General features: G+C 63.5%; 52 protein-coding genes and 1 tRNA gene (2 of these 53 only partly in view). 19 read left to right on the top strand and 34 right to left on the bottom strand.

Annotation, left to right across the window (positions count from 1 at the left end; all coding sequences use genetic code 11):
• Positions 1-1,287, bottom strand: partial view of an ABCB family ABC transporter ATP-binding protein/permease gene (locus tag AC6H34_RS19650; protein WP_497539825.1) — the 5' portion only. The gene continues 621 nt to the left of window position 1, outside the view; 1,287 of the gene's 1,908 nt are visible here — the first part of the coding sequence; its start codon is at positions 1,285-1,287; the stop codon falls past the left edge of the window.
• A gap of 288 nt (positions 1,288-1,575) precedes the next feature.
• Between AC6H34_RS19650 and AC6H34_RS19645 the strand changes: the two genes are divergently transcribed.
• A protein-coding gene (locus AC6H34_RS19645) for an IS5 family transposase (RefSeq protein WP_497538130.1) occupies positions 1,576-2,336 on the top strand; the annotation gives its coding sequence in 2 pieces (ribosomal slippage) (positions 1,576-1,903 and positions 1,903-2,336; 762 coding nt in all).
• 181 nt (positions 2,337-2,517) lie between these two features.
• On the opposite strand, the gene AC6H34_RS19640 is transcribed toward AC6H34_RS19645, so the two are convergent.
• Positions 2,518-4,260 (bottom strand): LysM peptidoglycan-binding domain-containing protein, encoded by a 1,743-nt coding sequence (locus AC6H34_RS19640; RefSeq protein ID WP_497539824.1) that lies wholly within the window; start codon positions 4,258-4,260, stop codon positions 2,518-2,520.
• A gap of 166 nt (positions 4,261-4,426) precedes the next feature.
• Here AC6H34_RS19640 and AC6H34_RS19635 point away from each other — a divergent pair, with 166 nt between their 5' ends.
• A complete protein-coding gene (locus AC6H34_RS19635) occupies positions 4,427-4,999 on the top strand; it encodes a hypothetical protein (RefSeq protein WP_497539823.1) in 573 nt (190 codons plus the stop codon).
• 32 nt (positions 5,000-5,031) lie between these two features.
• Positions 5,032-5,634: an LOG family protein gene (locus AC6H34_RS19630; protein WP_448148242.1), complete on the top strand. Its 603-nt coding sequence runs from the start codon at positions 5,032-5,034 to the stop codon at positions 5,632-5,634.
• A gap of 20 nt (positions 5,635-5,654) precedes the next feature.
• Here the strand turns inward: AC6H34_RS19630 and AC6H34_RS19625 are convergent, their stop codons facing one another.
• A complete protein-coding gene (locus tag AC6H34_RS19625) occupies positions 5,655-6,059 on the bottom strand; it encodes a hypothetical protein (RefSeq protein WP_497539822.1) in 405 nt (134 codons plus the stop codon).
• A 209-nt stretch (positions 6,060-6,268) separates the two neighbouring features.
• Here AC6H34_RS19625 and AC6H34_RS19620 point away from each other — a divergent pair, with 209 nt between their 5' ends.
• Positions 6,269-6,856 carry a YceI family protein gene (locus AC6H34_RS19620; RefSeq protein ID WP_497539821.1) on the top strand — a complete coding sequence of 196 codons (588 nt, stop codon included), beginning with the start codon at positions 6,269-6,271 and terminating at the stop codon, positions 6,854-6,856.
• On the opposite strand, the gene dhaL is transcribed toward AC6H34_RS19620, so the two are convergent.
• Both dhaL and AC6H34_RS19610 read right to left on the bottom strand, forming a co-directional pair.
• Positions 6,846-7,487, bottom strand: coding sequence for a dihydroxyacetone kinase subunit DhaL (gene dhaL / locus AC6H34_RS19615; RefSeq protein ID WP_497539820.1), 642 nt, complete (start codon positions 7,485-7,487; stop codon positions 6,846-6,848). The two genes, AC6H34_RS19620 and dhaL, sit on opposite strands and share 11 nt — an antisense overlap.
• A 47-nt stretch (positions 7,488-7,534) precedes the next feature.
• Positions 7,535-8,542 (bottom strand): dihydroxyacetone kinase subunit DhaK, encoded by a 1,008-nt coding sequence (locus tag AC6H34_RS19610; protein WP_448151310.1) that lies wholly within the window; start codon positions 8,540-8,542, stop codon positions 7,535-7,537.
• A 514-nt stretch (positions 8,543-9,056) separates the two neighbouring features.
• On the opposite strand from AC6H34_RS19610, the gene AC6H34_RS19605 reads away from it, so the two are divergent.
• From AC6H34_RS19605 to AC6H34_RS19575, 7 genes are all read left to right on the top strand, one after another.
• Positions 9,057-10,541 carry an ABC transporter substrate-binding protein gene (locus AC6H34_RS19605; RefSeq protein ID WP_448148246.1) on the top strand — a complete coding sequence of 495 codons (1,485 nt, stop codon included), beginning with the start codon at positions 9,057-9,059 and terminating at the stop codon, positions 10,539-10,541.
• Between the two features lie 110 nt (positions 10,542-10,651).
• On the top strand, positions 10,652-11,578 hold the full coding sequence (locus AC6H34_RS19600; RefSeq protein ID WP_448148247.1) for a carbohydrate ABC transporter permease: 927 nt from the start codon (positions 10,652-10,654) through the stop codon (positions 11,576-11,578).
• A complete protein-coding gene (locus AC6H34_RS19595; protein ID WP_497539819.1) occupies positions 11,575-12,408 on the top strand; it encodes a carbohydrate ABC transporter permease in 834 nt (277 codons plus the stop codon). The genes AC6H34_RS19600 and AC6H34_RS19595 overlap by 4 nt, the downstream gene beginning before the upstream one ends.
• Position 12,409: 1 nt before the next feature.
• On the top strand, positions 12,410-12,694 hold the full coding sequence (locus tag AC6H34_RS19590) for a hypothetical protein (protein WP_497539818.1): 285 nt from the start codon (positions 12,410-12,412) through the stop codon (positions 12,692-12,694).
• Positions 12,694-13,767 (top strand): ABC transporter ATP-binding protein, encoded by a 1,074-nt coding sequence (locus AC6H34_RS19585; RefSeq protein WP_497539817.1) that lies wholly within the window; start codon positions 12,694-12,696, stop codon positions 13,765-13,767. Before AC6H34_RS19590 ends, AC6H34_RS19585 begins: the two co-directional genes overlap by 1 nt.
• A gap of 7 nt (positions 13,768-13,774) precedes the next feature.
• Positions 13,775-14,842 carry an ABC transporter ATP-binding protein gene (locus AC6H34_RS19580; protein ID WP_497539816.1) on the top strand — a complete coding sequence of 356 codons (1,068 nt, stop codon included), beginning with the start codon at positions 13,775-13,777 and terminating at the stop codon, positions 14,840-14,842.
• Between the two features lie 21 nt (positions 14,843-14,863).
• Positions 14,864-15,808 carry a carbohydrate kinase family protein gene (locus AC6H34_RS19575; RefSeq protein WP_497539815.1) on the top strand — a complete coding sequence of 315 codons (945 nt, stop codon included), beginning with the start codon at positions 14,864-14,866 and terminating at the stop codon, positions 15,806-15,808.
• Between the two features lie 63 nt (positions 15,809-15,871).
• Here the strand turns inward: AC6H34_RS19575 and cimA are convergent, their stop codons facing one another.
• From cimA to cysS, 3 genes are read right to left on the bottom strand one after another with little or no spacing between them, the layout of a single operon-like run.
• Positions 15,872-17,470, bottom strand: a complete 1,599-nt coding sequence (gene cimA / locus AC6H34_RS19570) for a citramalate synthase (RefSeq protein WP_497539814.1) — start codon at positions 17,468-17,470, stop codon at positions 15,872-15,874.
• Positions 17,467-17,976: a GNAT family N-acetyltransferase gene (locus tag AC6H34_RS19565; RefSeq protein WP_448148254.1), complete on the bottom strand. Its 510-nt coding sequence runs from the start codon at positions 17,974-17,976 to the stop codon at positions 17,467-17,469. Before AC6H34_RS19565 ends, cimA begins: the two co-directional genes overlap by 4 nt.
• On the bottom strand, positions 17,976-19,418 hold the full coding sequence (cysS, locus tag AC6H34_RS19560) for a cysteine--tRNA ligase (RefSeq protein ID WP_497539813.1): 1,443 nt from the start codon (positions 19,416-19,418) through the stop codon (positions 17,976-17,978). Before cysS ends, AC6H34_RS19565 begins: the two co-directional genes overlap by 1 nt.
• A 327-nt stretch (positions 19,419-19,745) precedes the next feature.
• On the opposite strand from cysS, the gene AC6H34_RS19555 reads away from it, so the two are divergent.
• Positions 19,746-20,045 (top strand): hypothetical protein, encoded by a 300-nt coding sequence (locus AC6H34_RS19555; protein ID WP_497539812.1) that lies wholly within the window; start codon positions 19,746-19,748, stop codon positions 20,043-20,045.
• 78 nt (positions 20,046-20,123) lie between these two features.
• Here the strand turns inward: AC6H34_RS19555 and AC6H34_RS19550 are convergent, their stop codons facing one another.
• Together AC6H34_RS19550 and gltX are read right to left on the bottom strand one after the other, a co-directional pair.
• Positions 20,124-20,639 carry a CreA family protein gene (locus AC6H34_RS19550; protein ID WP_448148257.1) on the bottom strand — a complete coding sequence of 172 codons (516 nt, stop codon included), beginning with the start codon at positions 20,637-20,639 and terminating at the stop codon, positions 20,124-20,126.
• Positions 20,640-20,749: 110 nt separating this feature from the next.
• A complete protein-coding gene (gltX, locus tag AC6H34_RS19545) occupies positions 20,750-22,078 on the bottom strand; it encodes a glutamate--tRNA ligase (RefSeq protein ID WP_497539811.1) in 1,329 nt (442 codons plus the stop codon).
• Positions 22,079-22,442: 364 nt separating this feature from the next.
• Between gltX and AC6H34_RS19540 the strand changes: the two genes are divergently transcribed.
• Positions 22,443-23,291: a MipA/OmpV family protein gene (locus AC6H34_RS19540; RefSeq protein WP_497539810.1), complete on the top strand. Its 849-nt coding sequence runs from the start codon at positions 22,443-22,445 to the stop codon at positions 23,289-23,291.
• Between the two features lie 97 nt (positions 23,292-23,388).
• The gene (locus tag AC6H34_RS19535; RefSeq protein ID WP_497539809.1) at positions 23,389-25,344 is read left to right on the top strand and encodes an oxidoreductase; all 1,956 of its coding nucleotides are present in this window, start codon (positions 23,389-23,391) and stop codon (positions 25,342-25,344) included.
• 27 nt (positions 25,345-25,371) lie between these two features.
• On the opposite strand, the gene AC6H34_RS19530 is transcribed toward AC6H34_RS19535, so the two are convergent.
• From AC6H34_RS19530 to AC6H34_RS19440, 19 genes are all read right to left on the bottom strand, one after another.
• Positions 25,372-26,076: an SDR family oxidoreductase gene (locus AC6H34_RS19530; RefSeq protein ID WP_497539808.1), complete on the bottom strand. Its 705-nt coding sequence runs from the start codon at positions 26,074-26,076 to the stop codon at positions 25,372-25,374.
• A gap of 166 nt (positions 26,077-26,242) precedes the next feature.
• On the bottom strand, positions 26,243-28,246 hold the full coding sequence (locus AC6H34_RS19525; protein ID WP_497539807.1) for an SPFH domain-containing protein: 2,004 nt from the start codon (positions 28,244-28,246) through the stop codon (positions 26,243-26,245).
• 608 nt (positions 28,247-28,854) lie between these two features.
• A complete protein-coding gene (locus AC6H34_RS19520) occupies positions 28,855-30,588 on the bottom strand; it encodes an NAD+ synthase (RefSeq protein ID WP_497539806.1) in 1,734 nt (577 codons plus the stop codon).
• 40 nt (positions 30,589-30,628) lie between these two features.
• Positions 30,629-30,976 (bottom strand): diacylglycerol kinase, encoded by a 348-nt coding sequence (locus AC6H34_RS19515; protein WP_448148264.1) that lies wholly within the window; start codon positions 30,974-30,976, stop codon positions 30,629-30,631.
• Positions 30,977-31,160: 184 nt separating this feature from the next.
• Positions 31,161-32,363, bottom strand: a complete 1,203-nt coding sequence (gene mmsB / locus AC6H34_RS19510) for a multiple monosaccharide ABC transporter permease (RefSeq protein ID WP_497539805.1) — start codon at positions 32,361-32,363, stop codon at positions 31,161-31,163.
• Between the two features lie 2 nt (positions 32,364-32,365).
• Positions 32,366-33,895, bottom strand: a complete 1,530-nt coding sequence (gene mmsA / locus AC6H34_RS19505; RefSeq protein WP_448148266.1) for a multiple monosaccharide ABC transporter ATP-binding protein — start codon at positions 33,893-33,895, stop codon at positions 32,366-32,368.
• 78 nt (positions 33,896-33,973) lie between these two features.
• A complete protein-coding gene (gene chvE, locus AC6H34_RS19500) occupies positions 33,974-35,038 on the bottom strand; it encodes a multiple monosaccharide ABC transporter substrate-binding protein (RefSeq protein ID WP_448148267.1) in 1,065 nt (354 codons plus the stop codon).
• Positions 35,039-35,288: 250 nt separating this feature from the next.
• Entirely contained in the window at positions 35,289-36,317 is a 1,029-nt protein-coding gene (gene tdh, locus AC6H34_RS19495) for an L-threonine 3-dehydrogenase (protein WP_497539804.1), read from the bottom strand.
• The gene (locus AC6H34_RS19490; RefSeq protein WP_497539803.1) at positions 36,314-37,513 is read right to left on the bottom strand and encodes a glycine C-acetyltransferase; all 1,200 of its coding nucleotides are present in this window, start codon (positions 37,511-37,513) and stop codon (positions 36,314-36,316) included. Before AC6H34_RS19490 ends, tdh begins: the two co-directional genes overlap by 4 nt.
• A gap of 170 nt (positions 37,514-37,683) precedes the next feature.
• Positions 37,684-38,604, bottom strand: a complete 921-nt coding sequence (ppk2, locus tag AC6H34_RS19485) for a polyphosphate kinase 2 (protein WP_497539802.1) — start codon at positions 38,602-38,604, stop codon at positions 37,684-37,686.
• A 103-nt stretch (positions 38,605-38,707) separates the two neighbouring features.
• On the bottom strand, positions 38,708-40,306 hold the full coding sequence (locus AC6H34_RS19480) for a GMC family oxidoreductase (RefSeq protein ID WP_497539801.1): 1,599 nt from the start codon (positions 40,304-40,306) through the stop codon (positions 38,708-38,710).
• Between the two features lie 68 nt (positions 40,307-40,374).
• Positions 40,375-41,256: a metallophosphoesterase gene (locus AC6H34_RS19475; RefSeq protein WP_497539800.1), complete on the bottom strand. Its 882-nt coding sequence runs from the start codon at positions 41,254-41,256 to the stop codon at positions 40,375-40,377.
• A 195-nt stretch (positions 41,257-41,451) separates the two neighbouring features.
• A complete protein-coding gene (locus AC6H34_RS19470; protein WP_497539799.1) occupies positions 41,452-42,345 on the bottom strand; it encodes a metallophosphoesterase in 894 nt (297 codons plus the stop codon).
• A gap of 180 nt (positions 42,346-42,525) precedes the next feature.
• Entirely contained in the window at positions 42,526-43,911 is a 1,386-nt protein-coding gene (locus AC6H34_RS19465) for a class II 3-deoxy-7-phosphoheptulonate synthase (RefSeq protein WP_448148274.1), read from the bottom strand.
• Positions 43,912-44,132: 221 nt separating this feature from the next.
• Positions 44,133-45,332 carry a tetratricopeptide repeat protein gene (locus AC6H34_RS19460; RefSeq protein ID WP_497539798.1) on the bottom strand — a complete coding sequence of 400 codons (1,200 nt, stop codon included), beginning with the start codon at positions 45,330-45,332 and terminating at the stop codon, positions 44,133-44,135.
• A gap of 34 nt (positions 45,333-45,366) precedes the next feature.
• Positions 45,367-46,728, bottom strand: a complete 1,362-nt coding sequence (gene gor / locus AC6H34_RS19455) for a glutathione-disulfide reductase (RefSeq protein ID WP_448148276.1) — start codon at positions 46,726-46,728, stop codon at positions 45,367-45,369.
• A 127-nt stretch (positions 46,729-46,855) separates the two neighbouring features.
• A complete protein-coding gene (locus tag AC6H34_RS19450) occupies positions 46,856-47,509 on the bottom strand; it encodes a DUF2059 domain-containing protein (protein ID WP_448148277.1) in 654 nt (217 codons plus the stop codon).
• A gap of 20 nt (positions 47,510-47,529) precedes the next feature.
• A complete protein-coding gene (rpiA, locus tag AC6H34_RS19445; RefSeq protein WP_448148278.1) occupies positions 47,530-48,228 on the bottom strand; it encodes a ribose-5-phosphate isomerase RpiA in 699 nt (232 codons plus the stop codon).
• 181 nt (positions 48,229-48,409) lie between these two features.
• Complete coding sequence (locus AC6H34_RS19440) at positions 48,410-48,766, bottom strand: hypothetical protein (protein WP_448148279.1); 357 nt, start codon at positions 48,764-48,766, stop codon at positions 48,410-48,412.
• 180 nt (positions 48,767-48,946) lie between these two features.
• On the opposite strand from AC6H34_RS19440, the gene AC6H34_RS19435 reads away from it, so the two are divergent.
• Positions 48,947-49,642, top strand: coding sequence for an HAD family hydrolase (locus AC6H34_RS19435; protein WP_497539797.1), 696 nt, complete (start codon positions 48,947-48,949; stop codon positions 49,640-49,642).
• Positions 49,643-49,779: 137 nt separating this feature from the next.
• A tRNA-Val gene (locus tag AC6H34_RS19430) sits at positions 49,780-49,854 on the top strand.
• A 44-nt stretch (positions 49,855-49,898) separates the two neighbouring features.
• On the opposite strand, the gene AC6H34_RS19425 is transcribed toward AC6H34_RS19430, so the two are convergent.
• Together AC6H34_RS19425 and AC6H34_RS19420 are read right to left on the bottom strand one after the other, a co-directional pair.
• Positions 49,899-50,291 carry a response regulator gene (locus AC6H34_RS19425; protein ID WP_497539796.1) on the bottom strand — a complete coding sequence of 131 codons (393 nt, stop codon included), beginning with the start codon at positions 50,289-50,291 and terminating at the stop codon, positions 49,899-49,901.
• Complete coding sequence (locus AC6H34_RS19420; protein WP_448148282.1) at positions 50,288-50,689, bottom strand: response regulator; 402 nt, start codon at positions 50,687-50,689, stop codon at positions 50,288-50,290. Before AC6H34_RS19420 ends, AC6H34_RS19425 begins: the two co-directional genes overlap by 4 nt.
• Positions 50,690-50,962: 273 nt before the next feature.
• Here AC6H34_RS19420 and AC6H34_RS19415 point away from each other — a divergent pair, with 273 nt between their 5' ends.
• The 3 genes from AC6H34_RS19415 to AC6H34_RS19405 all read left to right on the top strand — a co-directional run bounded on the left by AC6H34_RS19415 (position 50,963) and on the right by AC6H34_RS19405 (position 55,095).
• Positions 50,963-51,238: a hypothetical protein gene (locus tag AC6H34_RS19415; RefSeq protein WP_448148283.1), complete on the top strand. Its 276-nt coding sequence runs from the start codon at positions 50,963-50,965 to the stop codon at positions 51,236-51,238.
• Positions 51,239-51,473: 235 nt separating this feature from the next.
• Complete coding sequence (locus AC6H34_RS19410) at positions 51,474-52,763, top strand: glycerate kinase type-2 family protein (RefSeq protein ID WP_497539795.1); 1,290 nt, start codon at positions 51,474-51,476, stop codon at positions 52,761-52,763.
• Between the two features lie 469 nt (positions 52,764-53,232).
• Positions 53,233-55,095 (top strand): ABC transporter ATP-binding protein, encoded by a 1,863-nt coding sequence (locus tag AC6H34_RS19405; protein WP_497539794.1) that lies wholly within the window; start codon positions 53,233-53,235, stop codon positions 55,093-55,095.
• A 30-nt stretch (positions 55,096-55,125) separates the two neighbouring features.
• Here the strand turns inward: AC6H34_RS19405 and AC6H34_RS19400 are convergent, their stop codons facing one another.
• From AC6H34_RS19400 to AC6H34_RS19390, 3 genes are all read right to left on the bottom strand, one after another.
• Positions 55,126-56,028, bottom strand: a complete 903-nt coding sequence (locus AC6H34_RS19400; protein ID WP_448148285.1) for an ABC transporter permease — start codon at positions 56,026-56,028, stop codon at positions 55,126-55,128.
• Between the two features lies 1 nt (position 56,029).
• A complete protein-coding gene (locus AC6H34_RS19395; RefSeq protein WP_448148286.1) occupies positions 56,030-56,971 on the bottom strand; it encodes an ABC transporter permease in 942 nt (313 codons plus the stop codon).
• Positions 56,972-57,052: 81 nt separating this feature from the next.
• Positions 57,053-57,136: the end of an ABC transporter substrate-binding protein gene (locus AC6H34_RS19390; RefSeq protein ID WP_448148287.1), read on the bottom strand. The gene runs 1,197 nt beyond the window's last position; the window shows 84 of its 1,281 coding nt (coding positions 1,198-1,281); its start codon lies beyond the right edge, outside the window; it ends in the stop codon at positions 57,053-57,055.

The raw sequence follows: 57,136 nt of genomic DNA, 5'->3' as shown, positions 1-57,136 counted from the left end.
CCGCCCCCCATTGACGTCGTAGAAGCGGAAGAGGAGGCGCGAAATGGTCGATTTGCCGGCGCCCGACGGACCGACGATCGCCACCGTCGCGCCCGGCGCGACATCGAAGGACAGGCCTTGAAGGATCGGCCGGTCCGGGTCGTAGTTGAACACCACATTGTCGAAGGTCACACGCCCCTCGCTGACCCGCAGCGCCTTGGCGTCCGGCTTGTCCTGTACCTCGGCGTCCCTGTCGAGGAGTTCGAACATGGTTTCGATATCGGTGATGCCCTGCTTGATCTCGCGATAGGCGAACCCAAGGAAATTGAGCGGCGTGGCGAGCTGCAGCCACATCACGTTGAGGAGTGCGATGTCGCCGACCGTGTTGGTTCCATTTGCGACCCCCAGGCCCGCGAGGAGCAGGGAAGCGAGCATGCCGAGCGTGAAGATCACGCCCTGGCCGATGTTCAGCCAGGTCAGGGTCATGTAGGTGCGGATCGCCGACTTCTCGTAGGAGGCCATGGCGCGGTCGTAGCGCGCGATCTCGCGATCCTCGTTCGAGAAATACTTCACCGTTTCGTAGTTCAGCAGGCTGTCGATCGCCTTCTGGTTCGCATCGGTGTCGGAATCGTTCATCTCCCGGCGAATGCTGATACGCCAGTCCGTCGCCTTGACGGTGAACCAGACATAGATGGCCGTCGTGAGCAGCACGATGGTGGAATGCCGCCAGTCGAACTGCACCAGCAGCATGCCGAGATAGAACAGCAGGCCGAAGATGGTCGGCAGGATGTTGATGGTGGCGAACCGTACGATGTTCTCGATGCCGGTGCGCCCGCGGTCGATCACGCGCGAAAGGCCGCCGGTCTTGCGCTCGAGATGGTAGCGCAGGCTGAGATTGTGGATGTGTTCGAAGGTCTCGAGGGCCAGCTGCCGCACGGCGTGCATGAAGACGGGCGCAAAAAGTCCGTCCTTCCACTGCGAGATCGCGGTGCTCACCACGCGCGAGAGGCCGTAGGCCAGGAGCATCGTCAGCGGGAGGCCCGCGAGGACCACCGCCAGCGTGTGGCCGGACAGCGTCTTGCCGCCGCCGAGCGCCGCCAGTCCGTCCGTTGCCCATTTCAGCGTATAGGGGATGATGAGGTTGATGAAATTGGTCAGCAGCAGGAGGACGAAGGCCCAGACCACGCGCATGCGCAGATCGGGCCGATCCTTGGGCCACATATAGGGCCACATCTGCTTCATCGTGTGGATAAAGGCGCCCTGGTCAGCGCTTATGCGCTTTGGAGCGGCTGAAGTTTCGGAAGGCATGAACGGGCTTTCGGCAAGGGAGCGTGCACCGGCTCCCGGCTGCGAGGATTTCCTGGAAATGTCGCTGCGTAGTTAGGTCTCTATCGAAGCGACTGCAAGCGTCTCGCATTGAAATCGGTTTTGGACAGCCTCATCGGGAAAGGCCTTGAGTCGCGTCTGAGGAGCCGCCTTGAAAATCGTGCGGCGCCCAACGTCCTGCGCAGCACTAGGCTGTAGTGACAATTTAAGGGCTTTGGGATTCCCAGGAGAGCGCAAATCAGATTCAAAGCTATCTTTTGGAGGAGAGCTTTGGAAGGCGAGGTTTTGCGAGACGATCAATGGGAGCGGATCCGGCCCTTTGTTCCCGGCGGACGCAGGGGCAAGCGTGGCCCGCGCAGCGATGGTCGCCGTTTCTTCGATGCTCTTTTGTGGCTAGCGCGGTCAGGTGGGCGTTGGCGTGATCTGCCGGAGCGGTTCGGTCCGTATCAGAGGGCTAAGCGGCGCTATTATCGTTGGATCGAGGCAGGTGTCTTCGATCGCTTGTTTGAAGCCGCGGCCGAATATCCTGACCTGGAGTGGGTGGCTATCGATGCCACCGTTATCCGGGCGCAGGCCCAGGCCGCTGGTGCGCGGCGTAAAAGGGGGGATCTGAAGCCCAGGCTCTCGGCCGCTCGCGAGGGGGGGTTGGCACCAAACTCCATGTTGTCGTAGATGCACTGGGACTGCCCGTGCGCTTCGAGATCGGCCCTGGCCAGCAGAATGACATGGCGCCAGCCTGCGACTTGATCCAGGGCCTGCCGGCAAGTCAGGTGATCGCCGACCGGGCCTATGATGCCGATCGGCTGCACGACATTATTCTCGACCAGGGCGGCGAGCCTGTCATTCCGCCCCGCCGCCACCGCAAGTACCAGCACCGCTACGACAAGATTGCCTATAAGAACCGCTGGGGCATTGAAGGCTTCTTCGCCAAACTCAAACAATGGCGGCGCATTGCAACCCGATACGACAAACGGGCCGAAAACTTCCTCGGCTTCGTCAAAATCGCCAGCATCATGCTATGGCTCAAATGATTAATTTGTCACCACAGCCTAGCCCTCTTCCGCTGCAAATCGAAAAAGAAGCCGGCCATCGACAGGTTTGAGAGTCGACGCCCGCAACGGCACCATCCGTGTATCTTCCAGCCCCGGCTCATGACCTTAGGTCAGGCTTCGAGGACCGCATAGGCCTCCCGCCCGGCAGCGGACGCTCGCCTTACGGCACCTTCTTATCCGGCATCACAAAGATCTGGCCGGGATAGATCAGATTGGGATTGCGGATCTGGCCGGTATTGGCGTCGTAGATCCAGGTGTAGCGGATGCCCTGCCCGTAGATCTTGCGCGAAATGCGCCAGAGATTGTCCCCCTGCACGATCGTCGTGGTGCGGATCTCAGGGACGACGGCCACGGAAGGCGGCGGCGTCGCCCCGGTCGGCTTGGCATCGCCGACCTGCACGGACTGGTTGCCTGGCGCGGCCTGCGTGGCAGCGGCCGGCGTCGTCGCGGTCGAAAGGGCCGAGTTGGCCTGATCGGATGGCGCGGGCGTCATGCCTTGAGCCGGCACGCCCGTCGCGGCAGATCTCACCGCACCAGTGGCTCCACCGTCCGCGCCGGAGGCAACCGGAGCGCCCATCGTGGTGGCGGCGCCCGGTGCTTCCACGCTGGCGGGCTGGGCCTGCTGGGGCGTGGCCGACCCCGGAACACCGCCCGTTGCCACCGGCGTCGACCCGGCGGCTGGCGCCGTGACACCGGGAGTGGCGGACTTGCCGGGCGACGTGGCGGCAGCGACCACGGCCGGCGTGGATGCCGAGGCCGTCTTTTCCGCCATGGCGAACGGCACCTCCGCGCGGGTCAGCACCTGGCCCGAACCGCTGGCGATGTCATCCACGCGTACCTTGTAGTCTCCTGGCGACATGCCCTTCTCGATGGTCATGCCGAAGCTGCCGTCCTTGGCCGCAGTCACCGTGGCCACCAGCGTGTCGTTGAGATAGATGCGCAACGAAGCACCCGGTTCGGCCATCCCGGTAACGAAGAAGCGGCCTCTCTCGTCGGCCTCGACGGTCCGGATCGATGCGTTCGCCCGCGTGGGCGTGTTGGCCGCATCGGCCTTGGGCGTGCTCGGGGTGGGCTCGGAGGGATTGGCCACGGTGGCGCCGTTGCCGGATGGCAACGCCTCCGTCGGCGGTGCCGCGGCTACTTGCGAATTGGCAACGGGCTTGCCGCCAGGGGGCGCGGCATCGGTCAACACCTTGGAAGGCTGGTCCGGCGTGTTGAGGACGATCACCACCTCCTCGCCGGGCTGCTCAGGCACACGCACCGAAACCGTCTGCTCGGACTGCGCCACGCGTCCGTCCGGCGAGGTCGTACGCAAGGTCAGTTCGCAAGGCCCCTTGGGCAGGGTGGGAGGCACGATGGCCCACTGGCCGCCGACATCGGCGACCGCCCGGGCATAGGTATTGCCGTTGCGCAGCAGTTCCACAGTCGCGCCCGGCGCCGCCCGTCCGGCAATAACGGCATCGCCGCCGGGCTCGATGCGCGCGACATCGAAGGTCGGCACAACCTGGTTCTTGGCAGCCTTGCTCCCCGCAGGGGTGGCAGCAGTATCGGATGCAGGCTTGCCAGCGTTCACCTGCGCAGCCGGCTTCGAACCGTCCTGCGCCGTGGAATCGGGCTTGGATGCATCGGACTTGGGAGCGGACGGCTGGCCGGCCACCTGTTTTTCCGTCACGGATTGTGTCGCTTGTGACGCGGGAACTGCCGGCGCAGCGCCATCCGGAGGCGTCGACGGCTTGCTCGAGGCAAGAGGGGTCGCTGGCTGGTTGCCGGGCGCAGCATTCGTCTGGGGGGCTGGCTGCGTGGTGGCGGCCGGTTCCCGCACCAGCACGCTGTAAAGCGTGCCGACGCTCACAACGCTCGCCGCGCCCACAATTCCCGCAAGACTCTTCCAGCCCACTGCCATCACGCACTCCCGATGCAAGCACGCGCATCGAAACGATTGGTGTCACGCCCGGTGCCGCACCGCAAGTGCATCGACGACATACGCCCGCGGACTGCCCGCACCAGTTCTCTGCAAATTCGCAACTCGCAGCTTCGCATAAAAATATCGCGAGCGGCGAGGCTTACCTATGACCTACTTTATCGTTGGTAATCAACGTGTTGTTTTGAAAGTGACAGTTTTTTATTTCCCTGTCCCTGCTCTTTGCTGCTCGCAGGCACCGAATTCCGTTTCCTCATGGGAACTGCGGGCTTCAGATATCGGTTCCCGCATAGCAGCAAAGCTCCACCTCGCCATTTCGATCTCGGCATTTCGACAAGTTGCCGGCCGATTTCGGACTGTTTCTACCCTTGATGGTCACAGATCGGAAAAGTCTTCCCCCTCGATGCCGATCTCACTCGCCCACGTGTCGTCATCAGAAGAAGCGGCGTCCTCTACGGTAGAACCCGCCGGGTTCTCAAAACTCGTTCGGGGCGCGGCAGAATACAGGGAAACATGTTTGCTTGCCGTTATTATGGCGGCCATGCCGGAAACGCCTTTCGCGCCGAAATCATGCGGTAAGGAGACGCTTCCATGCCTGGACGAACTCGGACGCCGGGTTGTTCCGGCTCCCAGGTTTCACCGCATCGACCACCCGCCCGCCTTCCCCGCAGCCGGCGGCGGCGCATCTCCTGTTTGTCGACGGCCCGTCCGTCGGGCTTGACCGGAAACATGCTGCGTTGCAAAACCGAAGGCATGACAAAGCTAAGATCGATTTGCGTCTATTGCGGCTCAGGCAATGGCAACCGTCCTTCCTATGTCGCTGGCGCGCAGCGCCTCGGTGCGGACATGGCGGCAGGCGGCATCCGCCTCGTCTACGGCGGCGGCGATGTCGGCCTGATGGGCACCGTCGCCCGCTCCGTCATCGACAATGGCGGCACCGTCACCGGCATCATCCCCACCTTTCTGCAGCGCCGAGAGCGCATGCTGACCGCTGTGGAGGAACTCATCGTCACCAAGGACATGCATGAGCGCAAGCGATTGATGTTCGAGCGTGCCGATGCCTTCGTCGCCCTCCCCGGCGGTGTCGGGACGTTGGAGGAACTGGTCGAGCAGCTGACCTGGGCCCAACTCGGCCAGCACAAGAAGCCGATCCTTCTCGTCAACATCGACGGCTTCTGGACACGCTTCCTCGAGATCCTGGACCACATGCGCAAGGAAGGCTTCATCCGCCCGGAGACCGCGGTCGACGTACTCGTTGCGGACAGGGCCGAGGATGTCGTGCCGATGATCAAGGCGGCGATCGAAAAGATCAGCCAGGCCGAGATGGAGCTGCACATCGCGCCGGAGACGCTGTAGGTCCTCGAAGGCGCCGCGCGTCAACACTTGCGGAAGTAGCGATAGATGTCCGGCGCCGACATCCATTTGAAGTCCGGCGCAAGCCCGCCCCGAGCATCGATCCAGCCGCGGATGTCCGGTGCGTACCCCCGCCAGAGCACCGCCGTCATCTCCGGGCGGCGGGCCGCATGGAACCCGAAGCGTGCCTGGGGCGTCACGCAGATGCGTCGGCGTGGCACATATCCGAGCAGCACCGTGCATGCCGATTGGCAAGGCCCGACGATCCGTACGTCGACGCCGCGAGCTGCCAGCCTCTGCCAGCGCTGCGCATAAACAGCCACGCTGCCGCCGTGATCGTCGAACACATCGATCGTCTCGGCGGCGGCCCTGTCTATACACGCCGATGCCGCGAGAAACATGCAAGGCAGGATCAGTTTTCCCAGCATTACCGCCTCCTGGCTCCAGACGCCGGCACCCCCCTTGCCGAAAAGGCCGCCGGCATCAAGCCACGAACAGCCATGCCTGTGAACCAACCCCGGGTTGCCTTACCGCTCGTCCATGTTCCCGGTCCACAAAACGCCTCGCTCCATCGAATAAAAGCAGCTTTGCGCGTGTTTCCTTCATTCCACGGCTTTGACGCGAGCATGGAATGCCCATGAAGCTTGTCACTTCCTCCCTCGCGGCGGCAGCCCTCATGGCCGGGTCTGTCCCACTCTCTTCGGCCACTGCCGCCGACCTCTACCAGCTCGATCCCGAACACACCCAGATCATCTTCACTATTGATCACCTCGGTTATTCCCGCATCACCGGCACCTTCCACGATATCAAGGGCACTCTGACGCTTGACGAAAAGCAGCCCGAAAAGAGCAGCGTGGAAGTGACAATCGGAGCCGCCAGCATCGACACAGGTTCGGCCACGCGCGACGAGGATTTGCGCTCGGCCGACTATTTCGATGTCGCGAAATTCCCGGCCCTGACGTTCCGAAGCACGAGGACAAGGAGGCGAAGCTCGAGCAGCGCCGACGTCGTCGGAGATCTCTCGCTGCTGGGGATATCCAGGCCGGTCACGCTGAGGGTCGCCTTGAATCGCATCGCGCCCGATTTCCTGAGGGGGAACGAGACGGTCGCCGGCTTCACGGCCTCCGCCAGCCTTCGCCGCTCGGACTACGGAATGAAGGCATTCCTGCCGATGATCGGCGACAAGGTCGACATCACCATCAACGCCGAGGCGATCAGGCAGTAGCGCTGCCTGCGATCGCCGCGAGGATGATCACGGCCGACGCGGCACCCGGATCGACATGACCGAGGGCGCGTTCGCCAAGGCGCGAAGCCCGCCCCTTGGAGGCGAGCATCGCCTTCGTCGCCTCGGTTCCCTCCTCGGCCGCCTTCACCGCCGCTTCCAGGCAGGCCTGCAGAGACTGCCCCTCCTCCGCGGCCGCGCGAATGGCTTCCGCCGCCGGCAACCAGGCATCCACCATCGTCTTTTCGCCGCGTTCGGCCTTGCCTCGATCTTGGATGCCCTGGGCCATCGCGGCAACGGCCGCCACCATGGCGTCCCGGTCCAGGCTGGTCCTCCCCTTCACGGCCGCCCCGGCACGCATGAAGGCGGTTGCGTACAGGGGGCCGGAGGAGGCGCCCACCGCATTGAGGAAGGACTTCGCCGCGGTGTTGAAGACCTGGGTCGGCTCTGTTCCGGCGGGATCGAGGTTTGCGAGCGCCTCGGTTACAGCGCCGAAGCCGATATCCATGGTGACGCCGTGGTCCGCATCGCCGATCACGCCGTCGAGTTCCGACAGGCGTTCCTTGTTGGCTTCGATCGCCCCGGCAATGGTCGTGAACATGCGGATCAGCTTGTCGGTGGTGAACTCGGTCATAGGCCTCGGTCCGGTATCAGGCACATTCTGGTTTCGTGGGCGGCGGTTCAGCCTACACGGAACATGGCACACTCGCAGGGGTGATCCAGAAGCTCGGTCAGTTCCTCGTCGAGCGCGACGAGGGTGACGGAAGCCCCCGCCATTTCCAGGGAGGTGCAGTAGTTGCCGACCCAGGTAGCGTGCACGCCTATTCCCTTGTTCGCCAGGCGCTGATGCACGCGACGGCTGATGACATAGAGTTCCATCAACGGCGTCGACCCCAGCGAATTGATTAGTACCGCCACCTTGCCGCCCTCGCGAACCGGCAACTCGGCGAAGATGCGCTCCATCATGTCGTCCGTCACCTCATCGGCGCTGCGCAACGGCTCGCGGGCGACCCCCGGCTCGCCGTGGATACCCATGCCGATCTCCATCTCATTTTCGCCGATCTCGAAATTGTGCTTCAGCGTATGTGGCAGGGAGCAGGGAGAGAGCGCCACACCCATGGTGAAGGTATGATCATTGGCCTTGCGCGCCGCGCGTTCGCATTCGTCCAGCGACCACATCCTGTCGCAGGCCGCACCGGCGATCTTGAAGATGAAGAAGTTGCCGGCAACGCCGCGCCGCTTGGACTTCTGGTCGATGGGCGCGGAGGCCACGTCGTCCGTGGTGAGCACAGTGCGCACCTCGATGTCGTCCATCGCCGCCATTTCGGCCGCCATGTCGAAATTCATCACGTCGCCGGCGTAGTTGCCATACATGAAGAGCACGCCCGCCCCGCCGCTGGCCGCCTTGGCGCATTCCAGGATCGGATCCGGCGGAGGCGAAGCAAAGACGTTGCCGACGGCACAGGCATCCGCCAGCCCCTTGCCGACGAAGCCGAGAAACGTCGGTTCATGGCCGGAGCCGCCCCCGATCACCAGACCGACCTTGCCCTCGCGCGGTCCCGTCACCGCCACGACGGAACGAGGGCTGCCTGGCACCTGCCTGACATGGCCCGGGTGGGACCGGACCACGCCTTCCAGCATCTCCTCGATGATATTCTTTGGATCGTTGATGAGCTTCTTCGTGCGCACCCGTGTTTCTCCCATGCCGTGAATATCCTCTCGCGCCCGCTTCGCTCAGACACCGCGTGAGAGGCCTGTTATCTTCGTCCCGGGAAATGACAAGCCGAAACTTTCGTTCACGGCGTTGCGGACCATGGCGCCACTCAGGCTCGGAGATCGGCCGACGGGGCCGGTTGACCGTGGTACCCGCATGGGCGCCCCATGAAGCACCCGGCAAGATATGGCAGTCATCGCTGCAACAGCGTTTGTAGTGTCTCCATGGTGATCACGGCGCCGGAGGGCCCGGAGCCACGAAACATCACGGAAATGCTGTGGGAAGGCTGTATATTGCCCCCTCATGTGCTCCGCCCCGAAAACTGTGCCATTTGGACATCTTGACATTTGTTGTACATGATTTGAATTATGTCGCAATACCAACCGGACAGCACTGATTGCCCGAAGAAGGCAAGAGTGTGAAACTCGGAAATAAGGGCCGAAAAGGCCAACGGAAACGCCAGGCAAATAAGCCACTGAGGAGGAACTGATGACTAGACCTTCGGGTACGGTACCGGGCCTTGTATTGCCACGTCGCACCCTGTTGAAGGGCGCTGCGGCCCTCGGCCTGTCGGGAGCGCTGGGAGCTCCCTTCATCAACCGCCTCAAGGCGGCTGAGGCCCACCCCCTCGCGGGCAAGAAGATCGAGATGAACATCCTCGGCATCGCGGGCTGGCTGCCCTCGTCGCTGGGCGTCAAGATGTCCCCGCTCTTCGCCGACTACGTGAAGGAGAAATACGGGTACGACGTGACCTTCGGCTTCGCCGAGGCGCCCTTCTCCGACCTCTTCCAGAAGGCCGCGACCTCGCTCGCCACCAAGAGCCAGGAATTCAACATCATCATTTCCGACAGCCAGTGGCTGGGCGCCCTCGCCAAGCCCGGCTGGATCCTCAAGCTCAACGACATCATCGCCAAGAACAAGAACCTGCAGCTCGACTGGTATTCCGACACGGTGGTGAACACCTATATGCGCTATCCTGACGGCAGCCAGGACATCTGGGGCCTGCCGCAGGAGGGCGACACCAAGGCGTTGTATGTCCGCAAGGACCTGGTGGAGGATCCCAAGGAGCAGGAGGCCTTCAAGGCCAAGTACGGCATCAAGCTCCCCTCGACGTTCGAGGACTACGAGAACCTCAGCGCCGACGACTACGAGAAGGTGATGGAGTTCTTCACGCGCCCCGACAAGGGGCTCTGGGGCGCCGCCTGGCAGTACAGCCGCGTCTACGATTTCTGCACCTGTCCGCTCTTCTCGATCATGTGGAGCTCCGGCGGCGAAATCTGGGACGCCAAGACGGGACAGGTCGAGGGCGTGCTCAACACCGATGGCAATGCCAAGGCGATGGAGCGCATGAAGTCCTGGCTGAAATACATGCCGCCGGGCGCCACCAATTTCGGCATCGCCGAGGAAATCGACGTGTGGACGCAGGGCAAGGTGGCCACCTGCCTGCAATGGGCTGCCGTCGGCCTCGCCATGATCACGCCGGAGAACAAGGACAAGGTGCTCGTCGTGCCGCCGCCAAAGTTCGGCAAGGCCGGAGAGGACAAGCGCATCTATTGCATGGGCGGCCAGCCCTGGGTGATCAACGCCTTCAACGACGAAGCCAAGATGCGCGTGGCCGTCGACTTCATGAACTGGTGGTACCTGCCGGAGACGGCTAAGGAATACGCCAAGCGCGGCGGCAATCCCTGCGACAAGGCCACCCTCTCGAAGGCCGACTTCGACACCGTCAACCCCTGGAACCGCGCCTACAAGTTCATGCTCGAGCCGGGCCGGTCGCAGGACTTCTGGCATGACCCGAAATATTCGGAGATGCTCGCCATCCAGCAGGAGGGTTTCACCTCCTACATGACGGGCCAGAGCGCCGATGCCAGGAAGGTGCTGGACTACATCGCCTGCCAGCAGCAGCAGATTCTCTTTGATGCCGGCACGACGAAGACGCAGCCTTCCGACATCTGCGGCAGCACGTCCCTCTGAGACATGCCCGGCCGCGCCGGGCAACCTCATCGTTTCCGGCGCTGCGGGCAGCAGCGCCGGCCCCTTTCTGGTCCAGCGCTCCAGGCGGGCGCCGCAGCCGAAGGATACCGATGTCCCAATCATCCCGCGCCCCGGTCCGCCGGCGCCTCCTCGATGATCGACGTATATTGATCGCTGTCCTGCTGGCGCCGGTACTGGCTTTCTTCGTCGTGTTCAACACCATTCCGACGCTGTGGCTGATGGGGCTCTCCTTCTACAATTATTCCCTCACCAGCGGTGCCCCGCCCGAATTCGTCGGCTTCCGCAACTTCCTGCAGATCTTCGGCAATCGGAACGGCATCTGGTTCGACCTCGCCCGCACCTTCTCCTTCGTGGGTCTGGGGGTCGGCATCCAGACCGTGATCGGCGCCGTTCTCGGCTTCCTGTTCTGGGGTTCGAAAGCGATGCCGGGGCGGCGGCTCGCCCTCACCCTGCTCTTCGCGCCCATGGTGCTGACGCCGGTGGCGACGGGTACGTTCTTCCGCTTCATATACGATCCCACGTTCGGCGTGCTCAACGCGCTCCTGAACGGGCTGTTCGGTACGGCCCCGATCAACTTCCTGGGTGATCCCGCAACCGCCTATTGGGCGGTACTGGCGGTGGATTGCTGGATGTGGATCCCTTTCATGACGCTGATGACCCTCGCCGCCCTCGGCTCCGTCCCTCGCGCCGAGCTCGAGGCCGCGGAGATCGACCGCATTCCCTGGCCGCGACGCCTCAATCTGATCATCTGGCACCACGGCAAGTTCATCCTGATGCTGGGCGTCCTGCTGCGCACCATCGACAGCTTCAAGACGCTCGACCTGATCATCCCCATGACCAAGGGTGGCCCCGGCCAGCAGACCCGCCTCGTCGCCCTCGAACTCAACAAGCAGGCCTTCGAGAGCTTCAACATGGGCTGGTCGTCGGCCTATTCGGTCCTGCTCCTGCTCATCTCGATCGCCATGACCTCCGTCTTCATCTTCGTGCTCAACCTGCGCAGGCGGAGGCAGTCATGAGAGCGGGAAAGCTGCGCGAATATCTCTACTATGCCCTGCTCTGGCTGATCTCGCTGTTCTTCGCGGCCCCGATCGGCTGGATCGTGCTGTCCTCCTTCAAGACGCGAGACGACATCCTGGCGGTGCCGCCGAGGCTCCTTTTCACGCCGACGCTCGAAAACTACATCGACCTGTTCAGCCGCCAGTCGCTCCTGCTGCAGTTGTCCAACTCCGTCGTGCTGTCGCTGGTGGCCGTCGTGCTGGCGGTGACGGTGTCGTTCCTTGCGGCCTTCTGCTTTTCGCGCTTCCGACCCAAGGGCACCGACTTCCTGATGTTCCTGCTGCTGTCGATCCGCATGTTGCCCGGACCCGCCGTCATCCTGCCCGTCTACCTGATGTATGCGGGCTTCGGCTGGAAGGACAACCACTTCTGGCTGGCGCTCTTCTACGCCATGTTCTCCATCCCCTTCTCGGTCTGGATTCTGAAGGGATTCCTCGACAGCGTATCCATCCGTTTCGACGAGACGGGCATCGTCAACGGTGGCTCCTGGTTTCACATCATCTTCAGAGTGGTATTGCCCCAGGTGAAGCCTGGCCTCATCGCGGCTTTCATCTTCAATCTCATCTTCGTGTGGAACGAATTCCTCTTCAATTTCATCATCGGCGGCGTTTCGACACAGAACATTCCCTATGCACTGGCGGTGGGCACATATTCGGACGGCGGCCTGAACTGGACCTTCATTTCCTCGTTGACGACCATCTACGTCATTCCGCCGATCCTGTTCATCTACGTCTTCCAGAAATATCTCCTGGTCGGCATGACCTTCGGCACCGTTCGAGGAGAGGTTTGAGATGAAGCTGATCAGCTCATTCCCGGAACGGCTGGAACGCGTGCTGATCGTAGGCATGCTGTTGGGCATCGCGCTCATCGCGCAGCGCTACAATCTGATCCTGTTCAAGGCCGGGCTTGCAGTACTCGTCGTCTCCACACTGCTGCAGATCGCCGTCGGCAACGTCCCGAAATCGGCTTCCATAGGCCGCAGCCTCGCATTGATCGTCCTGTTCCTCGGCATCATCGCGCTCGTATTCGTCATCGGCATAGTGCTGGTGCCCACACTGTCTCAGTTGGGGCGGTGATGTCGGCGATCTCGTTCCAATCCATCACGAAAGCCTATCGGGGCCGGAATGCGCTCGACGCGCTGACCCTCGATGTCGAACCGCAGAGCTTCACCGTCGTCTGCGGGCCGTCCAAGGCCGGCAAGTCCGTGCTGTTCCGCCTGCTCGTGGGCCTGGAGGCTCCCGATTCCGGGCGAATTCTGCTGGCCGGCAATGACATCACCAACCTGACGGCCGCCCAGCGCTCGATCGGCTATGTACCGCAGAGCTTCGCCCTCTATCCCCACCTCACCGTCTACCAGAACGTGGCCTATCCGCTGACGCTCGCCCGGGCGCCACGTGAAGAAATCGCGCGCCGGGTGGACCGGGCCGCGGGGATCCTGTCGATCGGACATCTCCTGACCAAGACCCCAGACCAGCTTTCCGGAGGCGAGAAGCAGCGTGTCGCCGTGGCCAGGGGCCTACTCAAGGATGCCGATGTCTTCGTCCTCGACGACCCGCTCGTCGGCCTCGACTACAAGCTGCGCGAGCGCCTGATGGACGAATTGAAGGCCTTGCGGGAAGACCTGAAGGCGACGTTTCTCTATGCCACCTCGGATTCGCTGGAAGCGCTCACCATGGCCCAGCGCATCGCGGTCCTCGACCAAGGACGCCTGATCGAGCATGAGGAAGCAACGCAGCTTTATCACGACCCCAGGCATGTCAGGTCCCTGGATCTCATCGGCTTTCCCCAGGCGAACCTGCTCGAAGGCAGCCTGGAGGGAACGACGTTGAGAGCGGGGCCGCTCCGCCTAGCACTCTCCTCCCCACCATCCGCCCACCGGCTGCTCGTCGGAATCCGACCGGAAGCGCTCAAGCTCGGTGCCGCGGGAGCCATCCGCTTCGAGGGACGGGTGAGGCTGGTCGAAAACCTGGGCGGCGAGGCGGTGGTCTATGTCGATGCCGAAGGGCAATCGTTCACGCTCAGCTTCCCTCTTTCAGGCCGGGCTCCCCCAGCCTTCGACGAGATCGTGGCGCTGTCGGCCGACCCGGCGACGCTCATGCTGTTCGACGCCGCGAGCGGGCGTCGGATCGCCTTTCAACCCGCGACGTGAGGCAGGCATGACCGAGATCGTCATCGATCACATCCTCAAGCGCTTCGGCGCCTTCACCGCCGTCGATGATATTGCCATGCGCTTCGCGGACGGAGAGGTCGCTTGTCTTCTCGGCCCGTCCGGTTGCGGCAAGACCACACTCATGCGCATCATAGCGGGGCTCGAAGCGCCGACATCCGGCCGCATCCTCTTCGGCGGGCGGGACGTCACCGACCTGCCGCCGCGCAAGCGCAATGTCGGGATGGTCTTCCAGTATCCGGTGATGTATCCGACACTGTCGGTCGCCGAGAACATCGCCTTGCCGCTGCGCTACGATCGCGCCGTTTCGTCGGTCGAGCGGGACAGGCGGGTCGATGAGGTGCTCGACGTCCTCGACATCCGCGGGCTGGCGGGTGCGTTCATCGAGGAACTCGATGCAGGCAACCGGCAGAAGGTCGCGGTCGGCCGTGCCGTCGCGCGGCAATCGGAGATCGTGCTGTTCGACGAGCCGACGACCAATGTGGAGGTCAAGGCCAAGCTGGCACTGATCCGTGCCTTCAAGGCGGTTACCCAGCGCCTGCGCCAGACCATCGTCTACGTCACCCACGACCAGACCGAAGCGATGACGCTCGCCGATCGCATCGCCCTGATGAAGAGCGGCAAGATCATGCAGTATGACCGGCCGCAGCAGCTCTACAACCAGCCCACCACCGAATTCGGCGGCTGGTTCCTCGGCAATCCTGGCATGAACTTCGTGCCGGCCTCGGCGGAGCAGGGACGGATAACCTCGGTCATCCTGGCCGAGCCGCTGGCGGCTCCTGCCGGTCTGCCTCAGGGAGCCGGCCTCACCATCGGCATACGTCCCGAACTGGTCCGCATGACCGGTGCGGCCGGCCCGCAGACAGTCGAGGCCCTGCTGGTGGATCAGGCCATCGGTATCGCCGGGCGCTACCTCACCAAGGCGCGCATCGGCGACGTGCTCGTCAAGGTCAACACGGAGGGCATTCCTCCAGCCGGAGTGGGCCAGAAGGTCCACCTTTCCGTGCCTCGCGAAGATCTCATGATCTTCGCCGACGGGTCACGTGTCGGCATCTGACATCCCACAAGAGAGGCTTGCATGCGCTACGACGTTTCCGTCATCGGGCTCTATATCCTCGACATTCTCGGCAGGCCCATCAGCCGCATTCCCGATCGCGGCAATGTCGAGTTCATCGATGAGATCCGTTTGACCGTCGCGGGCACAGCCGGCGGGACCGTGGTCGATACCGCCAAGCTCGGGCTCCGGAGCCTTGCGGTCGGGGCCGTCGGCGACGACGAGAAAGCCGATTTCGTGCTTGCGACCCTCGCCAAATTCGGCATCGACGTCTCGGCCATGCAGCGTCTGCCCGGCGTGCCCACCTCGGCCACCATCCTCAACGTCCGGCCCAATGGTGAGCGCCCGGCCCTTCATGTGCGCGGCGCTTCCGATCACTTCGACGTGCCGTCCAGCCTCTACGACCAGGTCTTCGACGCGCCGATCGTGCATCTCGGCGGGACGGGCCTCCTGCGCACGCTCGACGGCGAGAGGAGCCGCATATTGCTGGAGGAAGCCAAGCGGCGCGGACGCACGGTGACTTTCGATCTCATCGCCGCGACCGCGCAGACGGCCGGACTTGTGCTGCCGCTGCTGCCCTTCATCGATTACTTCATGCCCTCGATCGAGGAGGCGCGCGACATGTCGGGCAGGACCTCCGTGGAGGACTGCGCGTCCTTCTATCTCGATGCGGGCGCGGCCTGCTGCGTGTTTACGCTCGGGGGCGAAGGGGCCTTCTACGCGCACCGGGACGGCACGCGCCTCAAAGTTCCCGCCTACGATATCGAGGTCGTGGACACCACGGGTTGCGGCGATGCCTTCGATGCCGGATTCATCGCCGCCCTCCACCACCGCATGGATCCGGAGAAGGCCGTGCGCTTTGCCCAGGCTGCGGCCGGCCTTGTCGCCACCGGCCTCGGCTCGGATGCCGGCATCCGGTCCTTCGAGCACACCACGGCACAGATGGAAGGCTGGCGGACGAAGGCCTGAGGGAAGAGGCGGACTTTCGAGGGGAGTCCTACGACGCCTGTGGTCCCCGGTGAGGCGGAAGTCCTATGCTTCCGCCCCCGACTTGAGGAGCTTGTAGGTCATCGAATCCGTCAATGCCTGGAAGGAAGCGTCGATGATGTTGTCGGAGACGCCCACCGTGCTCCAGCGCTCGCCGGTCTTGTCCTGGAACTCGATCAGCACGCGCGTGACGGCATCCGAACCGCCCTGGAAGACGCGGACCTTGTAGTCCACCAGCCTCAGATCCTCGATATAGGACTGGTACTTGCCGAGATCCTTGCGCAGCGCGATGTCTAGGGCGTTGACCGGTCCCTGTCCTTCGGCAGCGGAGATCAGTTCCTCCTCGCCCACCTTCACCTTGACGATGGCTTCGGAGTAGCTGCCGAGTTCGCCCCTGGCGTTCCATCGCCGCTCCACATTCACGCTGAAGCGCTCGATGAAGAAGAATTCGGGCACGGTTCCGAGCACGCGCTTGGCGAGCAGGAAGAAGGAGGCATCGGCGCCCTCATAGGCATAGCCCTGCGCTTCCTTGTCCTTGAGCGCGCCGAGAAGCCGGGACAGGCGAGGATCGTCCTTGTCGATCTCCAGGCCGAGGCGTTCGAGTTCGGCGAGGATGTTCGATTTGCCCGCCTGGTCGGATACCAGGAGCTTGCGCCTGTTCCCGACGCTCTCGGGCGCCACATGCTCATAGGTCGAGGGGTCCTTAACCACGGCCGAGGCATGGATGCCCGCCTTGGTGGCGAAAGCCGACGAACCGACATAGGGCGCGTGGTGATCCGGTGTGCGATTCAGCAATTCGTCCAGCTTGCGCGACACCCGGGTGAGCGTCTCGAGCCTCTGGGCATCGACCCCGATCTCGAAACGCCGGGCATAGTCGGGCTTGAGCAGGAGCGTCGGGATCAGCGAGGTGAGATTGGCGTTGCCGCAGCGCTCGCCAAGTCCGTTGAGCGTACCCTGGATCTGCCGCACGCCCGCGCGCACGGCCGCCAGTGAATTGGCGACCGCCTGTTCCGTGTCGTTATGGGCGTGAATGCCGAGATTGGCGCCGGGAATGACCTTTACCACGTCGCCGACGATGCGCTCGACCTCGTGGGGGAGCGTGCCGCCATTGGTGTCGCACAGGACCACCCAGCGCGCGCCCGCCTCGAACGCGGCCCTGGCGCAGGCAAGGGCATAGTCGGGATTGGCCTTGTACCCGTCGAAGAAATGCTCGCAGTCGAGCAGGACCTCGCGCCCGCGCGCCCGTGCGGTGGCGACGCTGTCGCGAATGGTATCGAGATTTTCCTCAAGGCTGACGCCGAGCGCTATGCGCACCTGCTGGTCCCAGCTCTTGGCGACGAAGCAGATCGCATCGGCCCTGGCATCCAGCAGGCTGGCGATGCCGGGATCGTTGGCGGCCGAGCGCCCCGCCCGCTTGGTCATTCCGAAGGCGGTAAACCGGGCTCTCAACCCATGATCCTGGCTGAACAGCTGCGTATCGAGCGGATTGGCGCCGGGATAGCCCCCTTCGATATAGTCGACGCCGAGATCGTCGAGCAGCCGGGCGATCGCCTGCTTGTCCGGCAGGGAGAAGTCGACACCCGTCGTCTGAGCCCCGTCACGCAGGGTCGTATCGAAGAGGTAGAGCCGGTCGCGCGTCGTCACGATGCCGCCCCCGGTGCCGCCGCCAGGGTTTTCTTCATCGTCGTGTTGCCGAGCCATTCGTCGCCGAGGGTCACGGTATTGCGGCGCTGCGCCGAAAACCCCCGCCTCTGGAAGAAATCGCGGGCGGTATCGCTGGCATCGACCGTCAATTCGGCGGCGCCACGCGCCTTGGCGAGTTGCTCGAGGGCATTGTAGAGCATGGCTGCCACGCCCTGCCCCGCCACGGCCGGATGAACGTAGAGGAGATCGACCAGTTCCTTGCCCTTGAGGGCAATGAAGCCGACCGGCGAACCATTGACCGTGGCGACAAGCGTGAGTGAGCCGGCGAGCCGGCGGCTCCAGGCATCCTCGTCATCGGCGGCGCTGGCCCAGGCCTCCTGCTGGCCTTCGGAATAATCGTCCCCGGTCAGCTCATGGATGCCCGCGCGGAAGATTTCCGCCAGCATAGGCGCATCGGCGGGCAGGAAGGGGCGGAGCCCTGCTTTCGGCATTGCCTGTTGTGCCATCAGACCTTCACCTCCCAGCTCGTCGTACCGTCCTTGTTGTCCTTCACCGCGATGTTGAGCTGAGCGAGCTCGTCCCGGATACGATCGGATTCCGGCCAGTTCCTGGCGGCGCGCGCAGACTTCCGGGCCTCGAGCAGCGTCTCCACCTGCGCCCTCAAGGCGTCGCTGACATGGGTGTCACCCTTCAGGGCAGCAGCGTCGACGCGAAAGCCGAGGAAAGCGAGCGTTGCCGCACGGTCGGCGGGATCGCCGAGCTGATGCAGGCGAGCCAGCACGGCGGGCGTGTTGAGATCGTCCGACAGCGCCTCGACGATGCCTGGATCCACGCTGCCGCCCTCGGGGGCGTCCTCGTACCACCGCAGCAGGGTCTGCTGGGCTTCAAGGAGGGCCTGCGCCGTCCAGTCGATCGGCTGGCGGTAATGAGTGCGCAGCATGGCGAGGCGGAGCACGTCGCCATGCCAGGCCCGTCCGCCGAACTTGTCGCTCGCCAGCAGTTCGCGGATGGTGATGAAGTTGCCGAGGCTCTTCGACATCTTCTCGCCCTCGACCTGCAGGAAGCCGTTGTGCATCCACACAGTCGCCATAACCGGCGTCCCGAAAGCACAGCAGCTCTGAGCGATCTCGTTCTCATGATGCGGAAAGACCAGATCGATGCCTCCGCCATGGATGTCGAAGACGTTGCGAGCCGGGTCGTCGCAGGCGAGGCCGCCCCCAAAAGGTATCAGAAGCTTGGCCATGGACATGGCCGAGCATTCGATATGCCAGCCGGGGCGCCCGGGGGTGGCGATGCCAGCGGGGCTCGGCCAGCCTGGTTGAGGGTCGTGCGAAGGCTTCCAGAGGACGAAATCCATCGGGTCGCGCTTGTAGGGCGCGACGTCGACGCGCGCGCCGGCCAGCATCTCGTCGAGGGAACGGCGTGCCAGCGAGCCATAGGGCGGCACATCGGCCAGCTTCTCCATGGCATGCACGGAGAACAGCACGTGTTCCTCGGCCACATAGGCGACGCCACGCGAGATGAGACGCTCGATGATCGCCTTCATCTCCGCGATATGGTCCGTCGCGCGAGGCTCAACCATCTGGGGAGGCTTGCCTTGCTGGTTGACCTGATCGGGCATGAGAACGCCTAGCGCCCGGATGTCCTTGTGGAACTGCGCCAGCGTCCCGTCGGTCAACTCGCGGATGGAAATACCGCGGTCGGCCGCCCTGTCGTTGATCTTGTCGTCGACATCGGTGACGTTCCGCGCGTAGGTCACATGCTCGGCGCCATGGAGATGACGCAGCAGGCGGAACAGCACGTCGAATACGATGATCGGACGCGCATTCCCGATATGGGCGAAGTCATAGACCGTCGGACCGCAGACATACATGCGCACATGATCGGGGTCGACCGGCTGGAAGTCGACCTTTGCGCGCGTGCGCGTATCGTAGAGCCTTAAAGTCATGCGTTCCCTGCCTCGGCTGACCAGGGGCGTCCGCGCTCAAGATTTTGGGCGAATGACGGCGCCAGCCAGCGTTCCTGCTAGCTGCAAATAACCCGCGAAAGGATGGCCGTCTTTGTCATGGCGGGACCAATGTGCCAAGCGGGCGCGGAAGTCAAGATGGCTGTCATTCCGGAAGGGCGCCCTTAACCCGCCATTAGTGATGCATGGCGGCAACATGGTTCCGCCAAACTTTCTCCACGTGGATTTACGGATGTTTAAAAGCGCACTGCGATGGTAGTGAGGCTCCGATATCGAACGGGGCAGCCCCGTTCATGAGCCAGTATTTCGATGAAACCGAGTACCATTTTCCTGTTCGCCGTCTCGCTGGCCTTCGCCACGCCGGCTTTTGCCCAGAATGTCGCATCCTTCGTCGTCGCCAATGACGATGGCTACGGCGTGGACACCTGCCTCGAAAGCGGCGCGGCCTGCGGCCAGCCGATCGCTACCGAATGGTGTGTCGCCAATGGCTACGCACGCGCCATCGATTATCGCCGGCAGAGCGAAGCCGATATCACGGGGTCGATCAACGGTCCCACCAAGGTTGCGGTCGCGCAGCCGCATGCGGTCGTCATCACCTGCGAGAAGTAGGATGCCGCGCCGGCTGAAAGGCCGGCACGTCTTTCCGGTCGCAGTCTTTCGTGTCGGCCCGAAGGCCGACACACCGGATCAATCCGTCACGAAATCCCCGCACTTAGCCGCTGGCTCGCCATTCCAAGGCATGATCGGCACCGAGGATGTCGAGTTTTTCGGCGATCCTTCGATCAGCTTGTCGCTATAGACGAGATAGACCAGCACATTGCGCTTGGCATCGCAGCCGCGCACCACCTGCATCTTCTTGAAGAAAAGCGAGCGTGACTGCCGATAGACGAGCGCGCCCTGCTCGAACTTGTCCTTGAACTTGATTGGCCCGATCTGGCGGCAGGCCAGCGAGATGTCCGAGACCTCCTCGGCCACGCCGAACATGCCCTTCAGACCGCCCTTTTCAGGCACGGTGAAGTGACAGGCGACACCCTCGACATCGGGATCGTCGATACCATAAACGGCGAGCTTGTCGTCCGGCGTGAGAAACTTCCACACCGTCGATTTCTTGAAGATGAGATCGGGATCCTGGCTTTGAGCCGGGGCGGGTGTCGCGGCCAGAACGGCGATAGCGGCCAGGCCGAAGAAGATCTTGCGCAGCATCCAGTGCCTCCTCGTCCGCTGCATATGGGATGGAAAGGCCGGTCGCGCCAGATGGACCACAATGGGCCGGACAGGCCCTGCCGTCTCTTCAGGGGCAGCACCCGCCGGGACTACCCCTTCAGCCGCGCCAGCACCTGCTCTCGCCCGATCAACGGCAGCAGGCCCTTCAACTCCGGCCCATGGTCGAGCCCCGTCAGCGCGCGGCGCAGCGGCATGAACAGCGCCTTGCCCTTCGCCCCCGTCTCGGCCTTGACCGCATCGGTCCAGGCGCTCCAGGTGGTCTCGTCCCAGGGCACAGGTGGCAGAACGGCAGCGGCCTTGGCCAGGAAAGCGACATCCTCTGCCCCGCCTGCGACCGGACCGGTCACCACCTCCCACCAGCCCTTTGCATCGGCAAGCTTTACGATGTTGCTGCGCACCGCCTGCCAGAATGCCTCGCCACCGCCGACACCAAGGGCAGCAAGGCGCTCCGCAACCTCCCCATAGGGCGTCTCGTGGAGGAGGCGTGCATTCAGTACCTCGATCTCAGCGGGATCAAAGCGCGCGGGTGCCCGAGAGATACGGGAAAGATCGACCAGCCTCGCGAGTTCTCCGAGCGTCCCGATGGGGCGCACGGCCTCGGAGGTGCCCGTGAGCAGGGCGAGGCTCGAAACCGCCATCGGTTCGAACCCTTCCTCGCGCAGGGAGCGGATCGAGAGCGCGCCGCTGCGCTTGGAGAGTCCCTCTCCGCTCATGGTCGTGAGCAGGTTGTGATGGGCGAAGGCCGGCACCGCGCCACCGAGCGCCTGGAAGATCTCAATCTGGACGGCGGTGTTGGTGACGTGATCCTCGCCGCGGATGATCTCCGTCACGCCGAGATCGATGTCGTCGATCACCGATGTCACCGTGTAGAGATAGCTGCCGTCGGCGCGCACCAGCACGGGATCGGACAGCGAACTGGTGTCGACATGGGCAGGACCACGCACGCCATCGGCCCATTCCACCCTGCGATGGTTGAGCAGGAAGCGCCAGTGCGGCCGTCGCCCCTCGGCTTCGAAGGCCGCCTTCTGGGCGTCGCTCAGCTTGAGGGCGGCGCGATCATAGATCGGCGGCAATCCCCGTGCCTTCTGAAGGGCGCGGCGGCGATCGAGCTCCTCTTCGGTCTCGTAGCAGGGATAGAGGCGAGCGGCGTCCCGCAGCTTGGCGGTCGCCGCATCATAGAGGGGCAGCCGGTCGGACTGACGCACCACGATATCCGGCGTCATGCCGAGCCAGGCCAGGTCTTCTTTGATCGCATCTGCATATTCACGCCGCGAGCGGGCGGTGTCGGTATCGTCGTAGCGGAGAATGAATTGGCCGCCGTCGCGCTTGGCCACGCACCAGTTCAACAGCGCGGTGCGGATGTTGCCGATATGGATGTAACCGGTGGGAGAGGGCGCGAAGCGGACGACGGGCGGCATAACTGGCCTTCGAATTGACGAAACGGTGTCTCCTATACCCCAGCGATTCGATTTTGAAGGAAGAATATCGGCACCCCCCGAGTCGTTTTTTGCTGGCCACAAAAATGCCACCACGTTTATAAGGGGGTCCGTCAATCTTTCTCCGCCTGCCTTCTGGATATTCGGCAGGTTGACCGTAACCGCCATGGACCTGTCATCGCATTGCGACGACATGAATCTGACGATGCTCGCAGCATCGAAAACATGACGTTAGGGAAAATCATTGAAATTCCATCCCTTGATTCATTCTTTGTTGTCACCTCGCAGGCACTTTGGGGCAGGACCTGCCGACGATTGCGACGCGGGCAGAGCTGGGAAAGAAGTAATGTTGCGTACTCTGTTGAAGACGACCGTCGCGGCCGCCGCCCTTGGCTGCATGCTGGCCTCGCCCGCACTGGCTCAATCCTCGCCCTATACGCCGACGGGATTCTGGAACACGTACTTCGCCGGCGACTGGTCGCTCACCGTCGGCGCCGAAGCAGCGGCAGGCCCCAGCTATGAAGGCGCCGGCGACATGGGCTTCCTGCCTGCGCCGATCATCTCGCTGGGCCGTTCGGGCGTTGGCCCTCGCTTTTCATCCCGCAACGACAATCCGAGCCTGTCGGTGTTCGACACCGGCAATTTCCAGATCGGTCCTGTGGGCAAGATCCTGTTTGAACGTACCGATTCGGCATCCGACGACCTGCGGGGCCTCAAGGACGTCCCGTGGGGCGGCGAACTCGGCGTCTTCATGAACTATTATCCGGCCGACTGGCTGCGCCTGCGCGCCGAGGTCCGGCAGGGTATCAGGGCGCATCACGGCGTCGTTGCCGATCTGTCGGCCGACGCCTTCTACGACATCACGCCGACATGGCGCATCTCGGGCGGCCCGCGCCTCTCGGCGGCCAGCGAAAGCTATTATGAGGCATATTACGGCGTTTCGCTGGCGGAATCGCTCGCGTCTGGGCTCAATGTCTACCATCCCGACGGCGGCGGCATCAAATCCGTGGGCGTCGGCGGTGCCCTCACTTGGAAGACCACCGACAAGGTCACCACCAGCGCCTTCGCCGAATATAGCCGCCTCACCGGCCCGGCAGCGGATTCCAGCCTGGTCAAGCAGCGCGGAAACGCGAACCAGTTCCTGATCGGCGTCTCGGCGACCTATCGCTTCGACTTCACCCTCGGGAGCATGTAGGGCAACCCTCTTCGTTTGCGCCTTGAAAAACGCGCGGCACCTGTTTGATAGTCTCTCCGGCTGAAGCAATCGGCCGAAACCGTCAAGCCGAGGCCGCGTGAGCCATTCCCTCCCCCATCTCTACTCGCCCTTCACCATCCGCAACACGCGGATCAAGAATCGCATCATGTCGACGGGGCACGACACGACGTTGCCCACCGCCTTCGTTCCGAACGATGCCCTGATCGCTTATCAGCAGGCGCGCGCCCGGGGAGGCGTCGGCCTGATCGTGCTGCAGGTGGCCGGCGTCCACGAGACCGCCCGCTACACCTCCCACCTCCTGATGGCGACCAGCGACGACTGCATCCCCGGCTACCGGCGCCTCGCCGATGTCTGCCATGCCGAGGGAGCCACGGTGTTCGGCCAGCTTTTTCATCCCGGCCGCGAGATCATGGAAACCGCGGAGGGGACGGCTCCCGTCGCCTACGCTCCTTCCGCCGTGCCCAACCAGCGCTTCCACGTCATGCCACGGCCGATGTCGCCGACGATGATCCGCGAAATCGTGGAAGGCTATGGCACTGCAGCGGCGCGGCTGGAGCAGGCCGGGCTGGATGGTGTGGAGATCGTCGGTAGCCACGGCTATCTGCCGGCACAGTTCGTGAATCCGCGCGTCAACCTGCGCGAAGACGCCTATGGCGGCTCGCTCGACAATCGCCTGCGCTTCCTTCGCGAAGTGGTCGAGGCCGTGCGTGCCCGCACCGGCCCCGATTTCGTGGTGGGTCTGCGCTTCAGCGCCGAGGACAGCGATCTCAATGGCCTGACCGCCGAAGAAGTGGAGGCGGTGCTGCGTGCCCTCGACGGCACGTTCGATTATTTCAACCTCGCCATCGGCTCCTCGGCGAGCTTCGGCGGGGCCGTGCACATCGCCCCCGCCATGGCCTTCGCCAGCGCCTATGGGGCACCGGTTGCCGCCGCGATCCGGCGCAAGGTGAATACGCCCGTGTTCTACACCGGCCGGGTGAACCAGCCCCAGGACGCCGAACGCCTTGTCGCCAATGGCGAAGCGGACATGGTCGGGATGACACGGGCGCTCATCTGCGATCCCGACATGCCCGCGAAGGCACGGGATGGCCGCTTCGACGATATCCGCGCTTGCATCGCCTGCAATCAGGCCTGCATCGGGCACTTTCAGCTCGGCGTGCCGATCTCATGTATCCAGCACCCGGAAACCGGGCGGGAACTCGCCTATGGCAAGACGCTGCCTGCCGCGAGCGTGAAGAAGGTGCTTGTCGCGGGCGGCGGGCCGGCCGGGCTCAAGGCTGCCAGCATCGCCGCTGCGCGCGGTCATGACGTGACTCTCTGCGAGGCCTCGGGCCGGCTCGGCGGCCAGGCGTTGCTGGCGCAATTGTTGCCGAGAAGGCTCGAATTTGGCGGCATCGTCACCAATCTCACGCGAGAGGCCGAAATTGCCGGCGTGAAGGTGATGAAGAACACGCGTGTCGACAGGTCCCTGATCGAACGCGAGCAGCCCGATTGCATCGTCGTGGCAACGGGCGCTTCCCCGAGGCGGGTCGACCTGCCGGGTGCCGAGACGGCGCATGTCGTCAATGCCTGGCAGGTACTGCGGGACGAAGTGAACATCGGCTCCTCCGTCCTGGTGGCGGACTGGCGCTGCGACTGGATCGGCATGGGTGTGGCCGAAAAGCTCGCACGTGCCGGCTGCAAGGTTCGCCTCGCCGTCAACGGCTACATGCCGGGCCAGCGCATCCAGGCCTATGTGCGCGACCACTGGGCCGGCGTGCTGCACGACCTCGGCGTCGAGGTGATTCCCTATGCGGACCTCTACGGAGTCGACGGCCAGACCGTCTATCTCGCCCATGTCACCGGACGCGAACCGATCGTGATCGAAGGCATCGACACGCTGGTGACCTCGCTTGGCCATGACGCAGAGCGCGGTCTCGAGGCGGAGCTGGAAGGCCTTGCGGCGGAGATCCACGTCATTGGCGATTGCCTGACCCCGCGTACGGCAGAGGAAGCCGTGCTCGAAGGCCTCAAGGCCGGCTGGAACCTCTGACGCCGGCCACGCTGAGCACCAGGCGGCCTATACCGAGCGCATGAGCCCGCCGTCGACCCGCAGGTTCTGACCGGTAATGTAACCTGCTCCCTCCGAAGCGAGGAAGGCGACCGTGGCGGCGATCTCCTCGCTGGTGCCATAGCGCTGCATCGGCACGCCCTGCCGGCGGTCCTCCGTGGCCGGCAGGCTGTCGATCCAGCCTGGCAGCACATTGTTCATGCGCACATTGTCGGCGGCATACTGGTCGGCAAAAAGCTTGGTGTATGCGGCAAGCCCGGCTCGGAAAACGGCCGAGGTCGGGAACATCGGGCTCGGTTCGAAGGCCCAGGCGGTCGAGATGTTGATGATCGCGCCACCCTTCTGCTTCACCATCACCGGCGCCACCAGGCGCGTCGCCCGGACAACGTTCATCAGGTAGACGTCAAGGCCGGAGTGCCATTGCTCGTCGGTGATCTCAAGGAGCGGTGCACGCGGCCCGTGACCGGCGCTGTTGACGAGCACGTCGATCCGGCCCCAGCGTTCCAGCGTGGCATCGACGAGACGCTTCAGATCCGCGTTGGACTGATTGGAGCCGGTCACGCCGAGGCCGCGCAGTTCGCCCGCCAGTGCCTCTCCCTTGCCGGAGGACGAGAGGATGGCCACCCTGAATCCATCGGCCGCCAACTGCTTCGCCGACGCTGCGCCCATCCCGCTGCCCCCCGCCGTGACGATGACGACCTTTTCGCTGCTCATGCCGTGCTGCCTTTCGAATGTTCGACGACCGGCACGGTTATAGCGGCTTTCCCGCCGGCGACGGCAAGAGAGTTGTTGCGAGTCAGGGAATCCGAATGGCGGTGCAAAGCCGCCACTCGCCCAATCGGCGCGCTGGGAATGATCGGACGGAGGCGTCCGATCTCCCTCAATTCGTCCTGCCGGCCTCCGGCGCCACCTGCTGGGGCGCGGTACGTTCGGCCACAAGCATCGCGAGCAGCACCTCCACGAGATTCCCACTGCCCCCTTCCCCCTTGCCGCTGCCAACCATGATGTTGGGTACCAATGGCAGGCGTCCGTTCTCGATGGCTTCGGCGAAGCGCAACAGAACCTGGCTGTTGAGCTGGTATTGCGGCCCGCCATAGGCCTGCACCTGCTTGTCGGTGGCGTCGGCCTGGGCAAGGCCGATCGCACGGATCTTGTCGGCGTCGGCCGAGCCAATGAAGCGGATACGATCCGCCTCGCCGCCGCCTTCCAGGCGCGCCCGTTCCGCATTGGCCTTGGCGGTGACCTGGATGGTCTCAGCCTCCTGGCGGGTCTGGGCGAGCTTGGCCTTGCCTTCGTTCTCTCGCACCTGGATGGAGAGCGCGGAAGCGGTGATCTGCGTCTGCTGCTCAGCCATGGCCTGTTTCTCACGCAGGGTCCGCTCCTGGATGGCCGCAGCCTCCTGCAGCTTGTAGGTCTCGACCTTCTCGACGGCAATCTGACGCTCGCGCAGCTGGATCAGGATCTGCTCGATGCCCTGCCCGGTGCCTGCATGCGGCGTGCCGATCAACACTTCCTGCAGTTCGAGGCTGTAGGCGGCGAACTTGGTGCGCATGTCATCGCCCGACACAGCCTGGATCTCGCTTCTTTCCTGAAGAAGCTGGATCAACGTCTTGGTCTGGGCGATATTCTTGAAATAGGCGGAGACCATGGGATCGAGCGTTTCCTCGACGAGGCGCTTGATGTCGCCGAAACGCTGCACGACCAGTGGCGCCTTTCGATAGTCGATATGGACGACGACCGACAGCGGCAGCAGCGGCTCGAAGGCGTCACGGGTGATCAGGCTGATTTCGGCGAGGTTTTCGTCGAGCCTATGCTGGCCGAACTGTTCCTTCGTCCACTTCAGGACGAAGTTGGTGGTCGGCACAGGGACGATCTTGCCGGCATAGGTGTTGAAGGCGTACTTGCCCGGCAGCAGAGGCGCCGTCCACACGCCGCGATAGCCCGGTTCGACCAGTTCGCCGTGGCGATAGGCTTCGCCCGACTGATCGACCCCTCGCCTGCCCGTATAGGACACGACCACGCCCACGGTGCCGACATCGATGACTGTCTTGCCGACAAGTTCGACCGTCGCGAACAGACGGTTGAGATAGTAGCTGCCGTCGACCAGCACCTGATATTGACGACCACGATAGCCGCCGGCCCGCAGGAAGGCCTCGGCGTCCTGGAAGTTGTTGTGAAAGTCCGGCTCTCCGGCCTCGTTGCCGACAGTCGGGGCAATGATCTCGCCATCAGGCAGGGCCGGGCCGTCATGCACCGTGACCACGCCGATGACATCCTGGGCATCCTTGATCACCACGGGATTGAAGCCCGCACGCTCGGCGATCAGCTGGGACATGTTGTCGAACAGGGCAAGTTCCGCCTGGTTGAGCCGCACCGCATAGGTGCGCTCGCGCGTCAGCACCACGAACTGGGCGAGATTGATGGCGTAGGTGCCCTCGCGCAGGATCTTGCGCTGTGGCCCCTTCTGGCCGCCATTCTCCAGGAAGTGGCGCGTGTTCTGGAAATCGTCCGCCATCTCATTGTTGGCGAGCGTCTGGGTCGGCGGCAGGGAAACGCCGTCACGGGCGAAGACATAGCCGATCTCGCTCTGCGGGATGGTCACCAGCGAGACCGAGTGGATGCGGAACTGGAAGGGCATGAAGAAATGGAAACCGCCGCGGAGTACGTCAGGCTGATAGCCGGCCTCGCCGCGCATGGCGATGAAGCCGCTGTCGATCGAGCCGCGGAAGCTCCACAGTTTCTCGAGCACGCCCAGGCGGTCATTGGGGATGTAGCGGATGATGCCACTCACCCGCACGAAAAGCAGGATGGCGACAAGAACGCCGGCGATCTTGCCGATGAGGATGAGGAGGTCGGCGTGTTCGCCTTGAAGCAAGTCAAGCATGAGCTTGTCCATCGATGAGGGCACGGTGATGCGCCTCGGCATCTTTCCGAGGCAGGGCGCCGGCTGCCGGCCCTACCGTGAGGAAGGCATGCGGCCTGTTTCGCTCGTGACAGCTCGAACCGGCGACCGGGATGGTCGCGGACACTTCCTGTTCGGGCGGGCGTATATCGGTTGCGGATGCAACCCTTGTGGAAGGGAGTTCGGATAACGGTCCTGAAGACCGGTGTGCACTACCGTTTGCGGCGTGCTGTAGAGGAAGGCCTCTGCTCCTTTTCCCGGGTATCTATGAACCCGGGCCATCTACGTCCCCCAGGGAACGTCAACGCACGTATTTTACCAACATGGGGGGTGAATAGAGGCACAATCGGCACAGGGCTGATATGCACGGGACACATGGCGGACCAATATCGCCTTCATCGACGGCTGTGGGCCAGATGAGAGTCGACCTCGCATGGACGAAGCGCACCCGGAAAGCGCGGCGACGCGGGCCGAGCTGCCTCGGCCGCGCACCTGCCCGCACCATACTGGCTTCACCGGTTGCCTGCCTACAGCCGGGAGAGCGATGTATCTCGCTGCGGTAGACCGGAGGCCGGCGTTGTGCCGCAGCTCTATACGTCGATCGCCTCGACGCTGCTGCTGCTCGCGACCCGGTAAAGCGAGGCATCCGGCGTCAATCCGGCTCCCTTGTCGCGGAAGCGGTTGGTGATCGGGTAACGGCGATCGCGTCCGAAGTTTTTCTCCGTCACCTTGACCCCGGGTGCGGCCTGCCGGCGCTTGTATTCGGCGAGGTATAGCAGACGCTCGACCTTGCGCACCGTCTCCTCGTCATGGCCGCGCGCGATGATCTCGCTCACACGCATCTCGCTCTCGATGAGGCAGCGCAGGATGTCGTCGAGGACGTCGTAGGGCGGCAGGGAATCCTGGTCCTTCTGGTTCTCGCGCAGCTCCGCAGTCGGAGCCTTGGTCAGGATGTTCTCAGGAATGACGACGCCTGCCGGACCCATCGCATCCACCGGCTTCCACCGATTCCTGAGCGCCGAGAGACGGTAGACCTCGGTCTTGTAGAGATCCTTGATCGGATTGTAGCCGCCGTTCATGTCACCATAGAGCGTGCAGTAGCCTACGGACATTTCCGACTTGTTGCCCGTTGTCACCACCATGGCGCCGAACTTGTTCGAGATCGACATCAGGATGGTGCCGCGCGTGCGGCTCTGCATGTTCTCCTCGGCGATGCCGCGAGGAGCGCCTTTGAAGACGGGTTCCAGCACGCTTTCGAGTCCCGTCACCGGCGCCTCGATCGACACGACGTCATAGCGCACGCCGAGCGCGGTGGCGCACTCATAGGCGTCCTTGAGCGATTCCGGTGAGGTGTAGTGGTAGGGTAGCATCACGCAGTGAACGCGTTCCGGGCCCAGCGCATCCACCGCCATGGCGGCGACGATCGCCGAGTCGATGCCGCCGGAAAGGCCGAGCACCACACCGGGAAAGCCGTTCTTGTTCACATAGTCGCGCAGACCCAGCATGCAGGCCTGATAGTCCGCCTGGTCTCCTTCCTCCACCGGCTCGATGGCGCCCTTGTCGCAGCTCCAGCCATTGCCCCCGCGGCGCCAGGTGGTGGTGACCACGGCCTCGCGGAAGGCAGGAAGCTGAACGGCGAGGCTGTGGTCGGCATTGAGGACGAAGGAAGCACCGTCGAAGATGACCTCATCCTGGCCGCCGATCTCGTTGGCATAGGCTACCGGGAGGCCGCTTTCGGCCACGCGGGCCACGGCAACGTTCAGGCGGACGTCGGATTTATCGCGGTGGTAGGGCGAGCCGTTGGGCACGAGCAGGATCTCGGCGCCCGTCTCCGAGAGGCATTCCACCACGTCCCGGCCCCAGATGTCCTCGCAGATCGGCACGCCCAGTCGCACGCCGCGGAACGAGATCGGACCAGGCAGCGGGCCAGGCTGGAAGACGCGTTTTTCGTCGAACACGCCGTAGTTGGGCAGGTCGTTCTTGAAACGCACGGCAGCGATGACCCCGCCATCGACAAGGGCCACCGCATTGTGCAGCTTGCCCTTCTCGTTCCAGGGCAACCCGATCAGGGCGGCCGGCCCGCCATCGGCGGTATCACGAGCGAAATCCTCGAGCGCCGCGCGGCAGGCGTCCTGGTAGGCGGGCTTGAGCACCAGGTCCTCGGGCAGATAGCCGGAGATGAACAGTTCGGTGAACAGGACGATGTCGGCGCCCTGCTTGCGAGCTTCGGCGCGGGCGACGCGGGCCTTGGCAATATTGCCGGCGAGATCGCCCAGCGTCGGCTTGAGCTGGGCAATGGCGATACGAAGAATATCGGTGCTCATGATCGATTCTATGAACCAAGAAAACGCTTACCAGCCTTCATTACACCAGCCTTTCGACCAGCGCGACAAGCCAGGTCAGGCCAGCCAGCGTCAGCGCCATGAAGACGGCCGCCGAACCGAGATCCTTGACGATACGAATATGGGGATGCCGGTCGGGCGTTACATGGTCCGAAAGCGCCTCGATGGCGGTGTTGAGCAATTCCACCATCAAGACGATCAGGAGCACGCCGATCAGGGCAAGGCGCTTCCACCAATCCTCGGTGAGAAAGAGGCTGACCGGGACGGCGACGACGAAGACGACGACTTCCTGGCGGACCGCCAATTCATGGCGCACGGCATGGCTGAGGCCCGCTGCCGAATTGAAGAAGGCCTTTACGATTCGATCCATTGCCGCGCTCCCCGAAGGTGAACGCATGTAAAGGCAGAACGCCCGATAGCCAAGCGTTCCTGCCCCATGCGGCTCATATCGGGATTGCAATCGCAGACGACGCAGGGCGAAATGAGTAAATTGTCGCTGGAACGGGGATCTCCGTCTCAGGACGAGGCCCGTGACGGAGATGCGTTCAAACGCTTCAGCGCTTCTTCTTGTAATAGACGTCGAGGCAGACGGCGAACAGCAGCACCAGGCCCTTGATCCATTTCTGGTCGTCGATGCCGAGACCCAGGATGGACATGCCCACGTTCATCACGCCCATCAGAAGAGCGCCGATGACCGCGCCGGTGATCTTGCCGACGCCGCCCGAAGCCGATGCGCCGCCGATGAAGCAGGCCGCGATCACGTCAAGTTCGTAGCCGTCACCGGCCTTGGGCGTGGCCATGCCGCCGAAGCGCGAGGTTACGACCAGGCCGGCCAGCGCCGCCAGCGCACCCATGTTGATGAAGGTGAGCTGGATCAGCCGGTTGGTGTCGATACCCGAGAGCTTCGCCGCCTTCTCGTTGCCGCCGAGAGCGTAGATGCGGCGACCGACGACGGTGCGTGTTGTGACGAAGACGTAGACCAGCGTCAGTACGAGCAGGATGATCAGCACGGTCGGCAGGCCGCGATATTCGGCCAGGAGATAGCTGACATAGAGGGTGGCGGCGGCCATCAGGATGCTGCGGCCGATGAAGATCGTAAGGGGCTCTTCCTCAACCCCATGCTTGAGGCGGGTCAAGCGCCCCCTGATGTTAAGCACGACGAACAGGACGGCACCGATGATGCCGAGCGCGAAGGTCGTGGTGTAGAAGCCGGGCACCGCAAAGGGGTCGCCTATCCAGCCGGCGCTCAACTGATTGAAGGTCTGGGGAAGCGGCCCGACATTGGTATTTCCAAGCAGGCGGTAGGTCAGACCTCGAAAGACGAGCATGCCGCCTAGCGTCACGATGAAGGACGGTATTCGCAGGTAGGCGATGAAGTAGCCCTGCACCGCGCCGATCACCGCACCCACGGCGAGCGTCGCCACCGCCGCGGGCGCCCAATGCCAGTGATAGTTCACCATCAGCACGGCCGAAACCGCGCCCGTGAAGGCGCAGACCGAGCCCACCGACAGATCGATGTTCCCCGATACGATCACCAGCATCATGCCGAGCGCCATGATGATGACGTAGCCGTTCTGGTTAGGGATGTTGTTGATGTTGGAAGGCGCCAGCATGCGGCCTTCTGTCATGTATTGGAAGAAGACGACGATCACCAGCAGTGAGATCAGCAGGCCGTAGTCCCGGATATTGCTGCTGATATACTCGAAGATCGATTTGCTGGGTGAAGCAGTCGGGGCTTCGGTCAGTTTCATTGTCATTGTCAGAGCCCTTCTGCACGCATGATGGAACGCATGATGTTTTCCTGGCTTGCCTGGGCTCGCGGGAATTCACCGACGAAGCGTCCCGCATTCATCACATAGATGCGATCGCACATGCCGAGCAGCTCAGGCATTTCGGAGGAGATCATCAGCACCGCCTTGCCGTCCTCCACCAGTTTGTTGATGATCGTGTAGATCTCGTATTTCGCGCCGACGTCGATGCCGCGCGTCGGTTCATCGAGGATCAGCAGTTCAGGGTTCGAGAACAGCCATTTGCTGATGACCACCTTCTGCTGGTTGCCGCCGGAGAGATTCACCGTCTTCTGGAAGACGTTGGGCGAACGGATGTTGAGCCGACGCCGATAGTCGTTGGCGACGCGCAGTTCCTTGATGTCGTCGATCACGGAGTTCTTCGACACCCCCTCGAGATTGCTGAGGGTGATGTTCTTGATGATGTCTTCCTCGAGGATCAGGCCGAGCTGCTTGCGGTCCTCGGTGACATAGGCGAGGCCGTTGGCGAGAGCCTTCTGGATGGTGGAAAGATCGACCTCCTTGCCATGCATGAAGGCTTGTCCGCTGATGCGCTGGCCGTAGGAGCGCCCGAAGATGCTCATGGCGAGTTCGGTGCGCCCCGCGCCCATGAGGCCGGAGATCCCGACCACCTCGCCCTTGCGCACGGTGAAGTTCACGCCTTTCACAACCTGCCGCTCGGAGTGCTCATGGTGGTAGACCGTCCAGTCCTTCACCTCCAGCACTGGTTCCCCGATCCTGGGTTCGCGGGCCGGATAGCGGTCGGCCATCTCGCGTCCGACCATGCCCTTGATGATGCGATCCTCGCTGATAGCCTCCGTGCGGCAGTCCAGGGTTTCGATGGAAGCGCCGTCGCGGATGATGGTGATCTCGTCGCAGACCTTCGAGATCTCGTTGAGCTTGTGCGAGATCAGGATCGAGGAGATGCCCTGGCGCTTGAACTCGAGCAGGAGGTCGAGGAGCGCATTGCTGTCGCTTTCGTTGAGACTGGCCGTGGGCTCATCCAGGATGAGCAGCTTGACGTTCTTCGACAGGGCCTTGGCGATCTCGACGAGCTGCTGCTTGCCGACACCAATATTGGCGATGAGCGTGTCGGGCGACTCGCGCAAGCCGACCTTGTCGAGCACCTGCCGGGTCTTGCTGAAGGTAAGGGGCCAATCGATGATACCACCCGCGGCCCGCTCGTTGCCCAGAAAGATGTTCTCCGCGATCGAGAGCAACGGCACCAGGGCGAGTTCCTGGTGAATGATGATGATGCCGAGTTCCTCGGAATGGCGAATATCCTTGAAGCGGCATTCCTGCCCCTGGAAGTGGATATCCCCCTCATAGGAGCCATGGGGATAAACGCCGCTCAGCACCTTCATCAGTGTCGACTTGCCGGCTCCGTTCTCGCCGACAACGCCATGGATCTCGCCTTCATTCACCGTCAGATTGACATTGCTGAGCGCCTTGACCCCCGGAAAGGTCTTGGTGATGCCCCGCATTTCCAGAATGGCCGCCATATCGCATAACCTATCAAAAGGGCGGCCGGCACGCCGTGCCAGCCGCCCGATACACTAGCATGGTTCAGTGGCGAGCACTTACTTCAGCTGATCTTCGGTGTAGTAACCGCCGTCGACCAGAACCTTCTTCCAGTTGTCCTTGGTCACCAGGACCGGGTTGAGCAGGTAGGAAGGAACCACCTTCTTGCCGTTGTCGTAGGTCTTGGTGTCGTTGACCTCGGGCTTGGAGCCGGAGAGAACGGCGTCCACCATGGACACGGTGACCTTCGCGAGCTCGCGAGTGTCCTTGTAAATGGTCGAATACTGCACGCCGTCACGGATCAGCTTCACCGAAGCCACTTCGGCATCCTGACCGGAAATGAACGGCATGGGCTTGTCGCCCGAACCGTAACCGGCGGCCTGCAGCGAAGCGATGATGCCGCGCGAGAGGCCATCATACGGCGAGAGGACGGCGTCCACCTTCTTGTCGGTGTAGAAGGCGCTCAGCAGGTTGTCCATGCGAGCCTGGGCGACCGAGCCGTCCCAGCGCAGGGTGCCGACCTTGTCCATGCCTGCCTGCTTCGACTGCACGACGAGCTTGCCGCTGTCGATATAGGGCTGCAGGACCGACATCGCGCCGTTGTAGAAGAAGAAGGCATTGTTGTCGTCGGGCGAACCGCCGAACAGCTCGATGTTGAACGGACCCTTGCCGTCCTTCAGACCGAGAGCGGTTTCGAGCGACTGAGCCTGCAGCACGCCGACCTTGAAGTTGTCGAAGGTGGCATAATAGTCGACATTCTCGGAATTACGGATCAGGCGATCATAGGCGATGATCTTGATGCCCTTCGAGGCAGCTTCCTTGAGCGCGTCGGCCAGCGTCGTGCCGTCGATGGCGGCGATGACGAGAACCTTGTCACCCTTGGTGATCATGTTCTCGATCTGGGCAAGCTGGTTCGGAATATCGTCGTCTGCATATTGCAGGTCGGTCGCGTAACCCTTGGCCTGCAACTGCTTGACCATGTTGTCGCCGTCCGCGATCCAGCGCTCGGAGGTCTTGGTCGGCATGGCGATGCCGACGGGGCCCTTGTCCTGTGCCAGGGCGGGCGAAGCAATCGCGACCGCGCCGAGGGCTGCGGCCAAGAGCAAGGATTTCAGGATTTTCACGTCTCTCTCCCAAGTTGACGTTCTTCGATCGTAACGTTGCATTGTGCAAACGATTACGTCCAGCTGGTTTTAACATGCGCCATGAGGCAAGAAAGACCGAGCTACGCGGCGGATTGATAAAAAGTTTCCATGGCTTGTCAATTGGTATTACAAATAGGAACGACCCCACTGCCGTTCCGCCAACAGAAAATCGATTTACCCCCAGCCGACCGCCGTACGCCTGCAACTTTGGCTGGTGGCGGCGCCTCATTCAGCTCCAGTCGAGGACTATCTTGCCGCATTCCCCGCGCGCCATGATCTCGAATCCCTGGAGATAGTCCGCCACCTTCAACCGGTGGGTGATGACGGCACGGACGTCGAGCCCACTCTGCAGCATGGCCAGCATCTTGTGCCAGGTCTCGAACATCTCACGGCCATAGATGCCCTTGATGGTCAGCATCTTGAAGACGATCTTGTTCCAGTCGACGGCGAAGGGCGTGGCGGGAATGCCCAGCATGGCGATCTTCGATCCCATCAGCATCACGTCGAGCATCTGCTGGAAGGCAGCCGGCGCGCCGCTCATCTCCAGGCCCACATCGAAGCCTTCTTTCATCTTCAGGCGGGTCATGACATCGCGCAGATCTTCCGTCGCCACGTTCACCGGCACGATGTCGGCGACACGGGCGGCCAGGTCGAGGCGCACGGGATTGATGTCGGTTATCACCACGTGGCGGGCGCCGGCGTGCCGGGCAACCGCCCCCGCCATGATGCCGATGGGCCCGGCGCCTGTGATCAGCACATCTTCCCCGACGAGATCGAAGGACAAGGCGGTATGCACGGCGTTGCCGAGCGGATCGAGGATGGCGCCGAGTTCGTCGTCGACCTCTTCCGGCAGCGGCACGATGTTGAAGGCGGGCACCTTGACGTATTCGGCGAAGGCACCGGGCATGTTGACGCCGATGCCGCGGGTGTCAGGGTCGAGGTGGAAGCGCCCCGCCCGCGTCGCCCTACTCTTCACGCCGATGACATGGCCCTCGCCCGAGACGCGCTCGCCAACCTTGAGGCTGTGCACGGCCGGACCGATCTCCACGATCTCGCCGGCATATTCGTGCCCGACGATCATCGGCACGGGCACCGTCTTCTGTGCCCAGGCATCCCATTTGTAGATGTGGATATCGGTGCCGCAAATGCCGGTCTTGTGCACCTTCACCAGAACGTCGTTGGGACCCAGGACGGGTGTAGGTTCGTTGTCCGAAAACCAGAGACCGGGTTCCGGCCGGGATTTGACGAGGGCTTTCATGAAATCACTCCAAGCGCCTTGCCGGCGTCAGTGAAGGCGTCGATGGCGAAGTCGATATCGGCATCCGTCAGTCCCGCGGACATCTGGGTGCGGATGCGGGCCTTGCCCCTCGGCACGACGGGAAAGAAGAAACCCGCGACGTAGATGCCGCGCTCGTCAAGCGCCCGCGCCATGTCCTGGGCGCGGCGGGCATCGTGCAGCATCACGGGAATGATCGGCGTCTCGCCCTGGAGGAGTTCGAACCCCGCCTTTTCCAGGCCTGCCCGAAAGCGCCTGGCATTGGTGAACAGCCGCGCGCGGAGATCATCGCCATCCCGGGCGAGGTCGATCGCCTTCATCGAACCGGCCGCGACCGGCGGGGCGAGCGAATTGGAGAAGAGGTAGGGCCTCGCGCGCTGGCGCAGGAGGTCGATGACCGGCTGGCTGGCGGCAACATAGCCGCCCATGGCCCCACCCAGTGCCTTGCCGAGGGTGCCTGTCAGGATGTCGACCTTGTCCTCCACGCCTGCCCTCGCCGGGGTGCCCCGTCCTTCCGGCCCGATGAAGCCGGTCGCATGGCAATCGTCCACCATGACGCTGGCTCCGTAGCGGACGGCAAGGTCCGTGATGGTCTTGAGATCGGCGAGATAGCCGTCCATGGAGAACACACCGTCCGTGGCGATGACGATGTTGCGCACATTGTCCGCCCTGGCCGCCTGGAGTTGCACTTCCAGGTCGTTCATGTCCCCGTTGGCGAAGCGGTAGCGCTTGGCCTTGCACAGGCGCACGCCATCGATGATCGAGGCATGGTTGAGGCTGTCGGACACGATGGCGTCCTCTGCACCGAGCAGCGGCTCGAATACGCCGCCATTCGCATCAAAGCAGGCGGCGAAAAGGATGGCGTCATCCTTCCTGAGATAGCGGGCGATGGCACGCTCGAGGTCGCGATGCAATGTCTGGGTGCCGCAGATGAAGCGCACCGAGGCCATGCCGAAGCCGTGACCGTCCATGGCCGCCTTCGCCGCCGCGATGATCTCAGAATTGTCGGCAAGGCCGAGATAATTGTTGGCGCAGAGGTTGAGCATGGGCCGTTTCCCGCCGCTGGACGCCACCTCGATGCGCGCCCGCTGCGGTCCTGCGATCTCGCGCTCACGCTTTGTGAGCCCGTCCGCCTCGATTTCGGCCAGGGTGGATTTCACATGATCGAGCAGCGACATCGTAGCCTTCCCTCTGGAATCCGAGGGTATCAGGCCTAAGCCAAAACCGGTCGCGCTTCAAATGATGAGACCATGCCAAATGGGCATAGAGGCTGGCGCGGCAGGCATCCCACCCGGCACCAGCCTGCAAGGTGGCAGGGAAGCGTTACGCTCCCTGCCCTCGAAGCATCTCAATACACCTTCGGCACGTGCATTTCTGACGGCACGGGATGGCGCACATAGTCCTCGTGGCGCTCACGCGGCGGCAGGATCACAGGGGGATGTTCGACGTCGGCGTACTCGATCTGCGAGAGGAGATGATTGATGCAGTTGAGGCGGGCTCGCTTCTTGTCCACAGCCTCGACCACCCACCACGGAGCCTCCGGAATGTGGGTACGTTCGAGCATGACTTCCTTGGCACGGGTGTAGTCTTCCCAGCGGCGGCGCGATTCCACATCCATCGGGCTGAGCTTCCACTGCTTCAGCGGGTCGTGGATGCGCATGTTGAAGCGGAACTCCTGCTCCTCGTCTGTGATCGAGAACCAGTACTTGAGCACGATGATGCCAGCGCGCGCGAGCATCCGCTCGAATTCTGGCACCGAGCGGAAGAACTCCTCGTATTCCTCGTCGGAGCAAAAGCCCATCACATGCTCCACGCCCGCGCGGTTGTACCAGCTGCGGTCGAAGAGCACCATTTCACCGCCGGCCGGCAGATGGGCGACGTAACGCTGGAAATACCACTGCGTGCGCTCGCGCTCGCTCGGAGCCGGAAGTGCCGCGATGCGGCACACGCGGGGATTGAGGCGCTGGGTGATGCGCTTGATCACGCCGCCCTTGCCTGCGGAGTCGCGGCCTTCGAAGATCACAACGACGCGCAGCTTCTGGTGCTGGATCCAGTTCTGCAGGCGGACGAGTTCGTGCTGCAGGCGGAAGAGTTCGCGGAAATAGACCTTGCGGTCCATCGTATCCGTTTCCTTGAACTCCGGCATCTCGGCGAGGATGTGGTCGAGGCGGGCCTCTTCCAGTTCAAGCTCCAGTTCCTCGTCGTAACCGTCCGCGATTTCCTGATGGATACGATCGAGATCAGGGTTGGTCTCATCGGGCAAGGTCATGGAAAGCTCCTGCAGAAGACTTGGTGGGCGTCGGGCGATATTCGCCCACACTGCGATGATGGCCCTATTGCAGGATTATATCACCTATATGACGAGCCTCGTTTCAGCCCTGGCCGAGCCACTCCGCCGCGCGATGCGCAATCGCCATCGCCGGGGCATTGGTGTTGGCGCTCACGATTTCCGGCATCACCGAACAGTCGAACACGCGCAGCCCTTCGATGCCACGAACCCTGAGCCTGGAGTCGAGGACCGCTCCGGGATCGTCGTCGCGCCCGATGCGCGCAGTGCCGACCGGATGGTAGTTGGTCTTCACCATGCGCTTGCAATGTGCGTGCAGGTCGGCGTCGCTGACCTTGTCCGCTCCCGGCAGCATCTCGCGCGAGATCTTCTCCTTGATCGGCGAGGCGGTAAGGAAGCTGCGCGCGAAGCGGACGCCGGCGATCATCAGGCGGATGTCCTCGGGATCCTTCAGAAAGCCGCCATCGACGATGGGCAGGTCGAACGGATCGGCCGAACGGAGCTTCACGGTACCGCGTGATTTCGGCCGGAGCAGACAAGTGGTGAAGGTAACGCCGTCGCATGCCTTTACGTCCGTGATGTCTCGGTCGAGATACACGGTCGGCACGCAGTAGATCTTGAGGGACGCATCCGCCGAGGGGTCATCGGGGTTCGTGAAGACGCAGGCCTCCACGCCGGTCGTGGTGACCGGGCCCTTCTTGAAGAGCAGATATTCCAGGCCGTTGCGGATCATGTTCCAGCCCTTGTCCTGGCCGAAATAGCCGTATCGGCCGTTGGAGGCGGCTATGAGCGGCACCTCGCAATGGTCCTGCAGGTTCTCGCCCACGCCCGGCAGGTCTACCACCGGCTTGATGCCATGGCGCCCGAGCTGGTCCGCAGGGCCGATGCCGGACAGCATCAGGAGCTTTGGGGTGACGTAGGTTCCGGCGGCGAGGATCACCGTCGCGGCATGCGCCTTCTGGGTCTTGCCCCCCACCACATATTCGACCCCCGTGCAGCGTCCCTTCTCGATGAGCAGCCGCGTGACGACCGCCTCGGTCGTCACGCTCAGTCGTTCATCGTCCCTGACCAGCGGCAGGAAGGCGTCGACAGCGCTGCAGCGGCGCTTGGTGGCGGGGTCCATCGTGCCCTGCATCAGGCCCACGCCGCGCTGACGCCCGGAGTTGAAATCCGGGTTGAGAGGCTCTCCCAGGCTCGGCAGGGCCTGCAGAAAGGCCCGCGTCATCTCGCAGGTGTGAAACGGCCGCGCGACCTTCAGCGGCCCCTTGGTCCCGTGCGCGGGGGTGTCGAGATCGGTATTGCCCTCCATGGCGATGAAGTGCGGGAGGATTTCGGCATAACTCCAGCCGTCTGCGCCGTAGTTCCGCACCCAATTGTCGTAATCCGAGGGCTGTCCGCGCATGTAGACCATGGCGTTGACGGAGGAACCGCCGCCCAGCACCCGCCCTTGCGGGACGATGGTGGCGCGCCCGTCGAGCTGGGGCTGGCGCTCCATCCTGTGCATGGTCAGATAGGTATCCTTGGCGAGGTATTTCATGTAGCCGGCGGGCATATGCATGATTGGGTTCATGCGTGCAGGCCCTGCCTCGAGCATCAGCACCCGCTGGCCGAGATCGCGCACCAGCCGCATCGCGGTTACGCAGCCCGAAGAGCCGCCGCCAACGATGATGGTGTCGTAATTCATGGCCCGCACTCCAGAGCATTTGTCTGACGAGTTCGTTGTCTTTCACAACTTTATCGGGGGCGCAATCACTAAGCGAGCGGAGGCGAACTTGCCCCCAGCGTGATCAGGACGATCTCAGGGGGCACCCCGAAGCGGATGGGGATACCGGAGGTTCCAAGCCCGCCTGAGACGACCAGGTGCCGATCGTTCTCGACGATATGGCCATAGCGAAAGCGCGAGCCGAAGCGCGAAGGCACCACCAGCGGTCCGTAGCCCGGGATGAGGACCTGCCCTCCATGGGTATGGCCGCTTACCGTCAAGGCGACGCGATCGGGCACATCCACGAAGATGTCCGGCTCATGGGCAAGCAGAATGGCCGGGGCGTCGTCGCCAATCCGGGCGAGCGTGCCGGGCAGGTCGTCATAGCCGAGATGCGAGTTCCAGCGCCCGCCATCGCCATACTGGTCACCGAGGCCGAGCAGCCAGAACGGTTTTCCGTCCTTGACGATGCGGCGGGCTGCATTCTCCAACACCGGGATGCCATGCGAGGTGAAGCCGCGGCGGACATTCTCGCCGCCATTGGTGGCAACGTCATGATTGCCGAGAACGGCATATGCACCCAGCGGAGCCTGCAGCCTCGACAGCGCCCGTCCGCAATCATCCATCGAGACCCACGAGCCGATCTTGAAGCGAGGCATGCTGGCCTCATAGTCTCCCGCAAGCAGGACGATGTCGGGGCGCTGCATGTTGGTGGCGTGCACGATGCCGTCGACATGGTCCGGCGTCATCCAGGGGTTGATCGCATGAATATCGGCGATAACGGCGATCTTGAGCTCGAGATCGGCGGGCCATTGCCGAGGGGTGACGTGGTAGTGCGTAACGACGAGGCGCTGAGGCTCGGCGAGAGCATAGCCGCCGAACAGGAAGGGCGTGGCAAGACCGGCCTTGAGAAGATGGCGTCTGGTAATCATTCAACATTCCAGTGGGCGGCCCGAGGTCCCGAAGACCAGCAAGGCCACTGCAATCCAACCGTTTCCTCGCGGCAATTCCGAGGCAGACTTATGCAAGAGCCGTGGAAAGGTAAGCGCAACCGCTATGAGAGCACACCATGCGTGACATCATGGCAACGATATTGGGCGTCATATTCGCCATGTCGGAGGGCGACCTTACGCCGCAGCCGCCTCTGGAGAATCGACTGTGATCAGCACGATCTCGGGCGGCACGCCGAAGCGGACCGGGATGCCGGTCATGCCCAGCCCGGCGGAAATCACGAGATGCCGGCCGTCCTCGACGACCAGTCCATAGGCATAGCGCCGCCCATAGCGAGACGGAATCGAGCGTGGGCCGTAGAATGGAATGCTGACCTGACCGCCATGGGTATGGCCGCAGACGGCCAGGGCGATGCGCCTCGCGTGATCGAGACGCGGAAGTTCCGCGAAGATGTCGGGTTCATGCGCGAGGAGAATGGCAGGACCGTCATCCCTTACTTGCGCCAGCGTGGCCGGCAGATCATCGAGCCCGATGCCCCCGCGCCCGCGCCATTGATCGCCGAGACCAAGCAGCCAGAAGGAGCTGCCACCTTTTTCGAGCCGCAGCGCCCGGTTTTCCATGACCGGAATCCCCCTCGCGGGAAACGCTCGCCGGACGCTTTCGCCCCAATTGCCGCGCCGTCCAAGGTCATGGTTGCCCAGGACGGCGTGTACGCCGAGCGGCGCAACGAGGATGGACAGCGCCTCCGCGCAATCTTCCATCGAGACATAGGATCCGACGCCGTAGGGCGGCATGCTGGCCACGTAGTCTCCCGCCAGAAGGATGATGTCGGGCTTCAGGGCGTTGGTCGCCGCCGCGATACGGGCGATGTGTGCCTGGCTCATCCAGGGGTTCATGGCATGGAGATCGGACAGCACGGCGATACGCAACCGCAAGCCGCCCGGCCACGAGCCCGGCGAGATGCGATAGGACGTCACGACCAGCCGCTGGGGCTCGACGGCGAAGGCATAGCCGCCGAACAGAAAGGGCGTCGAGAAAAAGGCGGAGAGGAAATTTCGGCGGGAGAACATGCGCGGTCCGGAGCGTTGCTTTGACGGAACCGATGCTCTCCCAGGAGCGTGACGTGGCGACGATGAAGATATGCAGAATCGGCGGAAAGTCGGTGTCGAGGATGTGCCGGCCTCACAGCCGGCGCCACCTTTCATCACTTCGGCTCGTTCACGCCGATCGCCGCATCGGCATGGCGGATCTCATTCCGCCGCGATGATGCTCGGCTTCGCCTGGCCGGAACGTTCCTTCTTCACCAGGTCCGCCACCATGAACGCAACTTCGAGCGCCTGGTCCGCATTGAGCCGGGGGTCGCAGTGCGTGTGGTAGCGGTCCGCGAGATCGGCTTCGCTGACGGCACGCGCGCCCCCCGTGCATTCCGTGACGTTCTTGCCGGTCATCTCCAGATGGAGGCCGCCGGCATAGGTGCCCTCGGCTTCATGCACCGCGAAGAAGCTCTTGATCTCGCCGGTGACCTGGTCGAACGGCCGCGTCTTGTAGCCGTTGGCGGCCTTGACGGTGTTCCCGTGCATCGGATCGCAGGACCACACGACGGTGCGGCCCTCGCGCTTCACGGCGCGGATCAGTTCCGGAAGATGCTGCTCGACCTTGTCATGGCCGAAGCGTGCGATGAGCGTCAGGCGGCCGGCCTCGTTCTCGGGGTTCAGCACGTCGATCAGCTTGATCAGTTCGTCCGGCTTGAGCGACGGGCCGCATTTCAGGCCGATCGGGTTCTTGACGCCCCGGAAGAACTCGACATGCGCGTGGTCGAGCTGGCGGGTGCGATCACCGATCCAGATGAAGTGGCCAGAGGTGGCATAGGGATCGCCCGAGGTGGAATCGACGCGGGCCATCGCCTGCTCGAAGCCGAGCAGCAGCGCCTCGTGGCTGGTGTAGAAGTCCGTCACCCGCATTTCGGGATGCGACTCGGGATCGATGCCGCAGGCGCGCATGAAATCGAGCGTCTCGGTGATGCGGCCGGCGAGCGCCTGGTATTTCGAGCTCTGCGGCGAATCCTTGACGAAGCCGAGCATCCACTGATGCACATGGGCGAGGTTGGCATAGCCACCGCCCGCAAAGGCGCGGAGGAGATTGAGCGTGGCCGCCGACTGGCGGTAGGCCTCGAGTTGCCGGCGCGGATCGGGGATGCGCGCCTCGGCAGTGAACTCGGTGCCGTTGACGATGTCGCCGCGATAGACCGGCAGCTCGACATCGCCGATCTTTTCCATGGGGGACGAGCGCGGCTTGGCGAACTGGCCGGCGATGCGGCCGATCTTGACGACCGGCGAGGAGCCCGCGAAGGTGAGCACCACGGCCATCTGAAGGAAGACGCGGAAGAAGTCGCGGATGTTGTCGGCGCCATGCTCGGCGAAACTCTCGGCACAGTCGCCCCCCTGCAAAAGGAAGGCCTCGCCCTTGGCGACCTTGGCAAGTTCGCGCTTGAGCTTGCGGGCTTCGCCGGCGAAGACCAACGGCGGGAAAGTGGCCAGTGTCGCCTCGACCTCGCCGAGCGCCTTTTCGTCGGGATAGGCCGGCGCCTGCTGGATCGGCTTGGAACGCCAGCTCTGCGGTGTCCAACGCTCGGACATGGTCTTCTTCCTGTTCTCTGGCGCGATACCCATGGCACCGGCGCCGACGTCGCTTCTACAGCCGGCCTGTCCGGCGAAGGCGCGTTCTATACGCGCCTGCCGTTCAGAAAACCAGCCTAAAGCTGTGATTTGGCGCCTTGCCGCCCGCCAGTGAAATTCACCGGCCGATCGGGAGCGGCAGGCGAGGCAGCGAGGCCCAGCCGCCCCGGCTCACCCTTGCGTCAATTCTGCCGTCCGCCCAGCACCCGGATCGCCCGCAGCGTCTCCCGGTTCAGATCGCCGTTGATCTTGCCGCCATAGAGGCCACGATCGGCCAGGATCGACTGGATTGCCATGCGTGTATCGGAATTCCATCCCCCCCAATGGTTGGTGAGTTGGTCGAATGTGTAATCGTTGCCGGCAGCCAGCGCCCGCACCATCCACTGGGCTGCCGCGCGGCTGTCCCTCTGCACACCGCGACCATTGGCATAGGCGAAGGCAAGCCCCGCCATCCCGTCCGTGTTCCCGCGATCGGCCGCCTGCTGATAGTAGGTGACCGATTTCGCCTCATCCTTCGGTACGCCCGAGCCATCGAGATAGGCCACGGCGAGCTTGACTAGGGCATCATCATCGCCATGGTCCGCCGCCTGCTGGAGCAGGGCCGCGGCCCTCGCTTCGTCCTTGGGCACTCCTTGTCCCTGCTGGTAGAGCAGGGCGAGGTTGCGGGCGGCAACGGGATCGCCCTTGTCCGCCGCGACCTCGAACTGGCGGGCGGCTTCGGCATAGTCCTGCGGCACGCCTTCGCCGTCGCGATAGAGAAAGCCGAGGTTGACGTTGGCCGCCACCAGCCCCTGTGCGGCGGCCTGCCGGTAGAGTTGCACGGCCTGCGCCGTATCCACGGGCGCGCCCCTTCCCGTCTGATACTGGAAGGCCAGCGAATTGAGGCAGTCGGCATCGCCCCTGTCGGCGCAAAGCTTGAAGAGGCGGTTGGCCTCCGTGTCGTCGCGAGGCGTGCCGATACCGTCGCGCTCGCGCACGCCGGCCGAAAAGGCCGCGATCAGGCTGCCGAGCTCGGCGGCCCTGCGGTAGGACTTCAGCGACGCCAGATCGTCGCCCATCTTCTCCTGGCTGCGCCCGAGCTGGTAGTAGAACCGCCCCACGGTGGGAAAGCGCGCGACCGCGTCCTCGCATTTGGAGATGGCCTGCGCCCCGTCCAGGCTGTCGAACGGCACCCCGTCGGCGGTTTTCTGGCTGTCCTCGGGGCTTGCCGCGATGCGGTCGCAATCGGTCACTGGTTCGGAACTGGCAGGCTTTGCCGGCTCGGCCCAGAGCGGCGGCACATGCTTGCCATGCGGCGGCGTGAGATTGAGCGCCGCAACCTGCTGGGGTTGCAGGACAAGGCCGATCATCAGGAAAACGAAGACTGCCGAAGCCGTCCGCATCACGCCATCTCCGGAGCCACGAGCCCGAAAATCCTCAGCGCACCGGCGTGCGCAGAGTCACCAGTTCCTCGGCAGCGGTAGGATGCAGCGGCATGGTGGCGTCGAAATCGGCCTTCGTCGCGCCCATCTTGACGCTGATGGCCAGGAGCTGCGCCATTTCCGCAGCGCCGTCGCCAACGATATGCACGCCGAGCACCTTGTCGCTCGTCTTGTCGACCACGAGCTTCATGAACACCCGGTCGGCGCTGCCCGACAGGGTCGCCTTGATCGCGCGGAACGACGTCTGAAAGATCGAGATACCGCCACCGCACTCGGCCCGCGCTTCCTCCTCCGACAAGCCGACCGTGCCCACTTCGGGTGTCGAGAAGACCGCGCTCGGCACCAGGCGATGATCAGCGAGCCATGGCTTGTTGCCGAACACCGTATCGGCGAAGGCGTGGCCCTCGCGGATGGCGACCGGCGTGAGGTTGATTCGGTTCGTGACGTCGCCCACGGCCCATATCTGCGGCGCGGTGGTGCGAGATTGATCGTCGACGGCGATCGCGCCGGCGGCGTTCACTTCGACCCCTGCGCTCTCCAGGCCGAGCCCCTCCGTGTTCGGCCGGCGGCCCGTGGCGATCATCACCTCCCCGACCGTGCGCGACTGGCCGTTGGAGAGGATAACCTTCCTGCCACCTGCCGCGTCCGCCTCGATGGCGGCGATGTTCGTTCCCACGATTATCTCGATGCCGGCTCCGACCATCGCTTCGGAAACGACCCGCCGTATGTCTCCGTCGAAGCCGCGAAGAATGGTCTCGCCGCGATAGACCAGCGTGATCTTCACGCCGAGGCGCTGCAGCAGACAGGCGAATTCCACCGCGATATAGCCCCCGCCCCAGATCACCATGGCTTCAGGCAGGGACGGCAGGTCGAAAACCTCGTTGGAGGTAATGGCGAGCTCCGCGCCGCGAATAGCCGGTTTCACCGGCCGGCCGCCGGTGGCGACCAGGATCTTGGAGGCGGTGACGATGCGTGCGCCGTCCAGCTGGATCGTATGCGGACCAGTGATCACGGCGCGGCTTGGAAAGGTGACGACCGACGACTTCTCGAGATTGGCCGAATAGGCCCGCTCCAGGCGGGTAATCTCCGTTTCCTTGGCCGCCACCAGCTTGGCCCAGGAAAATTCCGGTTCGGGCACGCTCCAGCCGAAGCCGGCAGCGTCGCGGAAGTCGTCGGCAAAACGGCTCGCCAGCACATAGAGCTTCTTGGGGACGCAGCCACGGATCACGCAGGTTCCGCCTACCCGGAACTCCTCGGCAACCGCCACGCGCGCGCCGTGCGAAGCAGCGATACGGGCCGCTCGAACCCCGCCCGATCCCCCACCGATCACGAAGAGATCATAGTCAAACTGCGACATGGTAGCGCCCGGGGTCGAATATCCTCAAAACGAGGAAACAAGGGAGAGATCGTGAAAGGAAAGCTCAAAGTAAGAAGCGGGATTGATCCGATCAATCCCGCTTCCAGGCAAGGCTGCCATGTCGTTCTCAGGGGTTCTGCGCGGGCGCCTGTGCATTGCCGCCAGCCGGCGCGTCTCCCTGGGCGGAGGGCGTCTCGACGTCGGGGCCGCCGAGCTGGCCGCCGCGTTTCTGCACTTCCTGGCGCAACCGGAGCATGATGCTGTCCTGCAGTTCGCGCGTCCAGTTGCCCACGACGGGAACCGAATCGCGCAGGATGTTCTGCTGTTCCTTCGAGAATTTGGCACCGACAGGCGTCTGGTAGAACGCGACCAGCTGCTTGAGCTCGTCCTCGCTGAACTTGCTCGTGTAGAAGCGGGCGAGGCTCTTGTCGAGGTCGTCGCGCTTCTTGACGAATTCAGGGATGAGCGAGATGGCGGCCTCGTTGATCATGCCGCGCAGCTCCGGCCGCCGGCTGGCATAGATCTGGCTGGCCTGAGTCATGAACTGGGGAATGATGTCGTCGAAACCGGAGGTCAGGCCGGAAGCCTTGAGGAACTGCAGCGCTATGGCGAGTTGCTCGGGGCTCGGCTCTGGCAAATTGGGCGCGCCGGGAGCAGCGGCGGTCGGCACATCGGCTGCCGGCGCCTGGGTCGCATCCTGTGCGAAGGCCGGCAGCGCGGCAGAGCCTGCAAGCAAGCCCGCGACCACGGCCAAGGCACAAATACGGCGTTGACGAAGCATTATGGAACTCCCATCACAAATCAGGCTGGCCCGATGAAGCGGACGCCCGAATTGCCGGCGACATAAGCGCCCTTGGCATATCCGAGAAACAATCCGTGTTCGACGACACCGGGAATGGTGGACAGACCGGCCGCCAGGGCAGCCGGATCAGGAATCTTCTCAAAGTGGCAGTCGAGGATGTGGTGCCCGCCATCCGTGACGAAAACAAGGCCTTCCGGCTTGCTGCGCAGGGTCAATGCACCGGAAAGTCCGAGTTTGGCGGCCACGCGCTGCACGGCGGCCTTGGTAGCCCCGAAGCCGAAAGGTATGACTTCGACCGGCAGCGGAAAATGTCCGAGCGTGGATACCACCTTGGACTCGTCCGCGATGACGATCATGGATCGCGCTGCCGCGGCGACGATCTTTTCCCTCAGCAACGCCCCACCGCCTCCCTTGATCAGGGACAGGTTCGGTCCGATCTCGTCCGCGCCATCGACGCAAAGGTCGAGTTCGGGGGTCTCGTCCAGCGTGGTCAGCGGAATGCCGAGACCCTGGGCCTGGTCATGCGTGAAGTCCGAGGCGGGAACGCAGAGGACGCTCAGCCCCTCCTTCACCTTCTCGCCGAGCAGATCGACGAAATGCTTGGCGGTCGAGCCGTGACCGAGCCCCAGCCGCATGCCGCTCTCGACATGGGCGAGCGCGGCCCGGGCTGCTTCGCGCTTCATGTCGTCAGGGGTCATGGCACAGAGGTCCTCTCCAGAGTCAGGCCGCGTTATAGCGGCTTTACTGCGGTTTGCATCACTTAAGTTTGGATTTTTGGCGCCAGGCCCAGGCTTTTCCGCGCACGCCGCCTTCCGCCACGCCCCTCCGTTTCGGGGCCGACGGCGGAAACCGGCGGGCACCAGGGAAAACGCCTGGATATCACCGGGCCGGCGGCGTGCAGATCACCTGATCCTTCCACACATAGCACACGCTCATCGAGCCCGTGCGCTGTTCCACACGGAACACGGCGCTCTCCTTCTCATGGTTGGAGGCGATCAGCGTATAATCCCCCGGCTCCTGCTTGCCGGCGCCCTCGCCGGGCGGAAAACACAGGGTCACGCCACTGTTGTCCTCCTTCACGCCGTATTGGCAGGCCCCCACCTCCCCGGTGAGACGGTCGACGCGATAGATGCGGTTCAGGTCCTTCTGGGGCGCAGCCACGAAGGCATAGTCGGCAGCCAGGGCAGGGCTGCCGGCAAGAAGAAGGACACCGAGACAGAAAGAACGGATCATCATGGGGCGGCTCATCTCAAAAGGAACGGGCTGCACTGACGCCTCGATGAGGCTAAGAATTGAACGAATCGGGGCAGCAAAGCTATCCCGAATCGCAGGAGCTTCGAGCGACCGCTTGCCACCCGCTCGTGGCAATTTCCAGACAAGCCCCGAATTTGGCGAACCGATCGGAGAGAATGGCGCATGCGGCCGCAGACAGTGATTTTCGATCTCGATGGTACTTTGGTCGACAGCGCGCGCGACCTCATGGGCACGCTGAATTTCATCCTGACCCGGGAAGGTACTCCTGCCTTGCCGGTGGAGAAAGCCCATAGCCTGCTCGGCGCGGGCGCGCGCGCCCTGCTCGAACGCGGCTTCGCCGCCAATGGCGAGATGGTCGAAGCGGCGCGCATGGACCTGCTCTATCGTGACTTCCTCGACCACTACAACGAACACCTCGCCGACGAGACCGTCGCGTTCGACGGCGTGGAAGCGGCCCTGGCGACGCTGAAATCCCGCGGCTTCATCCTCGGCGTCTGTACCAACAAGATGACGTCCCATTCGGTTCGGCTGCTGGAGGCGCTGCAGTTGTCCTCCTATTTCGGGGCGATCTGCGGCCGCGATGCCTTTACCTGGTTCAAGCCCGACGCCAGGCACCTCACGCTGTCCATCGAGGCAGCCGGCGGCGACCCTGCAAACGCCATCATGGTGGGAGATTCCAGGACGGACGTCGACACGGCGATCAACGCCGGCCTGCCTTCGATCTGCGTGGACTTCGGCTATACCGACGTCCCCGCCGTCAAGCTCGGCGCATCGCGTGTGATCTCGCATTTCGACGACCTCATACCGGCAGTCGACGCCATCAATGCCTCGCAACCGAGGAGCGCCTCGGCATCCTGACCGCCGGAAAAGCGTCGTCAGGGGCTTGCCTGCCACACAGGCGGGCCCTTTTCGCTTTTCGGTGACGATCACGATATTTGACGCGACAATCGCTTGACAGCGCGCCCCGCTTTATACAAATAGGCGCTTCCCTTCGGGGGCGCGTAGCTCAGCGGGAGAGCACTCCCTTCACACGGGAGGGGTCACAGGTTCAATCCCTGTCGCGCCCACCATCCTTCCCAATCCATGACGAATATCAGCCGGGCGTTGCGCCTGCTCAACTGTCTCGCTTGTCCCGTTCGCGGGCCGCCATCAGTCGCTTGATGTGCTGGAGGACGAGCTGGTGGTCGTAGGGCCTGCCGAGGGCGGGTCCCTGCTCGCAGAGGTCGCCGGCCTTCTCGGCGGCCTTGGCGGGCGTGCCTGTCAGAACGACGTCGCAGCCGGCCATCTCGCTTCGCACCCAGGCTGCCAGTTCGAACCCCGATCGATCGCCGCCGCTGATGTCGATCATGACGACCCGAATGGTAATGCTGCCATCTTCGAGGACCTGGCGCGCCTCCGCCACGGCGCTTGCCTCCACTACCCGATAGCCGCATTCGCGCAGATATTCGGCGAGAGGGCTGCGGATGAGAATATCCGCCTCGACGATAAGGATCGTGGCTTCGCTCAAGGTCGTCCTCCGGTCGGCGACACGCCGAGCGTCAGGCAGATCGCCCTCACCACGTGGTCCATGTCATAGGGCTTGGGCATGAATTCACCAATTCCCTCGCCCCCTTTCGGCCCAGCATTGCCGGAGGTGATGATGATGGGAAGGAGCGGGTTCTGGTCGCGCAACTGACGCGCCAGTTCGAGCCCGTTCATCGTGCCCGGCATCTGGATGTCGGTGAAGATGAGGTCCACCATCCCGGCCGTCTTCAGATAGGCCAGCGCCTCGTCCGCGCACGCCGCCTCCACGACGGTGAGCCCGGCGGTCCTGAGTTCGTCGGAGAGGATTGCGCGGATCAATGCCTCATCCTCGACCACGAGTATGCTTGGCTTTCCACGCCGGGGTTCGGATTGGGGCACCATAGGCGAGTAGTTCTCCGAGGTTGCCTTGAAACCCGCGAAAGAGGCCTGAGTTCCGGTTGCATCGGAAAATCAAGCCGAGCCGCTAGACTTCAGGCCCCAAGATCTTCCGAACCGTTTTGGGTTCGTCCCTCGCGCGGTTTCTAATGGCATGCAGGCGGCACCGCACCATGGCCTCACGACAAAAGAAAAAAACCGTAGAATCCAGAGCGAGCATTAAGGAACTTTCCGCCTGACATTGCGTTCCAAAGTGCATTCCAATGTGGAGGAACTCCCATGAAAGTTCTTTTGGCCGCCGCCATCGTCGCAGGCGCTACATTTGTTTCCGTGGGGCCGAGTGCAGCGATGCCCCTGGCGCCGCAGGACAGCCCATCGCTGGCGCAGACAGTCCGCGACAGCACGTGCAACGCCCCTCAACGCAACGCGCGCTGCAAATGGTACGGTATGCCGGGCGTCCACAAGGGACCGCATTGGCTTCGACAGTCCCAGCCGGGGCGGCATCATCATCACTATCATCACAAACATCATACCTATGTGAAGCATCCCTCCTAGCCCATGGGGCGAAGTCCGGGAGGAGGGCTTCGCTGTGGAGGAAACTCGCGAAAGGCCGGCATTCGCAAGAGTGCCGGCCTTAGCCTTTTGGGCGACGCTCTTCCCATTCGCATGGAGCCCGCCCGTCCTCTCGCGCCGTGCGAAAATGATTTCCAGAAAATGCGATGGACGGGCTGGTCCGATCCCGCTTCGATGGAGTAATGCCAGATGGCAACCGAGGGAGCCTGACCATAACATGCCGGATCGCGCTGATGCCCGCCGTACCGTTCTCGACGCCATCTTCACGGGAGCGGTGGCAGCATCCCATCCGGCGAGCTTCCTCCCCCCCCTTCTGCCGCCCCTGCCCGAGAACGGACGCCTGGTGATCATTGCGGCCGGCAAGGCCGGCGGCAGCATGGCCGAGATCGCGGAAGATCACTATGCGGGGCTTGGCATACCGCCGGAACGCATCAGCGGGGTTGCCGTTGCCCGCCACGGCTATGGCCGCCCGCTCAGATCGATCCCGATGATCGAAGCCGGCCACCCCGTGCCCGACGCGGGCAGCGTGGAAGGAGCCCGGCGCGCATTGGAAGCGGCGCGTTCCGCCGGACCGAACGATCTCGTCCTCGTCCTGCTGTCGGGTGGCGCATCGGCCAACCTCGTTGCGCCGGCAGGCGACCTCACCCTCGACGACAAGCGCGCCATCACCCGGCACCTGCTGCGCTCGGGCGCCGCGATCGGCGAGATCAACGTGGTTCGCAAGCGTCTCTCCCGCATCAAGGGCGGCAGGCTGGCCCAAGCCGCCCATCCGGCCCGCGTGCTGACGCTCGCCGTTTCCGATGTTCCCGGTGACGACCCAGCCATCATCGGATCCGGACCGACCGTTCCCGATCCGGCCAGCAATGCCGATGCCCTTGCCATCGCCGATCGTTTCGCTACGCCCCTGGGTGCCGCGCGCCGCCTCTTCGAGGACGAAGCCAACGAAACGCCAAAGCCGGGAGACCCGGTGTTCGCCAACAACGAATTCCGCATCGTGGCTACTCCGGCCCAGATGATCGCCGCGGCCGCCGATATTGCCGCGAGGCACGGCTATGAGCCGGTGGTGCTCGGTGCCAATGTCGAGGGCGAAGCGCGTGCCGTTGCCGCCGAGCAGGCGAAGCTAGCCAGGGAGTTGAAGGCTGCCGGGCGGAAGGCGGCCCTGATCTCCGGCGGCGAACTCACGGTAACCATCGCCGGCAAGGGCCGCGGCGGGCCCAACCAGGAGTTCAGCCTCGCTCTTGCCCTGGCACTCGCCGGAGAGGCCGGCATCAGCGCCCTCGCCGCCGACACCGACGGTACGGATGGCGGCGGCGGCCTCGCAACCGATCCGGCCGGCGCCATCGTCGATCCGAGCACCCTCGCCCGGGCCGTTGCGAAGGGCATCGATCCGCAGGCCTATCTCGACGACAATGATTCAACGGGTTTCTTCGAAGCCATCGGCGACCTCGTCGCTCCCGGGCCGACCTTCACCAATGTGAACGACCTGCGGGTGATCCTGGTAGGATGAGTGCGGGTGGCATGGTGGTCTGAGACCCCCATCCACTTTTCCCGCACAACGCCAGTAGCAGGGTGTCATTCCAGTCCCTTTCCTCACCTGCAAGGGGATATCTGGACAACCCTTTCCGTCGCTCGGCCTTGCGTCCCGCACCCTTCACGACCTGCCTCGACCAGGTCGGAGCCAGACTCGAATTCGTCGAGTGCGGCACGAAAATGGCCGCCTCGCCTGGCGCGCTGCCAGCAATTCCAGCCGCCGGGTCGGGGCCTGCGGCCCGATCACCCGCCACGGTATGACGCGCGAACCCCTTCAAAGCCTGGAACTTCTCCGTCCGGTCGGCGCGGCGTCCTCGTGAACACCGATGCCCGCCGGCCCCGAGCGGCCATTCACAATCCCCTGCCCCACCATCATTTTGACCCAAGGCTGTCGCCCTGTAGCGTTGCCGACACCAGCTGAGTCTCCGTCAGGATCACCTTTGCAAATGCCTTCTCGCCTGTTCCGGTATCTGGAAAGCCGCATCGACGTCTTCGCCCCGTTCGACGAACATGAAACGCCGCCGACCGGCGTGTGGCGCTTCATGTGGCATCATCTGAAGGTGGTGAAGGGCTGGCTCGTCGCGATCATGGCGATCGAACTGGCCTTCAGCGCCATCGAAGCCTCGATCTACCTGATGGTCGGCTGGTTCGTGGACCTGCTGAACAAGCGTACGCCCGAAACCATCTTCCAGGACTACGGATGGCAGCTCGCCGGCGCTGCCCTGCTCATCCTGGTGCTGCGCCCGGTGCTCTTCTTCCTTGTCCAGCTCGTCACCAACCAGATCGTGGTGCCGCCCCTCACCAACCAGATCCGCTGGCGCAACCATGTCTACACGCTCGGCCACTCGCTGACCTATTTCCAGAACGATTTCGCCGGACGGCTCTCCGCGCGCGTGATCCAGGCAGGTCAGTCCATCCGCTCGGCCGCCGTCGCGATGATCGGCGATCTCTGGTACGGCATCATCTTCGCCTCCGTGACCATCGGCTTCTTCGGCTCCGTGAGCTTCTGGCTGGCGATGCCCGTGGTGGTGTGGTTCTTCGCCTACGCCGCGCTGCTGCGCTTCTTCGTGCCACGCGCTCTCGAGCGTTCCGAAGCCAACTCGCTCGGCCGTTCCTCGGCCACCGGCCGCATCGTCGATTCCTATACCAACATCCTCACCGTGAAGCTGTTCGCCCGCGGCGACCTGGAGCGATCCGCGGTGCGAGACGCACTCAAGCGCTGGAACGAGGCTTTCCTCGCGCTCCAGCGCCTGATCCTCGGCACCACCTTCCTCCTGCAGATCCTCAACAGCCTGCTGATCGTATCGACGGCCGGAATCACCCTGCTCCTGTGGACGCGCGGCGAGATGACCGGCGGCATCGGCGCTGCGGGGATCGCGCTTGTGCTGCGGCTCGTACAGCTCTCGGGCTGGCTGATGTATCTCGTGCGGGACGTCTTCGACAATATCGGCACGGTGCAGGAAAGCATGCTCACCATCGCCAAGCCGCATGATCTCGTCGACGACCCCGATGCCAGGACGCTCAGCGTGCCGCACGGCGAGATCGTGTTCGACCATGTGCGCTTCGGCTATGGCGCAAATCCGGTGTTCGAGGATCTTTCGCTGACCATCCGGCCGGGCGAGAAGATCGGCATCGTCGGCCCCTCCGGCGCCGGCAAGTCGACGCTGGTGAACCTGCTGCTGCGGCTCTACTCGATCCAGGGCGGACGCATCCTGATCGACGGCCAGGACATCGCCCATGTCACGCAGGACAGCCTGCGCCGCCAGATCGGGGTGGTGACGCAGGACAATTCCCTGCTGCACCGCTCCATCCACGACAACATCGCCTATGGCCGCACCGAGGTGGACCGCGAAGCCATCGAGGAAGCGGCCCGCCAAGCCGCCGCGCACGAATTCATCATCGGCCTGGGCGACCAGGACGGGCGCGCCGGCTATGAGTCCCGGGTCGGCGAACGCGGCGTGAAGCTCTCCGGCGGCCAGCGTCAGCGCATCACCATCGCGCGCGTCCTGTTGAAGGATGCCCCGATCCTGGTGCTCGACGAGGCGACCTCGGCACTCGATTCCGAGGTGGAGGCGGCCATCCAGGGCCAGCTGAAGCAGCTCATGCGGCGCAAGACCGTCCTTGCCATCGCCCATCGCCTTTCGACCATCGCCGAACTCGACCGCCTGATCGTGCTGGACCGAGGCAGGATCGTGGAGGAGGGCCGGCACGAGGAGCTGATCGCCAAGGGCGGGCTCTACGCGCGGCTCTGGAGCCGCCAGTCGGGCGGCTTCCTGGCGCTGGAGGATGGCGCAGCGGCTGCCGAGTAGGCCTCCCAGGAAGAAGCTGGCGCTTTTGGACTACACCATCCCCTTGCCCGCGTCCGAGCCCTGCTTGCGGCGATGGTTCTGCACCAGCAGCATGGCCGTCACGGCGCACAGGATCACCAGCATGGAGATGCCGGTGGTGACGGTGCCGAGCGCATAGATCACGGGCGTCGTCACGGTGGTCGTCATGCCTTCCAGCTGCAGCGGCAGCGTGTTCTCCGATCCGATCGCCTGGCTGGTGCGGGCGATTTCGTCCCAGGACAGGGTGAAACCGAACAACGCGACGCCGACGAGGGAGGGTGCGATGATCGGAAGCACGACATGGCGGAAGGTCTGCCAGGGCGTGGCGCCGAGATCGCGCGCCGCCTCTTCATAGGCTGGGTTGAAGCGGTTGAACACGGCGAACATGATCAGGAGGCCGAAGGGCAGCGTCCAGGTCAGGTGAGCGCCGAGGCCGGAGGTGAAGATGCCGACGATGGTCTGGTAGTTCTCCTGGATCCACTCGATCTCGTAATTATCGCCAATCGCCTTGATGGTGTCGTCGACGATGCGGAACTCCAGTGCGATGCCGAGCGAAACGATGATCGAGGGCAGGATCAGGCTGGCGATCGCCGTGTAGAACAGGAAGTTGGAGCCGTGGAAGCGCCGGCGAAAGGCCAGCCCCGCCATCACCGATATCACCACCGTGAGGAAGGCGACCAGCAAGCCCAGTTGCAGCGAGCGAATGAAGGCATCCCCGACATAGGCGACGCCGATGCCCTGGAACAGATTGTAGAACCAGTGCAACGACACCCCGTTCATCGGAAAGGTCAGGCCGCCGTCCGGCCCCTGGAAGGACAGGATCAGGATGGTGATCGTCGGCCCGTACAGGAACAGCACATAGAGCGCGAAGACGACGGTGAGGATATAGAAGGTGAAGCCTCGTCCCTCTCTCATGTCAGAGCTCCTTCCGGATATCGACGAAGCGTACCATGGCGGCGATGATCATCATGACGACGGCGAGCAGGATGATGGCGTTGGCGGCGGCGATGGGAAACTGCAGATAACCGATCTGCACGTTGATGACCTTGCCGATCGAGGCAATCTGCTGCCCGCCCATCAGGCCGATGGTGATGAAGTCGCCCATCACGACGGTGATCACGAAGATCGAACCGATGGTAATGCCCGTCTTGGAGAGCGGGATGATGACGTTCCACAGCGTCTGCCAGCCGGTGGCGCCATTGTCATAGGCAGCCTCGATCAGCGATTTGTCGATGCGGGACATCGAATTGACGATCGGCACGATCATGAACACCGTGTTGAGATGCACGAAGGCGAGGATCACGGAGAAATCGGAATAGAGCAGCCAGTCCTGCGGCTGGGACGTAATGCCGGCGCTCATCAGCATCTGGTTGACCAGCCCGTTGCGGCCGAGCAGCGGGATCCAGGAAATCATGCGGATGACGTTGGAGGTCCAGAACGGGATGGTGCAGATCAGCGCCAGCACGAGGCGCGTGGTGGGGCTGCGCACCTGGAAGGCAATGTAGTAGGAAACCGTGAAGCCGATCACCAAGGTGGCAATCCAGACGATCAGGCAGAATTTCAGGGTGGAGAGATAGGTCTTCAGGGTGGTGCACAGGTCCGGAAGGCTCACCACGCATTTGTCGAAGACCTCCGTGTAGTTCTCGAACTTGAAGGCCGGCTCGATCGAATATTCGGTGTAGTTCCAGAAGCTTACGATGAAAGTCGCCAGCAGCGGCAGGATGAAGAAGACCAGGAAAACCAGGCTCAGCGGTGCAGCCTGCCAATAAGGCGCCCAGCGTGAACGGGTGGGCTTGCCGGCCCGCACACGCGGCGCAGCGGAAACGGTGGTCGAAGCTGTGGCCGTGGTTACCGCCATGGAGAACCTTTCAGGAATGAAGGTTTCCTTCTCCCCCAAGGGGAGAAGGGGCTCGCGTCAGTGGGCGTCAAGTGGCTGGCCTTACGCGGCGATGAACTCGTTCCACTTCTTGACCATGTACTCATTCTCGTCCATGACCGCGTTCCAGCAGGCCACGGCGCCCAT

The organism is Labrys sp. ALF-8 (genome assembly GCF_059699065.1).
The sequence above is the reverse complement of the archived record's forward strand: the minus strand, read 5'-3'. Positions and strand labels throughout refer to the sequence as shown.

Bases quoted from the DNA above. Each gene is read 5' to 3' on its own strand.
- AC6H34_RS19530 (WP_497539808.1), bottom strand. From the start codon at position 26,076: ATGAGCAGCGAAAAGGTCGTCATCGTCACGGCGGGGGGCAGCGGGATG.
- AC6H34_RS19395 (WP_448148286.1), bottom strand. From the start codon at position 56,971: ATGGCGGTAACCACGGCCACAGCTTCGACCACCGTTTCCGCTGCGCCG.
- AC6H34_RS19450 (WP_448148277.1), bottom strand. From the start codon at position 47,509: ATGCTTCGTCAACGCCGTATTTGTGCCTTGGCCGTGGTCGCGGGCTTG.
- AC6H34_RS19635 (WP_497539823.1), top strand. From the start codon at position 4,427: ATGACCTACTTTATCGTTGGTAATCAACGTGTTGTTTTGAAAGTGACA.
- AC6H34_RS19555 (WP_497539812.1), top strand. From the start codon at position 19,746: ATGAAACCGAGTACCATTTTCCTGTTCGCCGTCTCGCTGGCCTTCGCC.
- AC6H34_RS19460 (WP_497539798.1), bottom strand. From the start codon at position 45,332: ATGCGGACGGCTTCGGCAGTCTTCGTTTTCCTGATGATCGGCCTTGTC.
- AC6H34_RS19440 (WP_448148279.1), bottom strand. From the start codon at position 48,766: ATGATGATCCGTTCTTTCTGTCTCGGTGTCCTTCTTCTTGCCGGCAGC.
- AC6H34_RS19540 (WP_497539810.1), top strand. From the start codon at position 22,443: ATGTTGCGTACTCTGTTGAAGACGACCGTCGCGGCCGCCGCCCTTGGC.
- tdh (WP_497539804.1), bottom strand. From the start codon at position 36,317: ATGAAAGCCCTCGTCAAATCCCGGCCGGAACCCGGTCTCTGGTTTTCG.
- ppk2 (WP_497539802.1), bottom strand. From the start codon at position 38,604: ATGACCTTGCCCGATGAGACCAACCCTGATCTCGATCGTATCCATCAG.
- AC6H34_RS19420 (WP_448148282.1), bottom strand. From the start codon at position 50,689: ATGGTGCCCCAATCCGAACCCCGGCGTGGAAAGCCAAGCATACTCGTG.
- AC6H34_RS19605 (WP_448148246.1), top strand. From the start codon at position 9,057: ATGACTAGACCTTCGGGTACGGTACCGGGCCTTGTATTGCCACGTCGC.
- AC6H34_RS19580 (WP_497539816.1), top strand. From the start codon at position 13,775: ATGACCGAGATCGTCATCGATCACATCCTCAAGCGCTTCGGCGCCTTC.
- rpiA (WP_448148278.1), bottom strand. From the start codon at position 48,228: ATGACCCCTGACGACATGAAGCGCGAAGCAGCCCGGGCCGCGCTCGCC.
- AC6H34_RS19590 (WP_497539818.1), top strand. From the start codon at position 12,410: ATGAAGCTGATCAGCTCATTCCCGGAACGGCTGGAACGCGTGCTGATC.
- AC6H34_RS19575 (WP_497539815.1), top strand. From the start codon at position 14,864: ATGCGCTACGACGTTTCCGTCATCGGGCTCTATATCCTCGACATTCTC.
- AC6H34_RS19435 (WP_497539797.1), top strand. From the start codon at position 48,947: ATGCGGCCGCAGACAGTGATTTTCGATCTCGATGGTACTTTGGTCGAC.
- AC6H34_RS19490 (WP_497539803.1), bottom strand. From the start codon at position 37,513: ATGTCGCTGCTCGATCATGTGAAATCCACCCTGGCCGAAATCGAGGCG.
- AC6H34_RS19480 (WP_497539801.1), bottom strand. From the start codon at position 40,306: ATGAATTACGACACCATCATCGTTGGCGGCGGCTCTTCGGGCTGCGTA.
- mmsA (WP_448148266.1), bottom strand. From the start codon at position 33,895: ATGGCGGCCATTCTGGAAATGCGGGGCATCACCAAGACCTTTCCGGGG.
- AC6H34_RS19405 (WP_497539794.1), top strand. From the start codon at position 53,233: ATGCCTTCTCGCCTGTTCCGGTATCTGGAAAGCCGCATCGACGTCTTC.
- gltX (WP_497539811.1), bottom strand. From the start codon at position 22,078: ATGCCGCCCGTCGTCCGCTTCGCGCCCTCTCCCACCGGTTACATCCAT.
- AC6H34_RS19565 (WP_448148254.1), bottom strand. From the start codon at position 17,976: ATGGCACAACAGGCAATGCCGAAAGCAGGGCTCCGCCCCTTCCTGCCC.
- AC6H34_RS19470 (WP_497539799.1), bottom strand. From the start codon at position 42,345: ATGTTCTCCCGCCGAAATTTCCTCTCCGCCTTTTTCTCGACGCCCTTT.
- AC6H34_RS19595 (WP_497539819.1), top strand. From the start codon at position 11,575: ATGAGAGCGGGAAAGCTGCGCGAATATCTCTACTATGCCCTGCTCTGG.
- AC6H34_RS19620 (WP_497539821.1), top strand. From the start codon at position 6,269: ATGAAGCTTGTCACTTCCTCCCTCGCGGCGGCAGCCCTCATGGCCGGG.
- AC6H34_RS19640 (WP_497539824.1), bottom strand. From the start codon at position 4,260: ATGGCAGTGGGCTGGAAGAGTCTTGCGGGAATTGTGGGCGCGGCGAGC.
- AC6H34_RS19600 (WP_448148247.1), top strand. From the start codon at position 10,652: ATGTCCCAATCATCCCGCGCCCCGGTCCGCCGGCGCCTCCTCGATGAT.
- AC6H34_RS19630 (WP_448148242.1), top strand. From the start codon at position 5,032: ATGACAAAGCTAAGATCGATTTGCGTCTATTGCGGCTCAGGCAATGGC.
- AC6H34_RS19625 (WP_497539822.1), bottom strand. From the start codon at position 6,059: ATGCTGGGAAAACTGATCCTGCCTTGCATGTTTCTCGCGGCATCGGCG.
- AC6H34_RS19585 (WP_497539817.1), top strand. From the start codon at position 12,694: ATGTCGGCGATCTCGTTCCAATCCATCACGAAAGCCTATCGGGGCCGG.
- mmsB (WP_497539805.1), bottom strand. From the start codon at position 32,363: ATGACAATGAAACTGACCGAAGCCCCGACTGCTTCACCCAGCAAATCG.
- dhaL (WP_497539820.1), bottom strand. From the start codon at position 7,487: ATGACCGAGTTCACCACCGACAAGCTGATCCGCATGTTCACGACCATT.
- AC6H34_RS19475 (WP_497539800.1), bottom strand. From the start codon at position 41,256: ATGATTACCAGACGCCATCTTCTCAAGGCCGGTCTTGCCACGCCCTTC.
- cysS (WP_497539813.1), bottom strand. From the start codon at position 19,418: ATGACTTTAAGGCTCTACGATACGCGCACGCGCGCAAAGGTCGACTTC.
- AC6H34_RS19465 (WP_448148274.1), bottom strand. From the start codon at position 43,911: ATGTCCGAGCGTTGGACACCGCAGAGCTGGCGTTCCAAGCCGATCCAG.
- AC6H34_RS19415 (WP_448148283.1), top strand. From the start codon at position 50,963: ATGAAAGTTCTTTTGGCCGCCGCCATCGTCGCAGGCGCTACATTTGTT.
- AC6H34_RS19410 (WP_497539795.1), top strand. From the start codon at position 51,474: ATGCCGGATCGCGCTGATGCCCGCCGTACCGTTCTCGACGCCATCTTC.
- AC6H34_RS19525 (WP_497539807.1), bottom strand. From the start codon at position 28,246: ATGCTTGACTTGCTTCAAGGCGAACACGCCGACCTCCTCATCCTCATC.
- AC6H34_RS19550 (WP_448148257.1), bottom strand. From the start codon at position 20,639: ATGCTGCGCAAGATCTTCTTCGGCCTGGCCGCTATCGCCGTTCTGGCC.
- AC6H34_RS19400 (WP_448148285.1), bottom strand. From the start codon at position 56,028: ATGAGAGAGGGACGAGGCTTCACCTTCTATATCCTCACCGTCGTCTTC.
- AC6H34_RS19520 (WP_497539806.1), bottom strand. From the start codon at position 30,588: ATGAGCACCGATATTCTTCGTATCGCCATTGCCCAGCTCAAGCCGACG.
- AC6H34_RS19515 (WP_448148264.1), bottom strand. From the start codon at position 30,976: ATGGATCGAATCGTAAAGGCCTTCTTCAATTCGGCAGCGGGCCTCAGC.
- gor (WP_448148276.1), bottom strand. From the start codon at position 46,728: ATGTCGCAGTTTGACTATGATCTCTTCGTGATCGGTGGGGGATCGGGC.